Consider the following 55,637-nt stretch of genomic DNA (forward strand, 5'->3'; position numbering starts at 1 on the left):
GTGGACCCGTCCGAACCCGGGGAAACGTCCAGAGACGCGAAAGCCCCAGGCCCGAAGAGGGCCGGAACACCCACCCACCGCAGCGCGCGCCACCGCCCGGCCCGACAAGCGTGGACCCGTCCGAACCCGGGGAAACGTCCAGAGACGCGAAAAGCCCCAGCGTGAGAGAAGGGACCCGCCCGAGCCATCCGCAGAGTGAAAAGTTCCAGCCTGCGTGAGGGAGAAGCGCTACGGCTTCAGGGTCAGGAGGCGGTCGTCGCCGCGGCGGGGGGAGCCGCGGCCGTCCTTGTTGCTGGTGCCGAACCACAGTGACCCGTCCCGTGCCGTGGCGACCGCCCGGAGCCTGCCGTACCGGCCCTCGAAGAGCGGGACGGGCTTGCCGGCGGTGCCGTCCGGGTTCAGGGGGACCCGCCAGAGCCGCTGGCCGCGCAGGGCGCCCACCCAGAGGGAGCCGCCGGCGTAGGCCAGGCCGGAGGGGGACGCCTCCGAGGTGGGCCACGTGACGATCGGATCCGTGAAGCGGGAGCCGCCGCCGGTGCCCTCGACCTCGGGCCAGCCGTAGTTGGCGCCCTTCTTGATGAGGTTGATCTCGTCGAAGGATCCGGCGCCGAACTCGCTGGCGTACATCCGCCCGGAACGGTCCCACGCCAGGCCCTCGACGTTGCGATGGCCGTAGCTCCAGATCACGTTCCCGAACGGGTTGCCGGGCGCGGGCTTGCCGTCCTTCGTCATGCGCAGGATCTTGCCGCCCATGGAGCCGAGGTCCTGCGCCAGCGACTGGTTCCCGGTCTCGCCGGTGCTGGCGTACAGGTAACCGTCCGGGCCGAAGGCCAGGCGGCCGCCGTTGTGGATGCCGCCCCGGGGGATGCCGTCGAGGATCACCGTGGGGTCGGCCAGTTCGCGGTCGTAGCGGTAGCGCACGATCCGGTTGTCGCGGGCGGAGGAGAAGTAGACGAAGACCTGGTGGTCGTCGGAGAAGGCCGGGGAGACCGCGACGCCCAGCAGGCCGCCCTCGCCGGAGGGGCTGACGCCGTCGATCCGGCCGGCCTGGGTGACCTTGCCCGCGGGGGTGACGCGCAGCAGCCGGGCGGTGTCGCGTTCGGTCACCAGGGCGTCGCCGCCGGGCAGGAACGCGATGCCCCAGGGGACGGCGAGGTTCTCGGCGAGGGTGCGCGGTTCACCGGCGGGGGAGTCCCGGGGGCTCTGGGCGCCCTGGCCGTCCGGGGTGCTCCGGGTGCCCGGGGTGCTCCGAGTGCTCTGCGGGGCCGGGCCGGAGGAGCGTTCGGCCGGGGCCGCGGAACAGCCGGCCGCCAGGACGGCCCCCGAGGTGACGGCCACGACGAGGGCCGAGCGTGCGAAGCGGATCATGATTACCTCCTCCGTCAATACGGCTGCATACCCGAAGAGGTTCCGGAACGACCGTTGCTGATTCCGTAGTCGGATATCAGCAATCCGGGCATTACGGCCCGGAAGGTCCGTCACGGTGTCACCAGAGCGCGGGCTGCGCTTCGGTGTCCTGAGTACGGTCTCGCGGTTCCTTCCGGCCATGGGCCGGTTCTGCGCCACCTGCCCGCCCACCCGTGGCCTTGCGGCTACGGGTGGTGGCGCGGGTCTTGCGGTCGGCTCCACGCGGTTTCGGAGCTCGCGCTCCCTGGTCTCCGGCCACTCCGGTACCAGTGGTGCACCTCGCCGCGAGAGCGGCGAGGTTTCGGGCTGCGTTCTCGTCCCGGTCCATCACAAGGGGGCAGCCGTCACAGTCGAACACTCGAACATGCAGCGGCAGCTTGGCTTTCACCGCGCCACAGCCCGAGCAGGTCTTGGAGGAGGGATACCAGCGCGACGCCACGACGGTGCGGCCGTCTGCCCACTGACCCTTGTAGGCGAGCTGGCGCCGGATCTCCCCGAACCCGGCGTCAGCGATCTTGCGTGCCAGACGCCGATTGCGGAGCATCCCGGCGACGTTCAGGTCTTCCACCACCACTGTGCCGTACTCGGCGCGAATGCCGGTGGTGAGCTTGTGCAGCGCGTCAGTGCGCAGGTTGCTCACGCGGTGGTGCACCCGGTTGCGTTCGGCGTTGGCCTTGAGCCAGCGTTGCGAAGGCATCTGCCCGGCGCGCCGGTCCGGCCCCCGGCGGCGCGACACCCGGCGCGATGACCGCCTGAGCGTCTTCACCGCGGCGTCGTAGTGCGCCGGGTTCGGCACGTAGCGGATCTTTCCGGCGCTGTCGGCCAGCACCGCCAGCACCTTCACCCCGAGGTCCACCCCCACGGCCACACCGGGCCGGGCCAGGCGGGTGATCTCTCGCTTGACCTCCACCTGGAAGGAGACGAACCAGCGTCCCCGCTCATGGCGCACCGTCGCCGACAGGACGCGGGCGGTCCCGTTGCCAAGGCGGCGCTGGAGCTTGCGGGTGGATTCGTGGGTGCGGATGGTGCCCAGCCGGGGCAGGGTGACATGGCGGCGGTCAGGCTCGACGCGGATGGTACCGGTGGTGAACCGGCAGGCGAGCCGCGCCTTACGCTTCGACTTACGACGCGGCATCCCCATCCGGGCGCCCTGACGTTTGCCGCTTTTTGACTTCGCGTAGTTGTCGAACGCCGCCGCCGCGTTCGCCAGACCGGTGTTGTACGCCTCCTTGGAGTTCTCGCTCCACCAGCCGGCGAAGCGCGAGTCGGTCCGCTTGACCTCGTTGAACGCCTTGCGCAGCGCGGGCAGCGACCACGGCCGCCACGGCGTCAGCCCGGCCTCGGCAACGCCGTACGATTCCTCGGCCTTGCGCTGCCACCAGCAGGACGTCACCCAGGACACGGCCCAGTTGTAGGCGGCCCTGGCCGCGCCGCAGTGTGAACGCAGCGCGGCCTCCTGAGTCGCGTTCGGGTCCAGGGCGAACCGATATGCCTGGACCACGAAACCGGGCTGCGGCTCGAATTTCATTGTTGGCTTTCGTTCGCGGTTGCTGCGGCGATGGCTCTGGCGGCACGGTTCTTCGCCGCCCGTTGCCCGTACAGGCGGGCGCACATGGAGGTGAGCATGTCGGTCATGTCGCGTACCAGGTCGTCGGTGGTCTCCTCCGGATCGAGGATGATCAGCTTCCTGTCGGTTGCGGACAGGGCGGCTTGCAGGTGCTCGACACCGAACCGGGCGAGGCGGTCTTTGTGTTCCACGACGATCACGGTGGCTCGCGGGTCGGACAGAACGCGGTGCAACTTGCGGCGCTTGCCGTTCAAGCCGGAGTCGACTTCAGTGACGACCTCGCCCACCGGCAGGCCACGCTTTGCGGCCTCGGTGACAACGCGGGCGATCTGCCGGTCAAGATCTGGTTTCTGATCCGCCGACGAAACCCGGCAGTACGCGACCACATGGCCGGCAACGTGCTTGAGCGGTTCTTCGACGATCCACGTGCCGGAGGGCGCCTGGCGGACGGGTACAGGCATCTTGCCGTCCTTTACCCATCGCCAGGCGGTCTGATAACTCACGCCTTGCTGGCGCGCCCACTCCGAAAGCTTCACAAATCCATGATACACGACTATGCATGACCATGTTTGTCTATAAAATTTTGAGCAGTTGCCAACCCCCTGGATAATGCGGGACATGAAGATCTGGGTCCCCTCCCGAGCCGCCGCCGACGTCCTGTGTGATCTGCCCGAGGTGGAGTGCGTCGTCTATGACGGCACCGGTCCCCACCCGGCCGGAGCGGAGGAGGTGGAGGTCTGGATACCCCCGCTGATGCCGGTGCCGGACGTCGCCGGGCTGTTGGGCCGGATGACGGGGCTGCGTCTGCTGCAGACCGTCACGGCGGGGGTGGAGACGTACCGGCCGCATCTGCCCGAGGGCGCGGTGCTGTGCAACGCGCGGGGGGTGCACGACGCCGGGACGGCCGAGTGGGCGGTGGGTGCGATGATCGCGGTGCTGCGGGACTTCCCGGAGTTCGCCGCCGCCCAGCGGCGGGGGGAGTGGGCCTACCACCATACGGGCGTGCTCGCCGACTCCACGGTGCTGATCGTCGGTTACGGCTCGATCGGTGAGGCGCTGGAGCGCAGGCTCGACGGGTTCGAGGTGGACGTCGTCCGGGTGGCGAGGACCGCGCGGGACGGCGTGCACGGTCAGGACGAGCTGCCGGAGCTGCTGCCCCGGGCCGACGTGGTGGTGCTGCTGGTGCCGTCCACTCCGGAGACGGCGGGCCTGGTGGACGCGGCGTTCCTGGCGGCGATGAAGGACGGCGCCGTGCTGGTGAACGCGGCCAGGGGCGGGGTGGTGGACACCGGTGCGCTCGTCGCCGAGTTGCGCCGGGGCCGGATCCGGGCCGCGCTCGACGTCACCGACCCCGAGCCGCTGCCTCCCGGGCATCCGCTGTGGACGGCCCCCGGGGTGTTCGTCACCCCGCACGTCGCGGGCAGCACCCCGGCCTCCGGGCGGCGCACGCTGCGGCTGCTCCGCTCGCAGCTTCTGCGGTATCTGGCGGGGGAGCCGCTGAAGAACGTGATCACCGGCCCGTACTGACCGGGAAAGGAATCCGCCCGTGGCTGCCTCGTGACCTCCGCCGCCTACCGTGGATGACGCGATCTCGATCGTTTCATGGTTATCAGATCGGTGACGACTACGGCGTTGTCACCATCCGCGCCGACCGGAGAGCACAGACTGGTCGTGTGCCGCCCCGTTCGGGCGGAGGACGAAGGATGACGTGGTGACAGCGGCGACGCTGGAGCGGCGGCCAAGGGAACGCCGCGGAGGCAGGGCGAGACGACACCGATGGGCAGACGACATTGATCCGCTGGCGTGACCCCCGGGTGCCGCCGGCAGTGGTCGCCGGGTTCGGCGCGGTGGGACTGGCCGCCGCGCTCGTCGGCGGCGCTTCGGCCGCGGTCGCCGGGGCGGTGGCGGGTGTCGCCGCCGCCGCGGTCGCCGTCGTGTCACTGGTCATGGCGGTGCTCCGGATCGCCGACCGGCGCGAGGCGCGTGCCTGGCGCTGGCTGGCGGGGGGCGCGGCAACCTGGCTGGCCGGGGCGGGCGTGCGGCCGATCGCGGACGGCACGCCGTTCGCGGTGAGCTTCGCCGACCTGCTGGTCCTGGCCGGTACGGCGATGCTCTCCATCGGCACGGGACTGTGCGCCGTCCGCCCGGCGTACGGCCGGGCGTCGCTGCGTGACGCGTCCGACGCCTATGTGAGCGCCGCCTCGATATTCCTGGTCGGCTGGGTCGCCCTGCTCGGACCGGCCTACCACGACTCCGGGGGGCCGGGCGTCTTCGCGGTGTCCCTGGCCTCGCCGGTGCTCTGCCTGGCCTTCGCCTGCGCGGTGGGGCCCGCGGTGCTGCCCGCCCGGAAGTCCGCCGGGCCGGTCGGCCTGGCGGCGCTGGGGCTGCTGGCCGCGCTCACCGCCACGGAGACGGCGGGCGCGCTGACCCGGATGACGGGCGACGATCCGTCGCCGCTCGGGCTCTGGCTCGCGCCGGTGGCCTTCCTGCTGTTCGCCGCCGTCCCGTGGTGCCGCCGTATGGCGCGTGCTCCCGGCGCCTCGGGCGAGGAGGACGACCCGGACGTGGACGGAGGCGCGGGTGCGCAGGCCGCTTCCTCGCTGATCGCGGCGGTGCCGCTGATCCTCGTGCTCGTGGCGACCGTGGCCCTGGTCCTGCGGATGCTGGGCGGGGGCGTGGCGGGGCCGCTCGCCGTACCGGCGCTGGTGGCGGCGTCGGTCGTGGCGGTCCTGGTGGTGAGGCTGTTCGTGATGCTGGCCGACGCCGGCCGGATGCGGCGCCTGATGGATCTCGGTGAGCGGCAGCTGCACGACCTCGCGGAGAGCACCGGCGACGTGGTCCTGCTGTGCGACCACGACGGCGTGGTGCGGGAGATCGGCGAGGGGGTGGAGGTCACCTACGGCTACCGTCCCGAGGACATGGTCGGCGGGTCGATCTTCGACTACATCCATCCGGAGGACGTCCCGGGCATCCAGATGGCGCTGCGCGCGATGAGTCTGGAGGACGAGCGGGCCGAGGGCGGCGGCACCTGCATGATCGGGTGCCGGGTGCGGGCGGCCGACGGCACCTGGCGGCCCACCGAGTCGGTGGCCACCCGCCACTCCCGGGGCGAGGACCTCCTGCTGGTCACGACCCGCGACGTCAGCGGCCAGGAGGCGCTGCGCAACCAGGTGGCCCATCTGACGTTCCACGACGGCGTCACCGGTTTGCCCAACCGCTCCTACTTCGAGGAGCGCACCCGGGAGGTGCTGGCCCGTCCCGGGGGCCACAGCGTCGCCGTGGTGTTCCTGGACCTGGACGGGTTCACCGCGGTCAACGACTCGGTGGGTCACGCCAGCGGCGACTACCTCCTGGGGCAGGCGGCCCGCAGGCTCCGCGCGGCCGTACGGGCCGACGACACCCTGGCGCGGTGGGGCGGCGACGAGTTCGCGGTGCTGCTGGAGGTGGCGGGCGACGCCCAGACGGCGGTGGACCTCGCCGAGCGGCTGGTCCGGGCGGTCTCCGCCGAGCCGTTCCGGGTGGCCGACCGCGACATCGCGATGACCGCGAGCGTCGGGGTGGCCTTCGCCGACGAGGAGGTGTCCTCGGCCGACCTGATCCGCAACGCGGACGTGGCGATGGCGCGGGCCAAGGACATCGGCGGGCCGCGGGTGGAGGTGTTCGCCGCGCACATGCACGCCGACGTGGTGCGCCGCCTGGAGCTGGCGGCGGACCTGCAGCGGGCGCTGCTGGAGGACCAGTTCGCGATCGAGTACCAGCCGATGGTGGATCTGGCGACCTCGCGCGTCACCGCGGTGGAGGCGTTGGTGCGCTGGTGGCGGGAGGGCGCGTTCGTGCCGCCGGAGCGGTTCCTCGGCCCGGCCGAGGACACCGGGCTGATCGTCCCGCTGGGCGAGTGGATCCTGCGCCGGGCCTGCCGGGAGGTGGCCGCGTGGCGGGCGTCCTCCTGGGACATCGGGTTGTCGCTCAACCTGTCGGCCCGGCAGATCATGGCCCCGAGGTTCGTCGAGACCGTCGAGTCGGCGCTCGCCGAGAGCGGCCTGCCGCCCAGCGCGCTGTCGCTGGAGGTCATCGAGGAGATGCTGGTCGAGGACGCCGAGGAGACCCTCACGCGGCTGTCGGAGCTGCGTGAGCTGGGGGTGCGGCTGGCCATCGACGACTTCGGGACGGGCTACGCCTCGCTGGCGCTGCTGCGGCAGCTCCCGGTGGACATGATCAAGATCGATCCGTCGTTCGTGTCCGGGCTGGGCGCCGACGAGACGCTGACCCTGCTGACCCGCACGATCGTACGGCTCGGCCACGACCTGGGGCTGATCGTGGTGGCGGAGGGCATCGAGCGGCCCGAGCAGCTCGACCTGCTGCGCGAGATGGGCTGCACCCGGGGGCAGGGTTTCCTGGTGGCGCGGCCGATGGACGCCCGGGGGATCGACGACCTCATGCCCGCGGGCCTGCACAGCGCCGTCTGAGGGCCGTGCCGTACAGCAGGCGTCCCGTACGGCGCGGCCGTCCCATGGGCCTCTCCTGCCCGGAATTTCATCTCGGATCCTGAGACACCCGTCCCACCAATTTGACGCGGGGCCGCAATGTCGGCCATGGTGGGACCCATGCATCACCGTGGGATTCTCGTAGTACTTCGCCGGCGCGCAGGCCGATAAGCGAAGCACTTCGACCTGCGCGCCGCCCCAGACCCGCCCGGCAAGGTGGGATGGGGCCTTTTTTATGCCATACATCCCGCTCAGCCACATGAGGAACGAGCCGATGACCGAGCAGATGACAGGAGCCCAGGCGCTGGTGAGGGCGCTGGAGCACGTCGGGGTCGACACCGTGTTCGGGATCCCCGGCGGCGCGATCCTTCCCGCCTACGATCCCCTTTACGACTCCGCCAAGGTCCGTCACGTGCTCGTACGGCATGAGCAGGGCGCCGGGCACGCGGCCCAGGGGTACGCGCAGGCCACCGGCAGGGTGGGGGTCTGCATGGCCACCAGCGGTCCGGGCGCGACCAACCTGGTCACCCCGATCGCCGACGCCTACATGGACTCGGTCCCGATGGTCGCGATCACCGGCCAGGTGGCCAGCGCCGCCATCGGCACCGACGCGTTCCAGGAAGCCGACATCTCCGGCATCACGATGCCGATCACGAAGCACAACTTCCTGGTCACCGACCCGGCCGACATCGCCCGGACGATCGCCGAGGCGTTCCACATCGCCTCGACCGGCCGTCCCGGGCCGGTCCTGGTGGACATCTCCAAGGACGCCCTCGTGGCCACGACGGAGTTCCAGTGGCCGCCGGTGATGCAGCTCCCCGGCTACCGCCCGGTGACGCGGCCGCACTCCAAGCAGATCCGCGAGGCGGCGAAGCTGATCGTGGAGGCCAGGCGGCCGGTGCTGTACGTCGGCGGCGGCGTCCACAAGGCCGGCGCGGCGCAGGAGCTGCGGGAGTTCGCCGAGCTGACCGGCATCCCGGTGGTCACCACGCTGATGGCGCGCGGCACCTTCCCCGACAGCCACCGCCAGCACCTGGGCATGCCGGGCATGCACGGCTCGGTGCCGGCCGTCGGGGCGCTGCAGCGCTCCGACCTGATCATCGGCCTGGGCGTCCGCTTCGACGACCGCGTCACCGGTGACCTGTCGACCTTCGCGCCGAACGCCCGGGTCGTCCACGCCGACATCGACCCGGCGGAGATCTCCAAGAACCGGCACGCGGACGTCCCGATCGTGGGCGACTGCAAGGAGGTCCTCGCCGAGCTGATCGCCGCGGTGGGCAAGGAGGACCGCAAGGGCGACTACACCGAGTGGTGGGCCCAGCTCGACTCCTACCGCTCGACGTACCCGCTGGGCTACGAGACGTTCGCCGACGGCGCCCTGGCTCCGCAGTACGTCATGGAGCGGCTGAGCGCGCTCGTCGGCCCGGACGCGATCTACACCGCGGGCGTCGGCCAGCACCAGATGTGGGCGGCGCAGTTCATCGGCTACGAGAACCCCGGCACCTTCATCAACTCCGGCGGCGCCGGCACGATGGGCTTCGCGGTCCCGGCGGCGATGGGCGCCAAGATGGGCCGCCCGGACTCCGTCGTCTGGGCGATCGACGGCGACGGCTGCTTCCAGATGACCAACCAGGAGCTGGCGACCTGCACGATCGAGGGCGTGCCGATCAAGGTGGCGGTCATCAACAACGGAAACCTCGGCATGGTCCGGCAGTGGCAGACGCTCTTCTACAACGAGCGCTACTCCAACACGAACCTGCAGACGGTCCGCCGGATCCCCGACTTCGTGAAGCTCGCCGAGGCGTACGGCTGCGTCGGCCTGCGGTGCGAGCGTCCCGAGGACGTGGACGAGGTCATCGAGAAGGCGATGGCGATCAACGACGTCCCGGTCGTGATCGACTTCGTGGTCCACCAGGACGCCATGGTCTGGCCCATGGTCGCGGCCGGGACCAGCAACGACGACATCAGGTTCGCCCGCGACATGGCGCCCGTCTGGGACGGCGAGGACCAGGTGTGAGCGGCGGGCTGACGGACAGGCACGGCGGCTCGGCGAGACGCCCGGCGAGGAGGAAGGCATGAGCAGGCACACGCTCTCGGTGCTGGTGGAGAACAAGCCCGGTGTTCTGGCGCGCGTTGCCGCGCTGTTCAGCCGCCGCGGGTTCAACATCGACTCGCTGGCGGTCGGCCCGACCGAGCACGAGGACATCTCCCGGATGACCATCGTGGTGAACGTCGAGGAGCTGCCGCTGGAGCAGGTCACCAAGCAGCTCAACAAGCTGGTGAACGTTCTGAAGATCGTGGAGCTCGACCCGGCGCAGGCCGTGCAGCGCGAGCTCACGCTGATCAAGGTGCGGGCCGACGCCGAGACCCGGTCCAGCGTGCTGGAACTGGTCAACCTCTTCCGGGCGCGCTGCGTGGACGTCGCCCCGGACGCGGTGACGATCGAGGTCACCGGCACCCCGGACAAGCTCCAGGCGTTCGTGAGGCTCCTTGAGCCGTTCGGCGTCAAGGAGCTCGTCCAGTCGGGCATGGTGGCCATCGGCCGCGGTGCCCGCTCCATCACCGACCGTTCTCTGCGGGCCCTGGACCGGACCGCGTAAGCCGTACGAGAAACCCGAAAGGTTAAGCAAGTGACTGAGATCTTCTACGACGACCAGGCCGACCTGTCGATCATCCAGGGCCGGCACGTGGCCGTCCTGGGGTACGGCAGCCAGGGTCACGCGCACGCGCTGTCCCTGCGCGACTCCGGCGTCGACGTCCGCGTCGGCCTGCCGGAGGGGTCCAAGAGCCGGGAGCGGGCCGAGGCCGACGGCCTGCGCGTGCTCACGCCGGCCGAGGCCGTCGAGGAAGCCGACCTGATCATGATCCTGGCGCCGGACCACATCCAGCGTCACCTGTACGCCGACCACGTCGCCCCGAACCTCGTCGAGGGCGACGCGCTCTTCTTCGGCCACGGCTTCAACATCCGCTACGGCCTCATCGAGGCCCCCGAGGGCGTTGACGTCGCGATGGTCGCCCCCAAGGGCCCCGGCCACCTCGTCCGCCGCCAGTACAGCGCCGGTCGCGGCGTGCCGTGTCTCGTCGCGGTGGAGAAGGACGCCAGCGGCAACGCCTGGGACCTCGCGCTGTCCTACGCCAAGGCCATCGGCGGCACCCGCGCCGGCGCGCTGAAGACCACCTTCACCGAGGAGACCGAGACCGACCTCTTCGGCGAGCAGGCGGTCCTCTGCGGCGGCGTCTCCGAGCTGATCAAGGCCGGGTTCGAGACCCTCATCGAGGCCGGCTACCAGCCCGAGGTCGCCTACTTCGAGTGCCTGCACGAGATGAAGCTGATCGTCGACCTGATGTACGAGGGCGGCATCCACAAGATGTACTGGTCGGTCTCCGACACCGCCGAGTACGGCGGCTACTCCCGCGGCCCGCGCATCGTGACGGAGGAGACCAAGAAGGAGATGCAGCGCATCCTCGCGGAGATCCGGTCCGGCGAGTTCGCCCGCGAGCTGGTCGACGAGTTCGACAGCGGCCAGAAGAAGTTCACCGCCTACCGCGAGGACCTGGCCCAGCACCCGATCGAGACCACCGGCGCCAAGCTCCGCCCGATGATGAGCTGGCTGAAGTAGCGGCGCGCCCCTCCCGGACCCGCTGTCCGGGAGGGGCGCCCCGTACGGCGACGCCCCCGCGGACGGTCACCCGACCGCGGGGGCGTCGCCGTCTCCTCCGCTCTCCGGGCCGTCCGCGGGGAGGAACGGAACCGGCCCGGCCCAGGTGAGGAGGAGAGGGGGAGGGCCTTACGGCGTCCTTCAGCGGGCGGCGAAGTCCTGGGTCCAGTAGATCTGGCCCTTGGAGTTCTTGGCCGCGCCGACGCCGATGAGGGTGTACTTGCAGTTCATGATGTTGGCCCGGTGGCCCGAGCTGTTCATCCAGGCGGTGACCACGGAGGCCGGGGTCGGCTGGCCCATGGCGATGTTCTCCGCCCAGCCCGATCCGCCGGTGAAGCCCGCCGCGCGGATGCGGTCCATGAAGCTGCGGCCGTCCTGGGAGGTGTGGCTGAAGTAGTTCTTGGCGGCCATGTCGGCGGAGTGGCCGTAGGCGGCGGCGCGGAGCTGCGCGTCGTGCTTGAGCGGCTGGCAGCCGCCCTTCGCGCGCTCCGCGTTGGTCAGGCGCAGCACCTCGTTCTCGTCGGCCGTGCCGACCGCGCCTCCGGGGGAGGAGGCGGTGGGGGTGGGCTTGGGAGTGGGCTTGACGGTGGCCGTGGCCGTCGGGGCGGGGGTCAGGGTCGGCAGCGGAGTGGCCGGCGTGGTGGGCTTGGCCGTCGCGGTGGGGGCGGCGGTCGGAGCCGCGGTGGGCGTGGCCGACGCGGTGGGTGCGGACGTCGGGCCCGTCGTCGGGGCCTTCGTGGGAGTCGCCGTGCCCGTGGGCGAGGGGGTGGCGGTCGGCGTCGAGGCGTCACACGAGAGCCTGGCCGCCCGGGAGACGTCGGTGTTGCCGCGGTTGTCGCGCACGACGGTGTAGTAGACGCCCGGCGCGCACCGCAGGGTCATGATGGCCCGCCCGTTGCGGCCCTTGTACGCGCCGCTCTTGACGACCGGGTCGGCGCCGGCGACGGCCCGCTTGATCTGGATCCGCACCAGGGCGGAGTCGCGGCAGCCGAGCCGCGTGGCGGAGGCGTGGATCTTCCCGGTGGCGGTGACGACGGGCCGGTCCGCGTGGACGTCGCACGAGGACGGCCAGGCCGCCGCGTTCGCGGCGACGGGAGCGCTCAGGGCCGCCAGAGTTCCAATGCACACGAGTGCACCCAGCGGTCTGCGCATATCGATTCCTCCAGAGGGGTCGAGGCTGGATCGAACCCGTATTCTGGCGGCGCCACAACGCCCCTGTCACGAAATTTCGGACAAAATCTTGAGTTGTAGGTAAACCAAAGTGATCAGTGGTGCGTCTGGGACCGTTCCTATATGTCCGAAAATATGCCCTTGAACTGGTCTGCCGCCGCCGTGCGGACACGGCGGCGGCAGGGGCCCGGCGGGCGGGAAAATCTTTCCCGGTCGATCGGTTCCGGCGGACCGTACGGTCACATCCGGTGGATGCTCAGGTCACACCGGGTGAGATCGAGAGCCGGGGAGGGCCGGCGCCGGGCGGGACGGCGGGTCAGCACTGGGCGGGCTTCAGCCACGAGCACTCCAGCTCCGGAGCGTCCCCGTCCTGCGGCGTCTGCTTGAGCTGGACGACCGTGTCCACCGGCGCGTCGCGGCGGAACTGCGCGAGACGGACGGCGATCCTGTCCTCGATGTCCCGGGGAGCTCCGGACAGGTACTGGTTGAGCATGACGGAGAAGACCAGCGGCTCGTTGTCGGCGCTGGTCACGTAGCCCGACAGCGAGGTGACGCCGGTCAGCGAGCCGGTCTTGGCGTGGACGTTCCCGGCCGCGGGCGTGCCGCGCATCCGGTTGCGCAGCGTCCCGCCGACCATGCGGTCGGCCTGGCCCGCGATCGGCAGCGCGCCGTACCAGGCGTCGAACCACGGCTTGGCGCGCAGCGCGGCGAGGTAGCGCGTCAGCTCGCCCGGGGTGAAGCCGTCCATCCGCGACAGGCCGGAGCCGTCCCGCAGGCTCAGCGTCGTCACGCCGTTCGCCTTGGCGAAGGAGGTGATCGCGGCGAGCCCGGCGCCCCACGTCCCGGCGCCCGAGACCTTGCGCCCGATCGCCTTGGCGAGGATCTCGGCGTGCATGTTGTTGCTGAGCTTCATGAACGGCACCAGCAGCTCACGAAGTGTCATCGACTCGTGCGAGGCCACGACGGCCGCGCCCTCCGGGGCCGCCGCGCGGGCCGTGCCGCCCAGCACCCGCACCCCGTGCCTGGCCAGCGCCGCGCGCAGCAGCGAGGCGGCGTAGCCCGTGGGGTCGTCGACGGTGACCCACTCCTGCTGCTCGTCCGCGACGGTGCCGGTGATCACCACGGTGTTCGTGCCGTGCAGGCGCTCGATGGTGACGTCGGTCTCGGCGCCGGTCACGGCACGGTTGTCGATCTTCAGGTAGTCCGTCTCGGGCGTGGTGGTGACCTTGGGCCGCTTTCCGGCGCTCCCGGGGGCCACCGAGACGATGACGGTGCCGGCGTCGTAGTCGGTGTCGGGGGAAGCGGTCAGCGCCGAGATCTGCGCCGCGTAGTAGTAGGGCTCGTCGTCCCACGCCCAGTCGGTGCCGAGCCGTACGTCGTCGAACCAGGTGTCGTCGGCCACCAGCCTGCCGGTGACCACCTTGATCCCGGAGGCGGCGACCTCGGCGGCCAGCGCGTCGTAGTCGGCGGCGAGCATGGTGGGGTCGCCGGTCCCCCTGAGGTAGAGGTCCCCGGCCAGGGCCGAGCCCGCCCGGCGGCCGGTAGACAGCACGCTCGTGGTGAAGCGGAAGTCCAGGCCGAGGTTCTCCACGGCGGCGGCGGAGGTCAGCAGCTTGGTGTTGGAGGCGGGGGTGAGGATCTTTCCGGAGTCCACGGCGTAGAGCTCCTCGCCGGAGACCGCGCTGCGGACCACCACCCCCGCCCGCGCCGGCGTGAGCCGGGCGTCGCCGAGGATCTGGTCGATGTCCTTGACCAGGTCCACCACGCCGGGGGCCGGTCCGAGGGCGCCGGCCGGGGCGGCCGAGCCGGTCGTGGCCCAGGTGAGGCCGGTGAGCAGGAGGGCCGAAACAGAGAGGGTGGTACGTCGCGAGGGCCGCACGGTCGCTCCAGGTGCTAGGCGTCTGCGGAGATCATCGACACCTACGGCCCGCCCGACAATACGGAAATATTCGTATCTTTCACCCCTGTTGGGCCGGTGGCGGGTGGGGTTGAATGTGGCAATGGTCACACCGGCTCCCACCCCCCGCCCCGCCGGAGCCGCCGCCGTCACCGTGCCGCGCGGGGTGCGCGTCGGCTACGGGGTCGGATCGGTCTGCACCGCGACGTTCTCCACGGTCCCGGGCCTGCTGCTGCTGTTCTACATGACCAACGTGCTGGCGGTCCCCGCCTGGATCGCCGGCGCGGTGGCCTTCCTGCCCAAGCTCTGGGACATGGTCATCAACCCCTGGGTCGGCCAGCGCTCCGACCGCACGGTCTCCCGGCTCGGCGCGCGCCGCCCCTGGATGCTGGTGGGCGCGGTCACCCTTCCGGTGACCTTCGCACTGACCTTCGCCGGGCCGCCGCTGACCGGCCTGCCCGCCGCGCTGTACGTCACCGTCTGCTACTTCCTCACCGCCACGGCCTACGCCTTCTACGAGGTGCCCTACAAGGCGATGGCCACCGAGATGACCGACGACTACCACGAGCGCTCGTCGCTGCTCCAGTGGAAGATGGTCTTCCTGGGCCTGGCGATCCTGCTGTCCGGGGCCGGCGCGCCCGCCCTCGCCGGGACCGAGGTGAGCGGCTACCGGCTCATGGGCCTGGTCGTCGGCGCGGTGCTGCTGGCGTCCATGCTCGCCTCCGTCGCCGGTACGGCCCGCGCCCCGCTGGCCGGCCGGGCCGAGGCCGAGCCGTCGCTGCGGGCGCAGTTCGCCGCGGCCCGCTCCAGCCGGCCGTTCATGGTCCTGCTCGCCCTGAGCTGCGCGCAGATGTTCGCCGCGGGCACCCTGCTGGCCGGCGCGCCGTACCTCGCCACCTACGTCCTCGGCGCGCCCGGGGCGACCACCACGCTCTTCCTGTGCGTGGTCGGGCCGCTGCTGGTCACCATGCCGCTGTGGACGTGGCTGTCGCGGCGCTACGACAAGCGCGGCGCGATGATGCTGTCGGCGGCGCTGTTCGCCGCGGGCACGGCCGCGCTGGCGCTCGCCGGCCGGTTCGGCGCGGGCTACACGCACGCCTGCGTGCTCCTCGTCGGCATCGGCTACGCCGGGTTCCAGCTCCTGCAGTTCTCCATGCTCTCGGATGTGATCGTCCACGACGCGTCGGTCACCGGCAGGCGCCGCGCCGGGGTGTTCACCGGCCTGTGGACGGCCTGCGAGACCGTGGTCTTCGCGCTCGGGGCGCTGGTGCTGGGCTGGCTGCTCGGCGCGGCCGGGTTCGTGGAGTCCGCCGCCTCGGAGGCGGTGACCCAGCCCGGCTCGGCGATCGACGCCGTCCTGTACGGCGGGGCGCTGATCCCCGCGCTCGCGGCCGGGGCCAGCGTGCTGCTCACACTGCGCTACCCCATCACCGCCGAGACGATGCGGGCGGCGGACACCGCCGGTGCGGCCGTGGCGGGGGAGGAGCCGGGGATCACGGCGCACGGATGACGGACCGGAGCCGGCCGGAGCATGATCCGGTTCAGGCCGGCTGGGGCGTGATCACCAGGAAGCCGCAGTCACCGAAGGACAGCACGTCGCCCGGCCGTACCAGGGCCGGTCCGACCAGACGCCAGTCGTTCAGCCGGGTGCCGTTGAGCGAGCCGAGATCGACGACGATCCAGCCGTCCTCGGCGCGGCGCAGCTCGGCGTGCATCCGGGAGACGGTCAGGTCGGCCAGCACCAGGTCGCAGGCCGAGCCCCGCCCCACCACGTAGCGGACGCGGTCGTCGCCGGGCAGCGCGAGGCGGGGCAGCCGGGGGCGCCGCCAGGCCGACTCGACCCGGCGGGTGAAGTCGGACGCCGAGGCGACGACGTCGGTCACCATCCGCCGCAGCCGGCCGCGCGGCGGCAGGTCGGCGATCAGGCTCTCCAGCTCGCCCTGACTGCGGGCGCGCAGCGCCATGTCGACCCGGCCGAGGAACGTCTCGTGCGAGAGGCGGCCCTCGACGGCGCGGTCGCGGAGCTCGTTGATGGCGCGGTCGCGGTCCCCATCGGACGCGCGGGACGGGGGAGGCGGCGAGCTCATCCCCCGAGTATCCGCCCCGTCGGCGGAACCTGTCCAGAATATGCGGATCTCTTGCCGTGACCATACTGAGTATGCATACTCAGTATCTATGGCGATCCGACAAGGGCTGCTGGCCCTGCTCAGCCGGGGGCCCCGCTACGGCTATCAGTTGCGGGCGGAGTTCGAGGAGTCGACGGGGGCGACCTGGCCGCTCAACATCGGCCAGGTCTACACGACGCTCGCCCGCCTGGAACGCGACGGCCTGGTGGCCCCCGGCGAGCAGGACGACCAGGGCCGGGTCGTCTACGCGATCACCGAGGCCGGCCGGGCCGAGACGGAGCGGTGGTTCGCCACCCCCGTGGCCCAGGCCGACCGGCCCCGGGACGAGCTGGTCATCAAGCTCGCGATGGCGGTCACCGCCGGGACGGGCGTGCGCCCGATCATCCAGGCCCAGCGCACCGCGACCATGGGCACCCTCCAGCGGCTCACCCGCGCCAGACGGGCGAGCGCCGAGGACCCCGCCCAGCGGCTGGTGCTCGACTCCATGATCTTCCAGGCCGAGGCCGAGCAGCGCTGGCTCGACCACTGCGAGGCCGTGCTCGCGGCCTCCCCCCAGACGCAGGAGAGACAAGCATGAGTTTCGATCCGGTCGTCCGGCTCGCGGCCGTCAGCCGCGTGCACGGCGACGGCCCGGCAGCCGTGACGGCCCTTTCAGAGGTGAGCCTCGCGGCCGACGCCGGGGAACTGGTGGCGGTGATGGGCCCCTCCGGGTGCGGAAAGTCCACCCTGCTGAACGTCGCGGGCGGCCTCGACCGCCCCACCTCGGGCGACGTCGTCGTCGAGGGCGTCTCGCTGCCCCGCCTTCCGGCCGGGGAGCTCGCCGCACTGCGCCGCAGGCACGTCGGGTACGTCTTCCAGGACCTCAACCTGATCCCCTCGCTCACCGCACTGGAGAACGTGACGCTCCCGCGAGAGCTGGACGGGGTCCGTTTCCGGGACGCCCGCCGTGAGGCGCTGGAGGCGCTCGCCGAGGTCGGTCTCGCCGACGTCGCCGACCGCTTCCCCGACGAGATCTCCGGCGGCCAGCGCCAGCGGGTGGCGATCGCCCGCGCCCTGGCCGGGGAACGGCGACTGATCCTGGCCGACGAGCCGACCGGCGCCCTCGACACCCCGACCGGCGACGACATCCTCCAACTGCTGCGCGCCCGCTGCGACGCCGGGGCGGCGGTCCTGCTCGTCACCCACGAACCCCGCTACGCCGCCTGGGCCGACCGCGTGGTCTTCCTGCGCGACGGCCGGGTCACCGACACCGCCGCCGCACCGCTGGAGAGCGCCCGATGAGCGCCCCGGCACCGGTCATGGCCCGCGCCGGTACGGCGGGAGCGGCGCGTTCCCGGACGGCCGCGTTCCTGGCGGCGCTGCGGATCTCCCGGCGGGACGCGCTGCGGGCCCGGGGCCGCAGCGCCCTCATCGTCACGATGGTCGGCCTGCCCGTCCTGGTCATCGTCTTCGCCCTGATCTTCGCCGCGACGGCGGACATCACCCCGCGGGAGGGGCTCACCGCGCGGATCGGCGCCGCCGACCTGCGGATCACGACACTCGGGCCGCCCGACCCCGACGACCACGCACGGACGCCCACCTCGCCGGCCGAGGTCATGAGGCTGCTCGGTCCCGGGGCCCGGATCATCCCGGTGAACGACGGCAGCGCCGACCTCCGGGGCGAGCGCGGCTACGAGCACGTGTCCGCGCGCGAGCTGGACCTGCGCGACCCCCTGACGAAGGGGATGTACCGCCTGCTGCGGGGCCGCCTCCCGGCCAAGCCCGGTGAGATCGTGGTGACCCCCGGCGCGGAGGAGCGGGGCGCGCGGTTCGGCACGACACCGGCCGTGACCTTCAAGCTGACCCCGATGCGGGTGGTCGGGGTCGTCGAGCACCCGCACCGGACGGACAGCGCGGAGGTCATCGGCCTTCCGGGCACCCTGCTGTTCGACGAGCGGGACGGGAACGGCACGGGCTGGCTGGCCGACACCCCGAAGCCGGTCACCACCCGGGACGTCAACGCGCTGCTGGCGGCGGACCTGGGCGTCGTGTCCCCTGACGCGGCCAGGGACACCAGCGGCTACCACAGCACCGACGACGTCGTGGCCATCGGCCTGATCGTGGTGATGGGTGTGCTGGAGGTGGTGCTGCTGGCCGGTCCGGCGTTCGCGGTGGGGGCGCGGCGGCGGGAAAGGGAGCTGGCGCTGGTGGCGGCGCAGGGCGGCTCGCCGGGACAGGTGCGGATGGTGCTTTCGGCCGACGGGGTGGTGCTGGGCGGCGGCGCGGCGCTGCTCGGGCTGGCGCTGGGCGTCGGGCTCGGGGTGCTGTCGGCCGCGCTGGAGGCGGGCCGGCTGATCGGCGAGGTGGGCCCGCTGGACATCCCCTGGGCGCCGGTGCTGGCCGTCGCCGTGCTGGGGGCGGTCAGCGGGGTGACGGCGGCCCTGCTGCCCGCCGTACGGGCGGCCCGGCAGGACGTCGCGGCGGTGCTCGCCGGACGCCGGGGCACGGCGCGCGGCCGTGCGGGCCGTCCGATCCTCGGGGCGGTCCTGGTCGTCGCGGGAGCCGTGGCCACCGCGCTCACGATCAGGGACAGGGAGAGAATCTGGGTTTTCGCCGCAGAGGTGCTCGTCCTGCTGGGGCTGGTCGCGTTGACGCCCTCGCTTGTCCGGGGCGCGGCGGCGCTGACCGCCCGGACGCTGCCGCTGCCACTGCGGCTGGCCGCCCGCGACGCGGCCCGCAACCGGGGCCGCACCGCCTCGGCCGTCGCGGCCGTCATGACGGCCGCCGCCGCCTTCACGATGGCGGCCGTCGCCTTCGACAGCAACTTCGCCGAACGGCGCGACGCTTTCCACCCGATGGTTCCGGTCGGGACCGTGCAGGTCGACGGGGCACGTCTCGACGACGCCCGGTGGGCCAAGGCCAAGACGCTCATCGAGCGCGCCCTGCCCGGCACCTCGTTGATCGAGGGCGTCGCGCCCCGGGACGCCCGGGGGGCCGTCATGGGGCTTTCGGTCAGGCGTCCTGACGGTCCGGGCGACGGGTACATGGACTACTCCTTCAACGTGGGCCTGCCGGTGGGGAGTGGGCGGCTGCTGGAGTTCGTCCAGGGGCGGCGGGACCCCGTCGCGGCGGCGGCGTTCTCCGCCGGCAGGGCCGTGGTGTTCGACCCCGCTATGGTGCGCGACGGGCGGCTGCGGTTGTCCGCCGTTCAGTTCGGCTCTCGGAGACCCGAGGTTCCGGACGATCTCACCGTTCCCGCGGTCGTGGCGCGGGCCGCCGATCCCCGGCACGCCGTCGCGGTGCTCCCCGCCTCCGCTCTGCCCGGCCTGGGTCTGAAGTCCGAGGCGCGCGTGCTGTACGCCGCGCCCTCCTCCGTCCGGCTCACCGATGAGCAGGAGTTCAAGCTGGAGCGGGAGCTGGCGATCATGGCCGGTGTATCCCAGGTGACCGTCATGCGCGACGTCGAGCAGGACGGCTTCGTCAAGCCGCTGCTGTTCCTGGCGGCGGCGGTCCTGGCGCTGGGCGGCACGCTCGCCGCCACCGGCCTCGCCGCGGCCGACCTGCGGCCGGACCTTTCGACCATGGCCGCGGTCGGCGCGAAACCCGGCACCCGCCGGCTGGTCGTCGCCGGCCAGGCGGGGTTCATCACCGCTCTCGGCGCGCTGGCGGGCGCCCTCGCGGGGATCCCGGCCGGGGTCGCGGTGGCCTCGACGTCGAGGCCGTACGGCTACCCCCTCTGGACGTCGGGCTCGTCGCCGTCGCTCCTCGACCGGCTGCCGCCGGTCGAACTCCCCTGGCTGTTCCTCACCGCACTGGTGGTCGGCCTGCCGCTGCTGGCGGCGCTGGTCGCGGGGGCGTTCACCCGGACCCGGGTCATCCTGACCCGCCGGATCACCTGACCTCTCGACATCGAGGGACGACCGGCCGGTGCGGCGAGGGTACGCCGTGCCGGGTGTCCGGGCTGGTAGGTGTGGTGGTGAGGTTCCGATCACCAGATCCCGGCGGCGAGCGAGACGATGCCCCACGATGTTCCCGGCGACCCGCCGGACGGCCCGGCAGGCGGGCCCGGCCCGTCTGGTCCGCCCGGCCCGTCCGGCCTGTCCGGCTCGCCTGGTCCGCCCGGCTCGTCCGGCTCGCCTGGCGGGCCGGAGGACACGGGTCCGTCCGATGCGGCCGACGGCGGGCCCGGAGAAACAGGCGGCCCGGGAACGGTGGGCGGGCCGGGGGACGCGGTCCGGTCCGGTCCGCGCGGCGGTGAGGGCCGGTTCGGCGTGGCCGGTGCCGGTGGACCCGGTGCGGCCGGCGCCGGCCGTACCGGGTCCACCGGCACCGGCCGTTCCGGCGCGGCGGCGTTCCTGCGGGACCTGTGGCGCCGGCCGTCCCGGCGGACGCTGTTCGGCGCCGTCTACGGGACCGTCCTGGCCAGCAGCCTGGCCGCGGCGCTCGACAAGACCGGAGTCCCGCCGAACCCCGGCTACGAGTTGCTGTGGATCCTGGTGTCCGCGCTCGTCTCGGCCGCGGCCCACGCCTACGCGCACGCCATCGCTGAACCGGCGCGGACGGGCGGGTCGTTCGCCCACGCGGCGCGCTCGCTGCTGGCGGAGTGGCCGCTGGTGGCGGCGGCGCTGCCTGCGGTGGCCTCGCTCCTGGCGGCGCACCTGCGGTGGTGGGACCCCTACATCGCGGTCGAGGCGGTCCTGGTGCTCAACGCGTTCACGCTCTTCGGCCTGGGGGTGTGGGCGGCGCGGGTCTCCGGCCGCGCCCGTTGGGCGGCCCTGCGGACGGGCGGCGCGAGCATGCTGCTGGGCCTGTTCGTCGTCGCCGCGAACGTCCTGATCAAGTGACCCGCCCGGGGCCGGTGCCGGGAGGGTGGCGCCGGCCGTACCGGTTCACGCGAAGGCGTCGCGAGGGCACGGGGACGGACCCGGGCGGCTCGGGGTCGCGAGCCGGGCGTCGTCCACCGGGCGGGGACCGGCCCGGGCGGCGTGGGCGGGACGTCCCGCCCACGCCGGAGGACGGTCTCAGTCGATGACGTCGGCGCAGACCACGTGGGCGCAGAGCTCGATCATCCGCCGCTCGGTGCGCGCGTCGGCGACCCGTGCCATCAGGATCGGCGCCTCGCTGGCGGCGAGCTGCGGCAGCCGGGCGCGCACCCCGCGGTGGATGTCCCGGACCACGTCCTCGGCCGCCGTCATGTGCACCTTGACGTGCAACATGATCCCGGGCGCGCCGGAGGAGGTCCTGGCCTCGGAGATCCACACGTGGTGGACGAGCGGGTAGTCGGCGAGGACCTGCGCGATCGCCGCCCGCAGCGCGGGCAGGATGGGATGGCGGCAGCGACGGTAGCCCGGATCCACCATCTGCATCGGCCCCGACAGGTGGGGCCGGGGGGCGGGGATCCACGGCTGCGCGGGCACTGCGGCCCCGGTGGGTGCGGCGGTCCGCTGCTGGGGGCGGACCGGCGCGGGACGCGACACCGTGGCCATCGCCCCGGTGGCGTACGCCGTCGGGGTGCTGGACGTCAGCGCGGGCGCGGGACCGCTGCGGGTGGAGTCGAGATATCGCCTGAGGTCCTCGATGGGGACGGCGGCGGCCGCCGGTCCCGCTGCGTCGATCACGATTTCCCGCACACCGGTGACGCGCTGGATGTCGAGGATGGTGTCGGCGTCGCAGGCCGACAGGGAGTGGCTGCCACGGTGCCGTGCGTAGGTGCTCGTCGAGGTGTATCCGAGGAGCACGCGTTCACCCGTCTGCGTCGTGCCGAGCACGACGGAGCGGTCCGGTCGCACGGCTACCAGGAGTCCCCATTCGGCGAGCGCCGCCAGCAGCCGGTGCGGGCCGCCGTGCTGTGCGAGCACGTCGCCGAGAGCGGGGTTCCCGATGCTCATATGAGGAACGATAGGTAGGGGACCACGGCTTATGAGGGTAATCGTGAACTTTTGTGGTGAGCAATACCAAGTTGAATTTTGTACGCATGAGATCGTCCCGGATGGGTAGCGGCAAGACCCGTCTCGTATGCCGGGACACTCGTGAACACGTTCACAAGCGTCGGTAGACTCGAGAGGTCGTGCAGCAGCCTCTCGTCTTAAGGATCCCGCCTGTGAACAAGCCCGTCGTACTGGTCGCAGAGGAACTCTCCGAGGCCGGTCTCGCGGTCCTGGGCGCGGACTTCGACGTCCGCCACGTCGACGGCGCCGACCGCGCGCAGTTCCTGCCCGCCCTCGCCGGGGTCGACGCCCTCATCGTGCGCAGCGCCACCCAGGTGGACGCCGAAGCGATCGCCGCCGCGCCGAAGCTCCGGGTCGTCGCCCGCGCCGGCGTCGGGCTGGACAACGTCGACGTCGAGGCCGCCACCAAGGCCGGTGTCATGGTCGTCAACGCCCCGACCTCCAACATCACCAGCGCCGCCGAGCACACCGTCGCGTTGATCCTCGCCTCCGCGCGCAACGTCGCCCAGGCGCACTCCGCGCTCAAGGGCGGCGAGTGGAAGCGCTCCAAGTACACCGGCGTCGAGCTCGACCAGAAGGTCGTCGCCATCCTCGGCCTCGGCAAGATCGGCCAGCTCGTCGCCCAGCGCCTGCAGCCGTTCGGGGTCGAGCTGATCGCCTACGACCCCTACCTGCAGCCGGCCCGCGCCGCGCAGATGGGCGTTCGCCTGGTGTCGCTGGAGGAGGCCCTCGCCGAGGCCGACTTCATCACCGTGCACCTGCCCAAGTCCAAGGAGACCATCGGGCTCATCGGCGACAAGGAGCTGCGGGCCGTCAAGCCGACGGTGCGCCTGATCAACGTCGCCCGCGGCGGCATCATCGACGAGAACGCCCTGTACTCGGCGATCAAGGAGGGCCGGGTCGCCGGCGCCGGCGTCGACGTCTTCCCCAAGGAGCCGGTCACCGACAGCCCGCTGTTCGAGCTGGACCAGGTCGTCGTCACCCCGCACCTGGGCGCCTCCACCCACGAGGCCCAGGAGAAGGCCGGCACCCAGGTCGCGCGCAGCGTGAAGCTGGCCCTTGCCGGGGAGTTCGTGCCGGACGCCGTCAACGTCCAGGGCGGCGCCGTCGCCGAGGACGTCAAGCCCGGCCTGCCGCTGGCCGAGAAGCTCGGCCGGGTCTTCACCGCGCTGGCCGGCGAGGTCGCCACCCGCCTGGACGTCGAGGTCCGCGGTGAGATCTCCGCGCACGACGTCCGGGTGCTGGAGCTGGCCGCGCTCAAGGGCGTCTTCGCCGACGTGGTGGAGGACTCCGTCACCTACGTCAACGCTCCGCTGCTCGCCAGGGACCGCGGGGTGACCGTCGAGCTGGTCACCAGCCCGGACAGCCCCGACTGGCGCAACGTGGTGACCGTGCGCGGCGTCCTCGCCGACGGCCGTACGGTCTCGGTCTCCGGCACGCTGTCCGGCCCGCGGCAGATCACGAAGATCGTCGAGGTCAACGGCTACCAGATGGAGATCGAGCCGACCGACCACCTGTCGTTCTTCGCCTACAGCGACCGTCCCGGCGTCGTCGGCGTCGTCGGGCGCATCCTGGGCGACCACGGCATCAACATCGCCTCGATGCAGGTGGCCCGTGACGTCAAGGGCGGCAAGGCGCTCATCGCGCTGACCGTCGACACCGCCATCCCGGCCGACGTGGTGGACCAGATCGCCGCCGAGATCGGCGCCGACAGCGGCCGCTCGGTCGACCTGGCCGACTAGCCCGCCGTCTCCGCGGGTCCCCGGTACGGCGGGGGCCCGCGGAGACGTCTCCGAGCCCGTACGGCGAGCGGACCCGAGCCCGTACGGCGGAGCGGATCCCGGGCGTGCACGGCGGGACGGGCCGTCACGCGGAGCGCGCGCTGTCGTCTCATCATGTGAGAAATGTGTACGGCGGGCGAGACGGCGTTCCGGCGGGCGGGTACTGTGACAGGAAATGCGCCAGGTTCTCGTAATCCTTACCTGCCGCGGCGGGGCCTGACGGACAGGCCGGCACCTCGCCGCGGTGCGATGGCGTTCGCCGGCTTCACCTTCGCGTCGCGGATCCGCGTCCCGGATCCGCGGCCCCAGGCCCGGTCGGACTCGTGACCGGAGTCCCCCATCACATTTCCCGCTCGCCCGTGAACGAGACGAGGCTTGTCATGTACGACATGTATCCCTGGAACCGTCCGGAAGAAAGCAAGGACGAGGCCGCCGACGCGCTGCAGACCGCGCTGGACCGGCGCGACAACGGCGGGGTGCCCATCCGCTGACCCGGATCGACCGATCCGGATCGACCGGCCCGGAGTGACCGGCCTGGAGTGACCGGCCCGGATCGACCGGCCCGGAGTGACCGGGAGAGACCGCCGGCCGGGATCGGGGCCGGCGGTCTCCCGCGCCGCGTCAGGCGTCCTTCGCGTCGCCCTTCTTGTCGTCCTTCCCGGTGTCCTTGCCGGTCGTCATGGTGCCGTTCTCGATCGAGATCTTGACACCAGAGCGGTCGGGGCGGACGGCCCCGGCGAAGACGCTGCGCCGCCAGGAGCTGAGCTTCTCCTCGCGGATGACGTCGCCGGTGCGCGGGGCGTGGACCATGTAGCCGGGCCGGCTGATCATGCCGACGTGGCCGAGGCCGCTGAAGAAGACGAGGTCACCGGGCTTGAGGTTCTTCCAGGAGACCTTCTTGTGGAAGGCCGCGTACTGGTCGTAGGTGACCCGGGGGAGCTTGATGCCGGCGGCGCGGTAGGCGCGTTGCATCAGGCCGGAGCAGTCGAAGCCGCCGTGGCCGGTGCCGCCCCAGACGTAGGGGACGCCGCGCTTGGACATCGCCCACCGCACGGCCTGCTTCCAGGCGGGAACGATCGCCTTGGCGGGGGCGGCCTTCGCGGGCTCGGACGTGGACCCGGACTCGGCGGCGGCCGCGGGGGCGGGGGCCGGCGTGGGGACGGCGGCCGGGAGGGCCGCGGAGAGCGTGGGTGAGGGGGCGACCACCGGTGAGGGGGCCGGGGTGTCCGCCATGGCGGCGGCGGGGGTCGCGAGCGCGGCGGTGCCGGCGGCGACGATGGACAGGGCACGGGGGAAAAACTTGCCGGACAGGGTGGTTCCTTCCATAAGGCCTGCCGGGTTAGCTGTCGGGCTCGGGCGTGGAGGCCGCCCTACGGCGCGGGAAACGCGCTGATTCGCCCCAAGGAAAACCCGTGTGGGCAGCCGGAACGCGCTCGCTGACAGCGGAGTCATGTGTTCCGGCGCCCCGGGTTTTCCGGAAGGTGGGTCCCCGGCTCCCCGGGGCCGGACATGGGGGTGGCCCACGGGGATTAGGCGTCGATACGAATGGGAGGACCATAACGAAGGTTCATGAATCGGTCAATACGTCGCAAAGTCGGACAAATCGATCAAGGGTTTGTGACACGCCGTTCTGTCCGTAGCGTGAGATGGGTGTTCGGCAGTCGAGACAAACCGGTAGGGTGCGAACATGGACTCGCGCAACATTCGCCTGGCAGTCATCCCCGGCGACGGGATCGGAGTGGAAGTCGTCGCCGAGGGGCTGAAGGTCCTCCAAGCGGTCGGCGCCAAGGCCGAGACCACCACCTACGACCTCGGCGCCAAGCGTTACCACGCGACCGGTGAGGTCCTCACCGAAGCTGTTCTGGACGAGCTGCGCGGATACGACGCGATCCTGCTCGGCGCGATCGGCGACCCCAGCGTGCCCCCCGGCGTCCTGGAGCGCGACCTGCTGCTCAAGCTCCGCTTCCGGCTCGACCACTACGTCAACCTCCGCCCGGTCAAGCTCTTCCCCGGCGTGGAGACCCCGCTCGGCGGTTCCCGGCCCGAGGACATCGACATGGTCGTCGTCCGCGAGGGCACCGAGGGGCTGTACGCCGGGACCGGGGGCGTGATGCGCCGGGACACCCCGCATGAGATCGCCACACAGGAGTCGCTGAACACCGCGTTCGGTGTCGAGCGCGTCGTCCGCTACGCCTTCGACAAGGCGCGGAGCCGCCCCCGCCGGAAGATCACGCTGGTCCACAAGACCAACGTGCTCACCTACGCCGGAGACCTCTGGGCCCGCACGTTCGACCGGGTCGGCCAGGAGTACCCCGAGGTCCAGACCGACTACTGCCACGTCGACGCGGCCTCGATGTTCTTCGTCACGCAGCCGGAGCGGTTCGACGTGATCGTCACCGACAACCTCTTCGGCGACATCCTCACCGACATCGGCGCCGCCGTCGCCGGAGGAATCGGCCTGGCGGCCAGCGGCAACGTCAACCCCGACCGCACCGCGCCGAGCATGTTCGAGCCGGTCCACGGCAGCGCGCCCGACATCGCGGGCCAGGGCAAGGCCGACCCGACCGCCACGATCCTGTCGGTCGCCATGCTCCTCGACCACCTCGGCCTGTCCGAGGAGGCCGCCCGGATCGAACAGGCCGTGGCCGACGACCTCCTGGAGCGGCAGACCGGCTGGGCGGGCCGGACCACCCACGAGATCGGCGACGACATCGTCGCGCGAGTAGCCGGCTGAGGCCGCCTGCTCGATTCACCCACGCGCCCGGCGGCTCCGCGAGCCGCCGGGCGCTGCTTTTTGTCCGCAGTGCCACGTCCACTGCCGACTTTGTCCTAGATGCAGTAGTTTCCCGGTATCCAGTCCATCGCAGAATGGACTGAGGTGCAGTTCGACTCGAAGAGAAGGATTCCCGCCATGGCCACCGCTCAGAAGCTCAGCTTCAACGTGCAGCACTCCGACCACGCTCGCACCGCGGCCGAGCGCGAGCAGGTACTGGCGAACCCCGGATTCGGCCAGGTCTTCACCGACCACATGATCCGGATCGACTACACCGAGGGCCGGGGCTGGCACGACGCGCGGCTCATGCCGTACGGCCCGCTGAGCCTCGACCCGGCGACCGCGGTCTTCCACTACGCCCAGGAGTTCTTCGAGGGACTGAAGGCGTACCGCCAGGAGAGCGGCTCGATCGTGTCGTTCCGGCCGCAGGCCAACGCCGCCAGGTTCAACCTCTCGGCGGGCCGGATGGCCATGCCCGAACTGCCGGAGGAGGCGTTCGTCGAGTCGCTGGAGCTGCTCGTCCAGACCGACCGCGACTGGGTGCCCACCACCTCCGGCCACAGCCTCTACCTGCGCCCCTTCATGATCGCCACGCAGCCGGCGCTCGGGGTGAACCACCCGTCCTCGACCTACTCCTACATGGTGATCGCCTCCCCGGCCGCCTCCTACTTCGGCGGGAGCCGGCCCGTCTCGGTCTGGCTGTCCACCGAGTACACCCGCGCCGCCCCCGGCGGCACCGGGTTCGCCAAGTGCGGCGGCAACTACGCCGCCGCCTTCGTGGCCCAGCGCCAGGCCGTCGCGGAGGGTTGTGACCAGGTGGTCTGGCTCGACGCGAACGAGCACCGCTACGTCGAGGAGATGGGCGGGATGAACCTCTTCTTCGTCTACGGCGACCGCCTCCTCACCCCCGCCCTCACCGGCACCCTCCTGCCCGGCATCACCCGCGACTCGATCCTCACCATGGCCGCGGACCTCGGCCTGACCGCCGAGGAGGGGCGCCTGTCCATCGAGGAGTGGCAGTCGGGCGCGGAGTCCGGCGAGCTCACCGAGGTCTTCGCCTGCGGCACCGCCGCCGTCGTGACCCCGGTCGGCACTGTCAAGGGCGCCGACCGCGCCTGGACGATCGGCGACGGCGGCCAGGGCCCGGTCACCACCCGCATCCGCGAGGAACTGGTCGGCATCCAGTACGGCACCCGCCCCGACCCCTACCACTGGGTCCACAAGATCTGCTGAGCGGACGTCCGGGTGCGGGCGGCGCGGGCATCCCCGCGCCACCCGCCCTCTGTCCCAGAGTCGACCAAGCACAGGAGGCCTGCGGGGAAAACCGTGAAGAGCCCGGACCGCCGGACGTTCATGGCGCGGAAGCGGGTCCTCGGAGGGCTTCCGGGCATCGGCGCGAGAGAGTTCAGCCGACAATGGCCGGACTCTGTGCGCGGGGTCTACTCATTGACCAGCTTGCTGGTGTCGATGGTCAGATCCCAGGGTGCGGGCAGGTCGAGGAAAGCGCCGAACTTGATGACGACCTCCTGGGTGTAACCGGCTTCACCGGGACCGCTGAGAAGGCGGATCTGCTTCTGGAACGTATCAATGACCAGGTAGAGCGGAACACCCGCTCGCCCGCAGTTTCGTGGTTTCACGACGTGATCGTCATTGCTGCTGCTTGACGAGACCACCTCCACCACGAGGAGTGTCGAGTCGCCGTGGACCTCGTTCTGATCCCACATCCGGGGCTCGGCCGGGACGATGGTCAGGTCAGGACGATACCGGTCGCTCTGCGTGCCCAGGTGAAGCATGATGTCGTTCCAGATCAACCAGCCTCGCTCGGTCACGAACCCGAAGATCTGCCCCAGGATCCAGAAAACGATGGTGTTATGGGTTCTGCTCGGCAACTCCCTCACCACGATCCGGCCGTTGATGAGCTCGACGCGCCGATCGGGCCATCTTTCCTGCATCTCTGGAAGGAATTTTTCCAGGTCGTCCTCTTGTGCCGACTCCGCGGCAGGTCGTTCCAGCGCCTTGGCCATGGCTTCACCGTTCCCTCCGGGGGCGGGCGTAACGTATCCGAGACGCCACCCAAAGTAACGGCAAAGGTGCGCCCCCGCCCCGGATTCGGAGAGACTCTCGCCAGTGTTTTCGAATCAGCTCTTCCTGATCACGGTGAGCCCGTCGGCCATGGGCAGCATGATCGACGTGACCCGGTCGTCCGCCGTGACCAGGTCGTTGAACTCGCGTATCGCCCGGGTCTCCTCGTCGTCGGCCGTGGGGTCGGCGACCCGTCCGCCCCACAGCGTGTTGTCGACCAGGATCAGCCCGCCGGGGACGAGTCGCTCCATCAGCAGCTCGTAGTAGACGGGATAGCCCGCCTTGTCGGCGTCGACGAACGCGAGGTCCACGCCCTGCCACGGCGGCAGCTCCGCGAGCCGCTCGGCGGCCGGGCCGAGGCGCAGCTCCACCCGGTCGGCGACGCCCGCCTTGTCCCAGTAGCGCCGGGCGACGTCCGTCCACTCCTCGCTCGCGTCGAAGCAGGTCAGCCTGCCGCCGGGGGCGAGCCCGCAGGCGATGCAGATGGAGGAGTAGCCGGTGAAGGTGCCCACCTCCACCACGTTCGCGGCGCGGCTGATCTGAGTGATCATCGTCAGGAAGCGCCCCTGGTCCGGGGAGACGAGCATGTTCGCGCCCTCGCCGGTCAGCTCGCGGGTCTCCATGGCCAGCGCGTCCAGCACATCGTCGGGGAGCGTGGTGTGCGCCAGCAGATACTGCCCGATCGCCGGGTCGATGTAAGTCGCCTTCATGGCGGCCATTCTTGCCGCCCACCGGGTTCCGACACCGGAAAACATCCGTCGGCGCGGCGCGTGTCCCGGATGGTGAGATGTACGTGTCAGATGGTGGTGGAGTATGGGTAGACTCCGAGTCACCATGTTCTACGGTCTGCTCATTATCGGCAGGCGCGCCGGCTGAAAAAGGGACAACGCCGGCGCGCAGACCTCTCACGTCCGTGAGGGGTCTTTTTGTTTGCCGGGCTCCGCGGACCTTGGGGAGCCGGACGGACACGCGGCGGACGACCCGGACCCGCAAGGAGACTCGCATGAACGACGACCGGTTCCATGTGTACGACACGACGCTACGGGACGGAGCCCAGCAGGAGGGCCTGAACCTGACGGTGGCCGACAAGCTGGCCATCGCCCGTCACCTGGACGACCTGGGCGTCGGTTTCATCGAGGGCGGCTGGCCCGGCGCCAATCCCAAGGACACCGAGTTCTTCAGGCGGGCTCGAACAGAGCTCGGCCTGAAGCACGCGCAGCTCGCCGCGTTCGGCGCGACCCGCCGGGCGGGCGTGAAGGCGGCCGACGACCCGTTGGTGGCCGCGCTGCGCGAATCCGGCGCGCCGGTCGTGACCCTTGTCGCCAAGAGCCACGACCGGCACGTCGAGCTGGCCCTCCGCACGACCCTTGAGGAGAACCTCGCGATGATCCGCGACACGGTCTCCCATCTTCGTGCGGAGGGCCAGAGGGTCTTCCTCGACGCCGAGCACTTCTTCGACGGCTACCTGTCCAACCCGGCCTACGCGCTGGAGGTCCTGCACACCGCGGCCGAGGCGGGCGCCTCGGTGATCGCGCTGTGCGACACCAACGGCGGCATGCTGCCCGACGAGCTGGCCGAGGTCGTCCAGGCGGCGGTGGGCACCTCCGCCCGGATCGGCATCCACTGCCACGACGACACCGGCTGCGCCGTGGCCAACACCCTCGCCGCGGTCCAGGCGGGCGCCACCCACGTGCAGGGCTGCGCCAACGGGTACGGCGAGCGCTCCGGCAACGCCAACCTGTTCACCGTCGTGGCCAACCTGCAGCTCAAGCGGGGCTTCGACCTCGTCCCGGCGGAGTCGCTGTCCGAGATGACGCGGATCGCGCACGCGATCACCGAGGTGACCAACGCCACCCCCAACTCCCACGCCCCCTACGTGGGCGTCTCGGCCTTCGCGCACAAGGCCGGACTGCACGCCAGCGCGATCAAGGTCGATCCCAACCTCTACCAGCACATCGACCCGGCGCAGGTGGGCAACGACATGCGGATGCTCGTCTCCGACATGGCCGGCCGGGCCTCCGTGGAGCTCAAGGGCCGCGAGCTGGGCTACGAGCTGCCCCCGGAGACCTCACGCGAGCTGGTGGACCGCGTCAAGGACATGGAGTCGAAGGGCTTCACCTTCGAGGCGGCCGACGCCTCCTTCGAGCTGCTGCTCCGCGACACCGTGGCGGGCCGCCGGCTGCGCCACTTCACGGTCGAGTCCTGGCGGGTGATCGTCGAGCGGACCCGCGGGGCCGAGCTGGTCAGCGAGGCCACGGTCAAGCTGCACGCCAAGGGGGAGCGGATCGTCTCCACCGGGGAGGGCAACGGCCCGGTCAACGCGCTGGACAAGGCGGTCCGGCTGGGTCTGGAGCGGCTCTACCCCGAGCTGGCCGAGCTGGAGCTCACCGACTTCAAGGTCCGCATCCTGGAGGGCACGTCCGGCACCGGCGCGGTCACCCGCGTGCTGGTCACCACCAGCGACGCGGACGGCGAGTGGTCCACCGTGGGCGTCGACGAGAACATCATCGAGGCGTCCTGGCAGGCCCTGGAGCAGGCCGTCACCTACGGGCTGTTCCGGGCGGGCCACGTCGCCGGCTGACCGCCGCCCGCCGTGCCCGCCGTGTCCCGGGGTACGGCGGGCCGTACCCCGGGCGTATCCGGGTGGGGCTCAGCGCAGGTCGGCGCCGGAGACCCGGAAGCTCACCGGCCCCTGGGAGGTCTCCACGGTCACCTTGGAACCGGAGCAGGAGACCGAGGGCCTGTCGGTCCCCGGCACCACGACGGTGAGCACCGGGTCCGCCGACGCGGGGGAGACGACCGCCGGGGCGGGCTGCTTGCTGAGGTAGGCGGTGGAGACCCAGCCCTGGTAGGGGTTCCGCTGCCCGCGGATCACCTCGAGCCCGCCGACCGGCTTGCACGAGGGCATCGAGACCTGCGCCAGCGTGGCCTTCCAGCCCGCCTTGTCCTTGACCACGACCCGGCCGCCGGAGGCGGAGACGACGGACAGCTCCGAGGCGAGATGCCAGGTGGTCGTGACCTTGGAGCCCTTGGCCACGGTGTCCAGCACGGCCATCACGTCGCGCCCGTGGCCGACCAGCACCGAACGGGTCCTCGGCACGCCGTAGGCCCGGTCGGTCAGCCGGTAGCTCTGCCGGTCCTCGCCGAGGGACGACCTGCTCAGGGAGGTGGCGGTCTTCCCACGGAACGGCCGTCCCGCCACGGCCGGGGTGTTGTGCGCCTGCGGCGACCCCGTCCAGCGACGGTAGGCGTTCTCCTCGTAGGAGTGGAAGCCCACGTCCACCAGTACGTCGCGGCCCTGGGCGTAGTAGGTCACGCCCAGGTGGTCCTCGTGCCCGTGGTACTTCAGGCCGGGACCGAAGCGGATGGAGTAGAACGCCGACTCGGGCTTGTCCCAGGCGGTGCGCCCGTAGACGTAGCCGTTGCCGAACACCTTGACCTTCGCCTTGGGGTGGTCGTAGCCGGTCGGCCGCACGTCCGCGCCGCCGTCGCCGATCGGGACCATGAACCCGTTCGGCTGGGTGGAGTGGGAGATGAAGGTCTCCAGCCCCTCCCACCGGTCGGCGATCCCGGCGGGGACCTTGAGGCCGCACGCCTTGATGTTCTCCATCGCGACGCTGAGCCGCTCGTGGACGTAGAGCGCGTAGCGCGGCGCCTGCTCGCGCAGCACGCCCTGGGAGTCGACGTCCAGCTTGACCGTCTCGGTCAGGCGCCGCAGGGCGAGGCCGGACCACTTCGGGCGCTTGTAGCGGCACCCGATGCCCAGCAGCGCGATGTCCTGGTCGATGCCGTGGTTGTGGCCCTTCTCGTACAGGCGGGGGTCGGACAGCACCGCGGCGTGCTCGGCCAGGCTCTTCGACAGCCAGGGCTCCTGGACGTGCTTGCTGAGACAGACCAGGGCGGGGGCGCGCAGCGCGACGGGGTGCTCCTGCCAGGCGTACGGGCTGGCCTTCGGGCCGCCGCGGCGCGGGTTGTCGGCCACCCAGTCCTTGGCGATCTCGGTGGCGCGGGTCAGGTAGGACTTCTCCCCGCTGGTCTCGTACTCGGCCACCAGCCGCCCCATCCAGCGCAGTGAGTGGAAGACCATGCTCCAGGAGCGGTTGCGGTAGGGGTCGGTGCGCCAGTCGACGTCCTTGCCGACCTTGACCGGCGGGAGGTCCAGGAACTCGACCTCGCCGTTCATGATGTCCGGCGCGGTCGGGGTGGCCGGCAGCCAGTCGCCCTGGCACTCGGAGGTGCGTTCCACCGCGGCCTGAGCCGGACCGGTCACCGTGGCGTGGCTCGCGAGGAGGACGGTGGAGAGGATGAGTGCTCTGGTGCGGCGGCGCACGCCTGTTCCTTCCGGGGCTGACGACGGGGGCGGATCATGCTGTCCGTATCCCACCAAACCGGTCAAGTCGGGAAGGGCGCTTTCAGGGGATCGTTAGCAACCAGATGCGCGCGGCGCGTCCGACGACGGCTCCGGAGGCGGGTTCGGCCGGCCGTCATCACGTCCGCCCGTCATCACGTCCGCCCGTCATCACGTCCGCCCGTCAACCCGCCTTCGCCCGTCGTGCTCCGCCCACGCGGTCTCGCCGAAATCCCGTCCGCTCCGCCCGCAGGCCGCGTCGCCCGGGTCTTCGACGCCGCGGATCCCCGGGTGCGCCCCGGGGGTCCGCCTGCCTGAGAAGCGCCGGGCGCTCAGGACTCCTGGCCGCCGGGGCCGGTGCTCTGGACGACCTCGAACGACCACAGCTCGGACCCGGTGGCGGCCGGCGCCTGGCCCTGTCCGTGCCCGTGTCCCTGACCGGCCTCCTGCCCGTGGCCGTGGCCGTGTCCGGCGCCGCCGCCCTCCCCGGCGTGACCCCGCTGGAACGCCTGGCTCTCGGTCCAGCGCCTGAAGTCGTCCTCGGAGCGCCAGCGGGTGTAGACCATGTAGCGGTCGGTGCCCTCGACCGGGCGGAGCAGCTCGAACCACTCGAACCCGTCCGCCGACTCGACCATCCCGGCGCGTGAGGAGAACCGGCGTTCCAGTTCCCGGCGCATCTCCGCCGGCACCGTCAGGACATTGATCTTCACGACCGACACATCTTCTCCCTGGCGTTCGAGGCGTTGCCTGCGGAAGGCCACTCTACGACCGGCGTCCCTCAGGCGACGGTCCGGCGGGGGCGTGGCGGCTCGGCCAGGTTCACCCTGGCCACGGCCGGTACGTGCTCGGCCTCCAGCGCGTACCGCGCGTGTGAGACGGCCACCCCGCCGATCTGCTCGCAGATCGCGCTCATCGGGGCGGTCTCGTCGGCCGTCAGGCGCAGCCGTACGGCGGGGTGGGCGCTCGTGCCCGTCATGGCGGCGGTGACGTCGTGGACGGCCGGGTGCGCGCGGACCTCGGCCGCCACCGCCTCGGTCACCGTGTCCGCGCGGACGTCGGTGGCGCCGCCCGGTCCGTGCTCCAGGCGGATGCCGCGCAGCCTGCCGCTCCGTCCCTGGACGATCAGCCAGCGCAGCCCGAACAGGGCGAGCAGCGTCGCGGCCAGGGAGAGCGCCCCCCAGCTCCACGGGGCGTTGCGGGCGAATCCGGCGCGCGTCGCGGGGCTGATCAGCGGCTCCGTGGCGGACGCCCAGCTCTGCGGGAGCAGCCGGGTGCCGCGGGCGAGCGCGTAGGCGCCGGCGATGGTCAGCAGCAGACCTATGATCAGCAGCCCCAGCCGGTTGCCCCGCGCGGTCCTCCTGTCCACCTCCGGCTCACCTCCCCCGCAGCCGCACGGTCACCGGATGGTCGTGCACGGGGGAGAGCTCCTCGATCCGCGCGCGTACGGCCTGCCGTACGGCCTCGGGGAGTCCGGACGCGTCGCGCAGCGTGGTGCGGGCGGTCACCCGCGCGGTCCGGCCGGCCAGCCGTACCCGGGAGTGCTCGACTCCCGGCACCCGGTCCGCCGCGTGGGCCAGGGCGCCGGTGAACCCGCGCCGCCGCACGCCGACGATCAGGTCGGGGTCGCCGGTCCTGACCGGGACCGTCCCGGGCCTGCCGGGGATGAGCGCGAGCAGGATCAGCAGCAGGCCCAGCGCGGTGAGCAGGGTCGCGGCCCCCAGCGCCTGCGGGGACCGCCACGGCGTCGAGGAGGCCCAGGCGAGCATGCGGTCGTACGGCACGACGCGCAGCGGCATGCCGAGCAGCGCGGAGATGATCTCAGCCGCCACCAGGCCGCCGACGGCGAGCATCAGGACGGCCGTGACGACGGCGGGGACCACCCGGCGCGGGCGGAAGGCCCGGACGGCCGCCCGGTCGGCGGCCCGGTTCCGTGGGACCGGGCCGGACGCGGACGGGCCGGCGGCCGGGGTCTGTTCCGGAGTCCCCGCGCCGGGTGCGGTCGGCGGGCCCGGGGGAGGGGACCCGGTGGGCGTCCCCCCGGAAGCCGGGCCTGCCGGTCCGGGCGGTCCTGCCGGTTCGGGCGGTCCTGGCGGTCCGGGCGGTCCTGCCGGTTCGGGCGGTCCGGGCGGTTCCGGCGGTTCCGGGGCGGCGGAGGCGGTCATGGCGTGTCATCTCCCGGGGACGGCACGAGGTCGGTCACGCCGATGTCGATGTGGCCGACGGAGAGGCCGGTGAGGTCGTGGACGCGGCGGGCGACGTGCCGCCGGATCTCCTCGGCGACCTGCCGCAGCGGGACGGGGTAGGCCACCGACACGTCCAGTTCCAGGACGGCGAGCTCGTCGTGCACGACGGCGTGGGTGCCGCCCGGGGCCAGCCCGCCGCGCTCACGGACCCGGTGCACGTGCGGCACCTCCCCGGCGGCCCGGGCGGCGATGCGCGCCACCACCCGCTCGGGGATGTCGGTCCTGCCCCGCCGCTCGGGCGGCACACCCGACGGGCCGGGCCCGGCGCGGGCCGCCTCCCACGCGGGGACGCCGCCCGGCTCCGGCGGGACATCCGCCGCCGCGGGCGGCGCGGACCCGGCGGGAGCGGTCATCTGCGCCTCGCGGACAGCTTGGACAGGTCCACCGCGTCGCCGTCGACGAGGCGGCCGATGATCAACCCGACGGCGCCCAGGACCAGCACCAGCAGGAACGCGCCCAGGCCGCCGAAGGCCGCCGCGAAGCCCAGGGCCACGCCGGCGATCAGGCCGATGAGCGACCAGATGGGAAATCCGTTCACCGTATACCTCCGATGTGGATGTTCACCGGGCGGCCGCCCACCAGCGGGGCGAGGGCGGCGCGCACGTCTTCGGCGATCTCCGGCAGCGGCCGTCCGGGCCGGACGACGATGGAGACCTCGACCTGGTCGTCCCGTACGGCGACGCCGGGCACCTTCTCTCCCGGCAGGTAGGTCGCCACCGCGCCGAACGGGCCGCCGGAGAGCCCTGCGACGCCGGGGCAGTGCCGTACGGCGTCGGCGACCTCATGGGCCAGCTCACTCACCGGACACGCGCCTCCTGCTCGCTCTCCCGTTCCCTTTCCGGTCGTTCCGGCTCGGGCAGATGGACGTCGTCGACCCGGATGTTGACCTCGGTGACCTCCAGGCCGGTCATGCGCTCGACCGCCGAGATCACGTTGCGGCGCACCGAGCCGGCCAGGTCGGGGATGGCGACGCCGTACTCGACCACGAGGTCGATGTCGACGGCGGCCTGCCGCTCGCCCACCTCCACGGCCACGCCCTGGGTGACGTTCCGGTCGCCGCCGCCGACCATGCCGCGGACCGCGCCGAGGGCGCGTGTTCCGCCGGTGCCCATGGCGTGGACGCCCTCTATCTCACGGGCGGCCATGCCGGCGATCTTCGCGACGACGCCGCTCTCGATGCTCGTGGTGCCCTTCGGCGTTATCAGGTCTCCGCCGGATCCCGGGTTGTCGGTCCGCGTCCGCGACGGCGGGGCGCCCTCGTCCCTCGGCCTGTTCGCCGTGCTCGCTTCGGTCACGTCGACTCCCTCCCCCGAGGGGAAGTCCGCCTGCTCCCCCGAACCAGTGCCTGTAAAGGGTGGTACCCCTAATAACAATAGAAATCAGGACATGATAATTATTGGGCGGATAATGGAAATAGATGGCTGATTGATTACCGCGGTTTTCCGGGGAAATTCCGAAAAGGGATCCCCGGTGATCGTTCCGGCGTTCCCGATGTTCCCGGCGGCGGCCGTCCGGAGCCGTACGGGGGCGGGGGAGCGGTGAGGACCGGACGGCCGGGGACCCGGGGCGGCGGGCCGGGGAGCGGCGGCGGTCCCGGGCGGCCCACGGGCGCGACTAGCCTTGTCCTGTGCGTATCGCGAGGTTCTCCACAGGTGAAGGTGTCGGATTCGGGGTGGTCGAGGGCGGCCCCGGCGAGGAGTTCGTCTCCGCGATCTCCGGGCACCCGTTCGGCTCGATCCAGTTCACCGGCGAGCGCCACCCGCTCTCGCAGGTCCGGCTGCTCGCGCCGATGCTGCCCAGCAAGGTCGTGGCGATCGGCAGGAACTACGCCGAGCACGCCCGCGAGATGGGCGGCGACGTCCCCGAGGAGCCGCTGATCTTCCTGAAGCCGTCCACCTCGGTGATCGGCCACGGAGAGACCATCGCCTACCCCGTCGGGCTGTCGGAGCGGGTCGACTACGAGGGCGAGCTGGCCGTGGTCATCGGCAGGCTCTGCCGCGACGTGCCCGCCGAGCGGGCCCGCGAGGTCATCTTCGGCTACACCTGCGCCAACGACGTCACCGCCCGCGACCTGCAGAAGAAGGACGTCCAGTTCACCCGGGCCAAGGGCTTCGACACGTTCTGCCCCCTCGGCCCGTGGATCCAGACCGTGCTCGACCCGGACGACCTCGCCATCACCACGACGGTGAACGGCGAGCTCCGGCAGAGCTCGCGCACCTCCAAGCTCATGCACGACATCCCGGCGCTGATCGCCCACGTCAGCGCGGTCATGACCCTGATCCCCGGCGACGTCATCCTCACCGGGACCCCCGAGGGAGTCGGACCGCTGGACGTCGGCGACGAGGTCAGCGTCGGCATCGAAGGAATCGGCACTCTCACCAACCGGGTGGTCTCCCGTGATTAGGGTTCGTTTCGCTCCCTCGCCCACCGGCATGTTCCATGTCGGCGGCGCCCGTTCGGCGCTGTTCAACTGGGCGCTGGCCGAGCAGTCCGGCGGCAGGTTCGTCCTGCGCATCGAGGACACCGACGCCGCGCGCAACCGGCCGGAGTGGACCGAGGGCATCATCTCGGCGCTGGCCTGGATCGGCATCCACGAGGACAGCCCGTTCTTCGAGGGCCCCTACTTCCAGTCGTCCTACGAGGAGCAGCACCGCGAGGCGGTGACCAAGCTCCTCGCCGCCGGCCGCGCCTACCACTGCACCTGCACCCGCGACGACGTCAAGGCCCGCACCGGCTCCGAGCACCGCGGCTACGACGGCTTCTGCCGCGAGCGGGGCCTCACCGAGGGCGCGGTCCGCTTCCGCACCCCCGACGAGGGCGTGACGGTCGTCGACGACCTCGTGCGCGGCAGGGTCGAGTTCCCCAACGACGCGATGGAGGACTTCGTCATCGCCCGCGCCGACGGCTCGCCGCTGTTCGCGCTGGCGAACGTGGTCGACGACATCGAGATGCGGATCAGCCACGTGGTCCGCGCCGAGGAGCACCTGTCCAACACGCCCAAGCAGCAGCTGCTGTGGGAGGCGCTCGGCGTGACCCCGCCCGTCTGGGCGCACCTGCCGGTCATCGTCAACGAGAAGCGCCAGAAGCTCTCCAAGCGCCGCGACAAGGTCGCCCTGGAGTCCTACCGCGACGAGGGCCACCTGCCGGAGGCGATGGTCAACTACCTCATGCTGCTCGGCTGGGGTCCCGGCGGCGACCGGGAGATCATGCCCTGGTCGGAGATGGTGCCGCTGTTCCGCCTGGAGGACGTCAACCCCTCCTCGGCGTTCTTCGACGAGAAGAAGCTGCGCGCGTTCAACGGCGAGTACATCCGGGCGCTGGCGCTCGACGACTTCATCGACCGCTGCGACCCGTGGCTCGCGCCCGACTGGGACCGCGAGACCTTCGCCAAGGTCGCCGGGCTCGCCCAGACCCGCATCGCGGTGCTGAGCGAGATCACGGCGAACGTCGACTTCCTCTTCCTGGACGAGCCCGTCTTCGACCAGGCGTCGTGGGACAAGGCGATGAAGACCTCCGCCAGGGAGATCCTCACCGGCTACCTCGCCCGTCTGGAGAAGGCCGACTTCGACCCCGAGTCGCTCAAGACCGCGCTGGAGGAGGTCGGCGCCGAGCACGGCCTCAAGCTCGGCAAGGCCCAGGCCCCGGTCCGCGTGGCGATCACCGGCCGGACCGTCGGCCTGCCGCTGTTCGAGTCGATCGAGGCGCTGGGCCGCGAGCGCTCCGTCGCCCGCCTCCGCGCCGCCCTCACCCGCCTGGAGGGCTGAGCCTCTCCCGGACCCCCGGGAAACGCGCCGGTGCCCGGACGCGGCCTTCGCGTCCGGGCACCGGTCGTACACGGGTTCTCCTGCCAAGCCGTATGCGGTGCCGGCTCGTCGTGTGTGTTGAGCCTGGACGGACCTCTGCGGCCCGGATGCCGCCTCGGCGGAGCCCGCGGGCTGTTATACGAATGCGCGACGATTGTTCAACGGCCGCGTAGCATGAACGCATGGGAACGATCGGCTTCAGGCCCACCGAAGAGGACGAGCGGATCATCAAAGCGGCACAGCGGGGCGGCGAGCGCACCAGCGATGTGATCCGCCGCGCCCTGCGTCTCCTGGAACGTGAGGTGTGGCTCGCCCAGGCTCGTGTCGACGCCGAGCGGCTGGCCGACGAAGATCTGTCCGAAGAGCAGGACGCCTGGTGATCCGGGGCGCGGTCTACCGCGTGGACTTCGGAGACGCGAAGCGAGGGCACGAACAGCGGGGGCGCCGTTACGGCCTGGTGCTGAGCCCGAGCTCCATGCCGTGGAACGTCGCGACCGTCGTCCCCACCTCTACCAGCGCACAGCCGGCGGCTTTCCGTCCGGAGCTGGAGATGGCGGGAACCCTCACCCGTTTCCTGGTGGACCAGATCCGGTCCGTCGACATCGCCTTCATCCACGGCGACCCGGTGCACTACCTGGACCACGACGAACTCGCCGAGGTGGAGCACGCCGTCACCCTCTACCTGGGGCTGTAGGCTCCCGTTCCCGCGCCGCCCTCATCTCCTCGAAGGGCTGAGCCTCTCCCGGGCTCCGGGAGGTCCCATCCCGGTTTCCCCGAATGAGACCTCTCCCGAGTCCCCGGGGAACGCGCCGGTGCCCGGATGCGGTCTTCGTGTCCGGGCACCGTTCGCACGCCGGGAAGGTCACGCCGGGGCGATCGGCTCCTGGAGCTCGGTCACCCACCCCCGCGGATCGCCGGGGCATTCGAGGTAGAGCTCCCGGGGATAGCCGGCCGAACGGTGGCCGCTCGTCTCGATCCAGTTGGTCAGCGTCTGGGCCGTGGGCAGGACGTCGTCCATCGGGCCGCGGTGCACGATGGTGGCGGCCCGCTCGATCGCGGGCAGGTCCACGATCGTCAGGCCGTGACCGTCCGCGGGGCCGGCCGCGACCGGCATCGCGGCGTGCACGAGGACGGCTTCGCCGTCCGGGGCGTCCTGGTAGTAGGCGATGCCCGGCCCCACCGGGGTCACGCCCGCCCGCTCCAGCCTGCGGCACAGCTCGTCGAAGAGCGGCCCGGCCACCGGGCCGATGTCCTCGGGCTCGTAGCTCGCGGCGGTGCCGCTCAGCTCGGCCACCCGTACGGCGGGAATGCGCTTGACCACCACGTCGTCGATGTTCATGCGTCCCTCGCTTTCGATCGTCCGGAGCCTCGCCTCGATCTGGGCCAACCGGGCCGCCGTGGCCGCGAGCGCCGTCTCCAGCTCCGCCCGCCGCAGCCGGAGCATCCCGCGCAGCTCCTCGGCACTCACCGGCTCGTCCACGATCGCCGCCACCTGCCTGAGGGTGAACCCGAGGTCCTTCAGGGCGACGATGCGGTTGAGCCGGGCGAGCTGACCGGCCTCGTAGAAGCGGTAACCGCTGTACGGATCGACGTGGGCGGGGCGCAGCAGCCCGACGGCGTCGTAGTGGCGCAGCATGCGGACCGAGACGCGGCCGTGTCTGGCGAAGGCTCCGATGGTGAACATGGTCCTCCCACTTCAGGGCCTCACACGATGTGAGGGTCAAGCCTGCCCGATTTCCGGCGGGCCGGCGTTCCGGGGAGGTCCGCTCCGGTGGCGGGGGGGGGGGGGGGGGGGGGGGGGCCGGGGGGGGGGGGGGGGGGGGGGGGGGGCCCCCCCCCCCCCGGCGGGTCAGTGGAGACGGTGGAACAGGGCGATCCACCGGTCCGGGTGGACGTGGGCGACGACGCTGTCCGGATCGACGCCGGCCCCGGCGAGGGCCGCGTCGACCTCGGCGGCGGAGTGGCGGCGGCGCAGCGAGGCGCGCAGAGTGCCGCCGACCCCGCTGAAGCCGAGTTCGACCAGATCGCGGTAGGCGTCCATGGCCTCCGGAGGAAGCAGGCCGGCGGGCCTGCGCCGGATGCGCAGGATCGCCGAGTCGACCCCGGGGACCGGGCGGAACGCGGCGCGGTCGATCACGCCGTGCAGGTGCCAGGTGTGGTGGGGCCAGCTCACCACGGTGAGCCTGCTCCACCTGCCGTAGTCGCCGGTGCGTTTGCGGGCGTACTCCAGCTGGGTGACGAGAGTGGCCGAGGTGAGGTTCCCCGCCCGCAGGCACCAGTCGACGATGCGCGAGGTCACCGCGTAGGGGATGTTGCCCACGACGGCGAACGGCTCGGCGGGCGGCCTGGCGGCGGTGAAGTCGCCGCGGACGACCTCGATCCGGTCGTCGTCGCGGGTGCGTGCGGCCAGCTTTCCGGCCAGCAGCGGATCGATCTCGTAGGCGATGACCTTTCTGCAACGGCCGGCCAGGACCCGGGTGAGGGGGCCCTCTCCCGCGCCGGGTTCGAGGACGAGGTCCCCGGGTTCCGGCGCCGCGGCGGCGACGACACGGTCGATCTCGCGGGGATCGGCCATGAAGTTCTGCGAGAGGGCACGCCTCGCCTGGTCGCGGGTGGTTCTCCCGCCGCCGCCGGCCCTGACCTTCTTCTGGGTGTGTGAATGGTTTCCGTGTGCGAATGAACGCGCCACAGCGTTTCGCCCCTTCGGGGTCCGAGAGATGGATCGGGTCTCGGAGAAGCCCTGGGCGCACGCGTGCGGACGCGCGTCATGAGATGCGGAGCGCGCGTCCTAGCGGGCCAGGGCCCGGGTGGCGCGAGGCCGCTTGACCAGGCCCACCCGGAGGTGGGCGTAGCACAGTGCGTGGTTCATGGCTCCAGGTTAGGGAGGGCCGCAACCGGTTTTCCCACGGGAGACCCGGCGGTGACGAACACGGTGACGAGCGCGGCGGCCAGGGCGGTGCCCGCCGCCATGGCCAGCCAGACGCCGGTGACGCCGAGCGCCGCGCCCAGCGCGTGGGCCAGGACGAGCTGTACGGCGAAGCCCGTCAGGGTGGCGGACAGCACCCGGCTCCCGCGCCCGCTCGCCTGCAGCGTCCCGCCCGCGGCGATCAGCGCGCCGAACGGGACGAGGTAGAGCGTCATCCACCGCAGGAAGTCCACGGTCCCGGCGGCCACCGCCGCGTCCGCGGTGAACAGCCCGGCCACGGGCACGGCGACGGCGTTGAGCACGGCCGCCACGACCCCGCCCGCGGCCAGGCCGAGGGACAGCGCGGGACCCGCCCGGCCCGACCGGGCCGTCTGGATCATCGCGGCCTGCCGGAGCGCGTAGAAGGCCATCACCCCGGCCATCATGATCTTGGTGCCGGTGCCGTACGCGGCCAGTGACGTCACCCCGAACCCGCCGACCAGCTCCACCATGAGCATGCCGACCAGCGATCGGGCCAGGAAGTCCCCGGACATGGGCAGGCCGGTGCGGACGATCTCTCCGGCGTCCCGGACGTTCCCGGCTCTCCCCGGCTCCGTGAGCCTTCCCGGCCCCGCGGTGTCCGGGGCGTCCCCGGCGTCCCCGGTCTCCGCTGTGACCAGGCGGAGCCTTCGCGCCGGAGGCCCGGCGGCCGCGCGGCGGGACAGACGCCGGGACAGGAGGGTCAGTGCGACGCCGAGGGCCGCGGCGCGGGCGGTGACGGTCGCCGCGGCGGCCCCCTGGACGCCCATGCCGAGGCCGTAGACGAACAGGGGATCCAGAACGATCACCAGCGCGTTGCACAGCAGCGCGGTGCGCATCGGGGTGGCGGTGTCGCCGAGGCCCTTGAAGATCCCGTCGGTGAGCGTCTGGGCGTAGAAGACCGGCAGGCCGGCCAGGGAGACGAGGAAGAAGCCGGCGGTCAGCCGGGCCGTCCCGGGGTCCTCGGTGAACAGCCGGGCCAGCGGCTCGCGCAGCAGCACGCCGGGGACCGCCACCGCCAGGCTCACCGCCCCGCCCAGCAGCCAGGCCGTACGGACGACCGGCCCGAGCGGCTCCCGGCCGTCGCGGCGGCCGACCGCGACGGTGGTCCCGGTGGAGACGGCGAGCACGACGCCGAGGGCGAGGTTCTCGGCGGCCGTCGCGATCGTCACCGTCGCGACGGCCGGACCGCCCAGGGGGGACACCCAGAGCAGGTCGATCAGGCCGACCGCGACCACGGCGGTCAGCAGCTCCACGTAGACGGGCAGGGCGAGGCGGAGCAGCTTCATCTTTACCTCTTTTCGAGCTATCTCGTTTAGAGGTATAGCGTTACGATGCGCCCATGGCAAGCGGCGATCTGACCCTGTCGATCCTCGGCCTGCTCGGACGGGGGCCGATGCACGGCTACGAGCTCAAGGCCCGCATCCACGGGCTGAGCGGCCACCTGCGCCCGGTCAGCGACGGCGCGCTGTACCCGGCGATCGCCCGCCTGGAGAAGAAGGGGTTCGTCGAGCGGCACGAGGAGGAGGGGGCGGGCGCGGCCCGCCGCCAGGTCCTCACGCTGACCGAGCCGGGCCGCCGCGAGCTCCTGCGGCGGCTCCGCGAGCCCGCCGACCTCGACATCAGCGACCAGACGCGGTTCTTCGGCCTGCTCGCCTTCCTGTCCCAGCTCCCCGGCCGCGAGGCGCAGGCCCGGGTGCTGCGCCGCCGCCTCGACTTCCTGGAGACGCCCGCCAGTTTCTTCTACGAGGACGGCAGGCCGCTGCGGGCCGACGAGGTCGGCGACCCCTTCCACCGGGGCATGCTCGTGGTCGCCCGCTCGGCCGGCGCGGCGGAGCGGAAATGGCTCCGGGAGGTCATCGCGGAGCTGGAGTCCGCGTCCGGCGAGGCCCGCCCGGGGTGACCCGGGCGGGCCTGGAGCGTTCCGGAGCGCGCCCGGGTGCGCGCCTCGGTACGGCCGCGGCCGGAAGCGCCGCGCGGCCGTACCCGGGGCGGGTCGTCACACCAGGCCGCGGCGCTCCAGCAGGGGCTCGATGCGCGGGTCGCGGCCGCGGAAGGCGCGGAAGGCCTCCAGCGCGTCCTTGGCGCCGCCGACCGACAGCAGGGTCGAGCGGAAGTGGTCGCCGTTGGCGCGCACCAGGCCGCCGTTCTCCTTGAACCACTCGACGCTGTCGGCGTCCAGCACCTCACTCCAGATGTAGGAGTAGTAGCCGGCGCTGTAGCCGCCCGCGCCGCTGGAGAAGATGTGCGCGAAGTAGTTGGTCCGGTAACGCGGCCGGACCAGTTCGAAGGCGATGCCGGCGCGCTCCAGGGCCGCGGCCTCGAACGCCTCGGCGTCCTCGACGGTCTCACCCGGGGCGAGCTTGTGCCAGGCCCAGTCGAGCAGGGTCGCGGCGAGATACTCGACGGTGGCGAAGCCCTGGTTGAACTTCTCGGCGGCCTGCATCTTCTCCACCAGCTCCGCCGGCACCGGCTCGCCGGTCTCGTGGTGCCTGGCGAAGTTGGCGAGGATCGACGGCCAGGTCGCCCACATCTCGTTCACCTGCGAGGGGTACTCCACGAAGTCGCGCGGCACGGCGGTGCCGGAGACCCTGGGGAAGCGCACGTTGGAGAACAGGCCGTGCAGGGCGTGCCCGAACTCGTGGAAGGCGGTGTTGACCTCGTCGAAGGTCAGCAGCGTCGGACCCTCGGCCGGCTTGGTGATGTTGAGGTTGTTCATCACCACGGGCAGCCGGCCGAACAGATGCGACTGGTCCACGAGGTTGTTCATCCAGGCGCCGCCGCGCTTGGTCGGCCGGGCGTACGGGTCGAACACGAACAGGCCCAGCTCCGAGCCGTCGGCGTCGGACACCTCGAACACCCGGACGTCGGGGTGGTAGCCCCGGAGGTCGTCCCGCTCGGCGAAGCGCAGGCCGTACAGCTCGCCCGCCGCGTGGAAGACGCCGTCGCGCAGCACCCGGTCCAGCTCGAAGTAGGGGCGCAGCTCGGAGCTGTCGAAGTCGTAACGGGCCTTGCGCACCTTCTCGGCGTAGAAGGACCAGTCCCACGGCTCGATCGGGAAGCCGGCCTGCTCACTCAGCGCCTCGGCCTCGCGGCGGGCGTTGGCCACCGCCGGGCCGACCAGCTTGCCGAGCATCTCCTCCACGGCGTCGGTGGTCTTGGCCGTCTGGTCGGCGACGGTGTAGGCGGCGTGGTTCGGGTAGCCGAGCAGGGCGGCCCGCTCGGCGCGCAGCGCCGCCATCTTCGCCGCGAGCCCGAAGTTCTCCGGGGCCCGGCCGGTCGACAGCCCGTACAGCCTGCGGCGGGTCTCCCGGTCGGTCAGCTCGGCCAGCGCGGGCTGGTTGGTGAAGTTGAGCAGCGGCAGGACGTACTTCCCGTCCTTCTCGATCGCCCTGAGGGCGGTCTCGGACAGGCCGTCGAGCTCCTTGGCGTCCTCGGCGACCAGCGCCGAGGAGGTGGTGGCGGCCAGCAGGTTCTGGGAGAAGGCGGTGCCGAGCGTGGACAGCTCCTCGTTCAGCTCCCTGAGCCGCTCCTGCTCGGCCTCCGACAGGTCGGCGCCGGCCCGGACGAAGTCCACGCGGTACTTCTCCAGCAGCCACGCCTCCTCCGGGTCGTCGGTGGCGACCTGCTTGAGCCGGGCGTACAGGGCGCGGTTGAGGTGGATGGCGTCGCCGTGCTTGGTCAGCCGGGGGGCGACCTCCTTCTCGATCTCCCGGATGGCGTCCGTCGCGTGCGAGGCGGCGACGCTGAAGAAGACGATCGCCGTCCGCTCCAGGATCTGGCCGGAGCGCTCCAGAGCCTCGACGGTGTTGGCGAAGGTCGGCGGGGCGGGGTCGGCGACGATCGCGTCCACCTCGCGAAGCTGCTCGGCCATGCCGCGCTCGAAGGCGGGCAGGTAGTGCTCCTCCTTGATCTCGGCGAACGGCGGGAGCTGGTAGGGCAGGGTGCTTGGGGCGAAGAAGGGGCTCTCAGCCACGACGCGGGCTCCTCATGTGGGGTTCTGTCTGCCCCAGCAGCGTTACACACCCGGCCGGTCGAGGCCATGCCGGTGTCACACGATCGGACGCCCGGCCAGGCGCGGGCCAATCGTTTTGGTCTCCACGCCCAACCTGGGCTATTCTTTCGGAGTCGCAAGCGAGCACCGCAAGGAGCTCAACCGCGGTGGGGTATGGTGTAATTGGCAACACGACTGATTCTGGTTCAGTTATTCTAGGTTCGAGTCCTGGTACCCCAGCTGCGTCTTCCTCGCGAAGGCGTCGCGGATTTGGTTCCCCCCGAATCCGACGACAGTGTCTCGGTCCCGTCGTCTAGTGGCCTAGGACGCCGCCCTCTCAAGGCGGTAACGCCGGTTCGAATCCGGTCGGGACTACCACACTGTCATCTCTGCAAGGCTCCGTCGTCTAGTGGCCTAGGACGCCGCCCTCTCAAGGCGGTAGCGCCGGTTCGAATCCGGTCGGGGCTACATCGGTGAAACCCCCGGAAGCAATGGCTTCCGGGGGTTTTCTGCGTTCCGGCGGTTCCGGCGGTTCCCTGCCGATCCTCCGTGTCCTCCGCATCCCGGCGCCTCCTCGCCAGGTCCTTCGCTCTTCAGCGTTCGGACACGTTTCCGCCGGCCTACGCGTTCCTGCGTTCCGGCGCGTCTCCGCCGGCCCTCCGCTCTCCCGTGTTCCGGCCGGGCTCCTCCGCTCCTCGGCGTTCCGGGTGATCCTCCGCGTCCCGGCGCGTCTTCCGTGATCGCGCTCTTGCCCGGATGCCGGTGCTTCCCAATAATTAGAGAGCAACACTATCCAATAGGGGGCGAAGATGATCACTTTGCTGGCGGACGGCCGCGAGGAGAAGGCCGACGGGCTCGTCGTGCCGCACGGGACACCGATCCTCGGCTGGGAGCGCAAGCCGCACGGCTGGTGCAGGGGTGAGGCGTGCATCCCCTCCTTCCGGGCCGCGACCGCCGAGACCGGCGACGGCGTGGACCTGGTGAGGTTCGCCGAGCTGCTCGGCCGACCGGCGGTCACCGACGAGGATGAGGGCGTGGTCGCGATCGGCGAACCCGCCGGGACCGCCCTGGACCGCGCGCCGGACTTCCCGGAGCTGGTCGCGCTGCGCGGCGTCAAGGTCGCGCTGGTCTTCTGGGCCTCCTGGTGCGGCTGCCGCTACGACCTGCCCGCCTGGGACGCCCTCCACCGCGAGCTGGGCGGGTACGGCTTCAGCCTGCTCAGCGTCTCCCTCGACCGCGACCCCGCCGACGCCGACGAGTGGCTCGCCGACGTCGCCCATCCGGCCGTGGTCGACGCCGACGGCCGGATCGCCGAGCTGTACAACGTGATCAACGTGCCGACCGTGGTCTGGGTCGACGAGGAGGGCCGGATCGCCCGGCCGCAGGACACCATGACCGCCACCGACACCTTCCGGTCGATGAACGGGCTGTCGTCCGAGCGCGCCGTCGCGGCCCTGCGCCGCTGGGTGGTGGACGGCGACGCCGGGGCGACGACCCGGCGGCTGCGCCCCCCCACCGACGGGGAACGCCTGGCCCGGCTGCACGGGCGCCTGGCGGCGTGGCTGCTGCGCCGCGGGCGCGCCGAGGCCGCCCGGCGCCACCTCGACGAGGCGGCCGCCCTGGCCCCCCACGACCTCGCCGTCCGCCGCGGCCTGATGCCGCTGGCCGGCGTCGACCCGTTCGGGGAGGAGTACTTCCGCGTCCGCGAGGAACTGGAGAGCGCGGGCGTCGCGATCTACCGGCCGCTGCCCGACTGGCAGGGAGAGGACGCGTGAGCGCCGAATGGCTGGCCTCGCCGGCCACCGTCGCGCTGGCGCCGGTGCTCGCCGTGCAGGGGCTGCGGATCCGGCGCGGGACACCCCGGCTCCCCGAGGCCGCGGGACCGCTCGCCGGCATGACCGATGTGATCGACGTGACCGGCAGGGGCGGCGGGGCGTCGGCCGCGGAGGTCTCCGAGACGCCAGGGGCCGCGGGAGCCGCGGGGGCCGTGGGCACCCTGCCCGGCGGGGAATCGGGGCCGGTGTTCAGGCTGGCCGTGCTGGGGGAGTCCACCGCGGCGGGCGTGGGCGTCGCCACCCACGACGAGGGACTGGCCGGCTTCCTGGCCCGCGAGGCGGCCGCGCGCACCGGCCGCCCGGTGCGCTGGCAGGTGGCAGCCAGGAGCGGTGTCAACACCCGCACCACCACCGCCGAGCTGGTCCCGCTGCTGGAACCCGCCGACGTCGTCGTGGTCGCCCTGGGGGTGAACGAGCTGCTGGAGCTCAACCGGCCGCGCAGGTTCCGGGGCGAGCTGCGGGAGCTGGTGGAGGCGGTGCGCCGGAGGCTGCCCGGGGTGCCGGTGGTGGTGGCGGGCATGCCGCCGGTCGGGAGGTTCCCCGCGCTCCCCCAGCCGCTGCGGGCCGTACTGGGCCTGCGGGCGCGGGCGCTGGACCACGTCATGCGCGAGGTGGCGCGCGACGCCGAGGGGGTCGTCCACGCCACCGCGGAGGTGCCCGTCGAGATGGCCGGGTTCTTCGCCTCCGACGGGTTCCATCCGTCGGCGACCGGCTATCGTCACTGGGCCGAGGCGCTGGTCCGCGCCCTGCCGGGCCTGCCCGCCGCGGGCTGAGGCGCATCGCGAGGCCCGCCGGTCAGGGATCGGGAGACGCCGCGGGGCCCGCCGGCCACGCGCTGACGGCCACGAGGCCCCCTGCGGCGCACCGCCGTACGGCACGGCCGGCCCCGGGATTCCCGGCGGCCGGCCGCGGTGTGCTCAGTTGTGCGCCGAGCGGGCCTTGAACAGGGCCCTCTTGGCGGCCTTGCCGACCTGCTTGTCCGGGTGGGCCTGCTCGATCGCCTCCAGCAGCTCCTCCAGGTGCGGGTGCGGCACCTTCCAGATGACGTCGAGGAGGCCGACCAGGCTCGACGCCGTGCCGATGTCGTCGAGGCTGCTGACGAACTCCGGCCGGCCGAGACCGGCGGAGATGGTCAGCATGTCGAGGATCAGCCAGTGGGTGTCGGCCTGGGTGGGCGTGGGCGCGCCGTCCACGCCGAGCTGGGCCAGGTGGGTGGCCGCGTAGGGGCGCAGGGACGGCTCGTCCAGGGCCTCCTGCCAGGCGGGCACCGCCACCTCGCCGAGCGAGCCGACCATGCTGGCCGCCTGCACCCGGACCAGGGCGTCGGCGTCGTCCTCGGCCGCGGCCTCCAGCAGCTCCCTGGCGGCCTTGGCGGGCTCGCGCAGCTCCATCCAGGCGGCGAACTCGGCGTCCGCCTCGTCCTCGGGCAGCTCCGCGCTGAAGGTCAGCAGGTCGAACGCGGTCATCGCGTCGATGGCGGGCCGGGCGTCCAGCTCGATGTCGGAGTCGTCGGCCAGGTGGACCACGCCCTCCATGCCGAGCGGGGTCAGCCGTACCTGGTCGTGCTCGACCTCGGCCATGCCGTACCCGGCGAGCCAGTCGAGGACGGGGTTGAGCGGGTCGCCGTACTTGGCGGTGGCCGCGGCCCACGCCTCGGCGCCGCGCTCGTCGTACTCGGCGGCGGCCTCGGCCAGCTCGGCGCGCAGCTCCGGAAGCGACCTGGACCCGCTCGCCAGGAGCACCCGGACCAGCAGCGCCCGGGTCAGCCCGGACAGGGCGATCGTGGCGTCCTCGTCGTCCAGCTCGGGGTCGCCGTAGTCGACCGAGTGCAGGCCGGCCATCCAGACGTCCAGGGCGTCGTCGTCGTCCTCGAACGGCCAGTCGGCGGCGTCGGGGTCGGCGCCGACGGTGTCCTCACCCTCGGGCTGGAGGAAGTCCAGGTCGATGGCGAGGTTCCAGATGTTCCAGAGCGCGGGCACGCGGTCCGACAGCGGCTGGTCGCCGCCCTGGGGGACGGGCAGGCCGAGGGCGGCCACGGCCTCGGTGATCTCGGCGTCGGTGAGCAGGCTCGTCTCGCCCACCCGCCGCTCGGAGCCGACCCAGAGTGCGAGGTCGCGAGCCTTGCCGATCAGCGGTGACCTCCGTACGGCCCCGGCCAGCTCCGCGTCGGGGCGCAGGCGGATCGTCGGCAGCTCGGCGAGATCGTCGGCGAACGGCTCGAAGTCGCCCAGCCCCTCGATCTCCTCCTCGTCCTCCTCGTCGTACTCCTCGTCGTCCTGCTCGGCGACGAGGTCCTCCATCGCGTCGACGAAGTCGTCCTCCAGGCGGTCGAGCTCGGCCATCAGGTCCCGGAGCGGGGAGGACCCCTTGGACAGCCGGCCGGTCTCCGACAGGAACGTCAGGTAGGCCCGCAGCGCGGGCACCATGCCGTCCGCCGCGGCGTCGGGGTCCTCCACGACCTGGGGCATCCGTTCGAGGAGCACCTTGCGCAGATCGGCACGCTTCCACCGGCTGACGTCGTCGGAGGCGGTCAGCCGGTGCCACAGGGCGACGGGACCGACCAGGTTGGAATCGGTGCCGGGCGCGTTCTCGCGCGCCCAGAGGATGAAGTCCTGGAGCAGGGGACGCAGTTCCGCCGCGGCCGCCTCGATGCGATCTGTCACGCACCCAGACTAGGGCTCCGGAAGGGTGCTCGCCCCCTCATATCGCGCCCCTCCGCGGGCCCTTTCAGTTGGCCCGTCGCATCGCCTCGGTGATCCGTTCCGCGGCGCTCACCACCGGCGCCGCGTGCAGGCGGCCCGGCGTGCGGGTGAGGCGCTCGATCGGCCCGGAGACCGAGATCGCGGCGATCACCTTCCCGGCCGTGCCGCGGATCGGGGCCGACACGCTCGCCACGCCCTGCTCGCGCTCGCCGACGCTGTGGGACCAGCCTCTGCGCCGCACGCTCGCCAGCGTCGCCGCGGTGAACTTCGCGCCGCGCAGCCCCCGGTGCAGCCGGTCGGGCTCCTCCCACGCGAGCAGGATCTGCGCGGCGGACCCGGCGAGCATCGGCAGCGCCGAGCCGACCGGCACGGTGTCGCGCAGCCCGCTGGAGCGCTCGGCGGCGGCCACGCACACGCGCTCGTCGCCCTGGCGGCGGTAGAGCTGGGCGCTCTCGCCGGTCAGGTCGCGCAGCTGGGCGAGGACCGGCGACGCCACGGCCAGGAGCCGGTCCTCGCCCGCGGCCGTGGACAGCTCGGAAAGGCGCGGGCCGAGCACGAAGCGGCCCTGCGTGTCACGGGAGACGATGCGGTGGTGCTCGAGTGCGACGGCGAGCCGGTGGGCCGTGGGTCGCGCCAGACCGGTGGCCTGGACGAGCTGTGCCAGGGAGGCCGGGCCGGCTTCGAGGGCGTTGAGCACGAGCACGGCCTTGTCCAGTACGCCGACTCCGCTAGAGTTGTCCATACACCGATACTGCCGTCTCGACATATGAGAAAGCAAGTCGGGTGCGGAATGACTGATCGCAAGGAGGCGACATGGGCCGCACGCTGGCGGAGAAGGTCTGGGAGCAGCACGTGGTGCGACGTGCCGAAGGGGAACCCGATCTGCTCTACATCGACCTTCACCTCATCCACGAGGTGACCAGCCCGCAGGCCTTCGACGGCCTGCGCATGGCGGGCCGTCCCGTCCGGCGGCCCGAGCTGACCATCGCGACCGAGGACCACAACGTCCCGACCGTCCTCGGCCCGATCGAGGACCCCGTCTCGCGCACGCAGGTCGAGACGCTGCGCAAGAACTGCGCCGAGTTCGGCATCCGGCTGCACCCGATGGGCGACGCCGGCCAGGGCGTCGTGCACATCATCGGCCCGCAGTTCGGGCTGACCCAGCCCGGCATGACCATCGTCTGTGGCGATTCTCACACCTCGACCCACGGCGCCTTCGGGGCCATCGCCTTCGGCATCGGCACCTCGGAGGTGGAGCACGTCCTGGCCACCCAGACCCTGCCGGCCTACCGGCCGAGGACGATGGCCGTCGAGGTGTCCGGTGAGCTGCCGCCCGGCGTCACCGCCAAGGACCTCATCCTGGCCATCATCGCCAAGATCGGCACCGGAGGCGGCCAGGGGCACATCGTCGAGTACCGCGGCGAGGCGATCCGCGGGCTGTCGATGGAGGGCCGGATGACGGTCTGCAACATGTCCATCGAGGCCGGCGCCCGCGCGGGCCTGATCGCCCCGGACGAGACCACGTTCGCCTACCTCGAGGGCCGCCCCCACGCCCCCACCGGCGCGGACTGGGACGCCGCCGTCGAGCACTGGCGCTCCCTGGCGACCGACGAGGACGCCGTCTTCGACACGGTCGTGGAGATCGACGCCTCGACGCTGACCCCGTTCGTCACCTGGGGCACCAACCCGGGCCAGGGCGCCCCGCTCGGGGAGTCGGTGCCGGACCCGGAGGACACCTCCGACCCGGCCGCCGCCCGGCGCGCCCTGGAGTACATGGGCCTGACCGCGGGCACCCCGCTCCGCGACATCGAGGTGGACACGGTCTTCATGGGCTCGTGCACCAACGGCCGCCTGGAGGACCTGCGGGCCGCGGCCGAGGTGCTGCGCGGCCGCAGGGTCGTCACCCGCACGCTCGTCGTCCCCGGCTCGATGCTGGTCAAGCTCCAGGCCGAGCAGGAGGGGCTGCACGAGGTGTTCAAGGCCGCCGGAGCCGAGTGGCGGGAGGCCGGGTGCTCGATGTGCCTGGGCATGAACCCCGACACCCTGGCCCCCGGCGAGCGCAGCGCCTCCACCTCCAACCGCAACTTCGAGGGACGCCAGGGCCGGGGCGGCCGCACCCACCTGGTCTCGCCCCAGGTCGCCGCGGCGACCGCCGTCACCGGCAGGCTGACCGCCCCCGCCGACCTGGACCAGGAGGTCTGATCATCATGGAAGCCTTCACCACCCACACCGGCCGGGCCGTGCCGCTGCGCCGCAGCAACGTCGACACCGACCAGATCATCCCGGCCGTCTGGCTCAAGCAGGTCAGCCGTACCGGGTTCGACAGGGGACTGTTCTCGGCCTGGCGGGAGGACCCCGGCTTCGTCCTGAACGACCCGGCCCGCCAGGGCGCGTCGATCCTGGTGGCCGGCCCCGACTTCGGCACCGGCTCCTCGCGTGAGCACGCCGTGTGGGCCCTGCAGCAGTACGGCTTCCGCGTCGTGATCGCCGCCCGCTTCGGCGACATCTTCCGCAACAACTCCACCAAGATGGGCCTGCTCCCGGTCGTCCTGCCGGCCGCCGTGGTCGAGGAGATCCAGGCGGCGACGGAGGCCGACCCCTCCCTGGAGGTCACCGTCGACCTGGTGGAACGCCAGGTGCGCTGGGCCGGTGGGACCGCCGCCTTCGAGATCGACGACTACACCCGCTGGCGGCTGATGGAGGGTCTGGACGACATCGGCCTGACCCTCCGCCACGCCGACGACGTGGCCGCGTACGAGAACGGCCGGCAGCCGTGGTTGCCGACGACCGTCTGACGAACCCGGAAGAGGAGCTGGCGCGGCGGCTGCGCGAGGCGCACCGCCGCGTCCGCGGTCTCCGCCTGCCCGCCGACCGGCGGGAGCGCCTGGCACGACGGCTGATTTCGATCAACGACGCGGCCAAGCACAACGTGGGTCATGCCGCCCGACGCCTGGATTCCTTCCTTCTGGACCTAGATGCTCTGGTTTCAGACACGCCGAGTCCTGGAAACATTGCGGAAGGTGATTGAGTCATACGGCTCCGTCCCCTAATTTCAAGCGGGCAAGGGGTTTCTCGCTCTGTTGAGACCTCATGCCGTGACAAATCGGGTGATGACGGGGCGATATACCTCATGGCCCACTCCCAGACATCGGTAAGCAGGGGGAGCAAACCTATGAACAAGAAGGAACTCGTCGACGCGGTCGCTGATCGGGTCGGCGACAAGAAGACGGCGACCGAGGCCGTGAACGCGGTGATCGACACCATCCAGAAGGCCGTCGCCCGAGGGGACAAGGTCTCCATCACGGGGTTCGGCGCCTTCGAGATGGTCAACAAGCCCGCCCGTACGGCCCGCAACCCTTCCACGGGCGCCGAGATCAAGGTCGCCGAGAGCTGGGGGCCGAAGTTCCGTCCCGGCTCCGACTTCAAGGAGCTCGTCAACACGGAGGGAAAGAAGGCCGCGAAGAAAAAGTAGAGCCTTCTTCCGGACGCCCGGGCCCTGGGGGGTCCGGGCGTCCGGCTGTCCGGGGGTCCGGCTGTCCGGCTGTCCGGGGGTCTGAGGGGCCCGGCTGCTCGAGGCGTGAGGCGGGACGCCGGGCCGTCAGGGCTGTCAGGGCCGGCCGGGCAGCGGGAAGGTGGACAGCGTGACGTAGGCGACCCGGTCGTCCTCGAGGAGGATGTTCACCCGCTGGCCGGGCCGGAGCAGCCGGAGCGGCCCGGCGTCGAACGCCTCCGCGCCGAACGGCAGCTCGGCCCCGTCGTCGAGGAAGACCGACCCGGACCGGGTCGCCGCGTCGAAGATCCGCACCGTCGCCTGCACCCGACCAGCGTAGCCCGCGACCGCCCGCGCCGGGCCGTACGGATGGCCGCTCTGCCGGGCCGTGCGCGGGGGCGTCCGTCTCCGGCGCGCACCGGGCGGCCCGCGTCCGGCCGCCGGGCCGTACGGACGTCCGTCCCCGACTCCGTCGTCGTCAGCGCTGGCGGGTCTCGCCGGGCTCCGAGGTCTCCGGGGCCTCCGGCGTCTCCGAGGGGGTCCCGGCCGCCGGGCGCTCCGGGCTCCCCGTCCCGGCGGTCGCCGCCTCGTCGTTCGCCGCGGCCTCGGCGGCGAATGACGCCAGGCCCCGGATGATGATCTCGACGCCGAGGTCGAAGCGCTCGTCGTTGGACCGGCCGAGTATGGAGTGCGACAGCGCCGTCAGGTGCGGGAAGCGCTCGGGCGGCAGCTCGGCGAAGTAGCGCTCCAGCGCCTCGCGCATCCCCTGCCACGTCAGCTCGTCGGAGGCGGAGTAGCGGTCCTGCCACATGTTCTCCTCCAGGGCGAAGCCGTCCACGAAGGTGGAGAGCACGTCGCCTGCGGCCCCGGCGACGCGGTCGGGCAGGCCCGCGGCGCGGAACACCCCGAGGAGCGCGTCCATGTGGGGGAGCATCTCCGGTTTGAACGGCACGGCGCCCATCGAGACCCTGGCCATGTCGCGGTGGGAGCGGAGCCTGGCCAGCGCGGCGCGGGTGTAGTCCCTGAGCTGTTCCCGCCAGCGCTCCGGATCGGGCTCGGGCCATTCCAGATCGGCGAAGAACCGGGCGTACATCAGCTCCAGCAGCTCGTCCTTGCTGCTCACGTGGGCGTAGAGGGCCGAGACGGCGACGCCCAGCTCGGCCGCGACCATGCGCATGCTCAGCCGGTCGTAGCCCTCCCGGTCCAGCACGGTGAACGCGGCCTCGATGATCCGGTCCCTGGAGAGGGGGATCCGGGGCGGGCGCGTCCGGCCGCGTGGGCGGTCCCAGGGCAGGGCGGGCAGCTCGTCGCTCATGACGCCAGTGTATGCCGAGGTGAACAGTGATCACCGCACTGAACACCGATCTCATTCGCGTCATATCTTGTCTTACGACATGATGCGACA

51 protein-coding genes, 3 tRNA genes and 1 riboswitch are annotated in these 55,637 nt (G+C 71.9%); of the genes, 28 read left to right on the plus strand and 26 right to left on the minus strand.

The features are described 5' to 3' along the window. Window positions 1-228 precede the first annotated feature (228 nt). From ACZ6W9_RS15465 to ACZ6W9_RS15475, 3 genes are all read right to left on the minus strand, one after another. Window positions 229-1,368, minus strand: coding sequence for a PQQ-dependent sugar dehydrogenase (locus tag ACZ6W9_RS15465; RefSeq protein WP_470118228.1), 1,140 nt, complete (start codon window positions 1,366-1,368; stop codon window positions 229-231). Between the two features lie 118 nt (window positions 1,369-1,486). Continuing rightward, entirely contained in the window at window positions 1,487-2,935 is a 1,449-nt protein-coding gene (tnpB, locus tag ACZ6W9_RS15470; protein WP_470118229.1) for an IS607 family element RNA-guided endonuclease TnpB, read from the minus strand. Continuing rightward, a complete protein-coding gene (locus ACZ6W9_RS15475; protein WP_470118231.1) occupies window positions 2,932-3,510 on the minus strand; it encodes an IS607 family transposase in 579 nt (192 codons plus the stop codon). The genes tnpB and ACZ6W9_RS15475 overlap by 4 nt, the downstream gene beginning before the upstream one ends. An 82-nt stretch (window positions 3,511-3,592) precedes the next feature. Between ACZ6W9_RS15475 and ACZ6W9_RS15480 the strand changes: the two genes are divergently transcribed. The 5 genes from ACZ6W9_RS15480 to ilvC all read left to right on the plus strand — a co-directional run bounded on the left by ACZ6W9_RS15480 (window position 3,593) and on the right by ilvC (window position 11,078). Next, a complete protein-coding gene (locus tag ACZ6W9_RS15480; protein ID WP_470118233.1) occupies window positions 3,593-4,501 on the plus strand; it encodes a 2-hydroxyacid dehydrogenase in 909 nt (302 codons plus the stop codon). A gap of 263 nt (window positions 4,502-4,764) precedes the next feature. After that, complete coding sequence (locus tag ACZ6W9_RS15485) at window positions 4,765-7,440, plus strand: putative bifunctional diguanylate cyclase/phosphodiesterase (RefSeq protein ID WP_470118235.1); 2,676 nt, start codon at window positions 4,765-4,767, stop codon at window positions 7,438-7,440. A 277-nt stretch (window positions 7,441-7,717) separates the two neighbouring features. Continuing rightward, window positions 7,718-9,475, plus strand: coding sequence for an acetolactate synthase large subunit (locus ACZ6W9_RS15490; protein WP_362946928.1), 1,758 nt, complete (start codon window positions 7,718-7,720; stop codon window positions 9,473-9,475). Window positions 9,476-9,533: 58 nt separating this feature from the next. Beyond that, window positions 9,534-10,058: an acetolactate synthase small subunit gene (ilvN, locus tag ACZ6W9_RS15495; RefSeq protein WP_179824903.1), complete on the plus strand. Its 525-nt coding sequence runs from the start codon at window positions 9,534-9,536 to the stop codon at window positions 10,056-10,058. A gap of 39 nt (window positions 10,059-10,097) precedes the next feature. After that, a complete protein-coding gene (gene ilvC, locus ACZ6W9_RS15500) occupies window positions 10,098-11,078 on the plus strand; it encodes a ketol-acid reductoisomerase (RefSeq protein WP_362946931.1) in 981 nt (326 codons plus the stop codon). Between the two features lie 180 nt (window positions 11,079-11,258). Here ilvC and ACZ6W9_RS15505 read toward each other — a convergent pair whose 3' ends face one another. Both ACZ6W9_RS15505 and dacB read right to left on the minus strand, forming a co-directional pair. Then, window positions 11,259-12,245 (minus strand): CAP domain-containing protein, encoded by a 987-nt coding sequence (locus tag ACZ6W9_RS15505; RefSeq protein ID WP_362946915.1) that lies wholly within the window; start codon window positions 12,243-12,245, stop codon window positions 11,259-11,261. 358 nt (window positions 12,246-12,603) lie between these two features. Then, a complete protein-coding gene (gene dacB, locus ACZ6W9_RS15510) occupies window positions 12,604-14,166 on the minus strand; it encodes a D-alanyl-D-alanine carboxypeptidase/D-alanyl-D-alanine endopeptidase (RefSeq protein WP_389959764.1) in 1,563 nt (520 codons plus the stop codon). Between the two features lie 121 nt (window positions 14,167-14,287). On the opposite strand from dacB, the gene ACZ6W9_RS15515 reads away from it, so the two are divergent. Beyond that, window positions 14,288-15,694, plus strand: a complete 1,407-nt coding sequence (locus ACZ6W9_RS15515) for an MFS transporter (RefSeq protein ID WP_389959767.1) — start codon at window positions 14,288-14,290, stop codon at window positions 15,692-15,694. A 31-nt stretch (window positions 15,695-15,725) separates the two neighbouring features. Here ACZ6W9_RS15515 and ACZ6W9_RS15520 read toward each other — a convergent pair whose 3' ends face one another. Continuing rightward, window positions 15,726-16,271 carry an FHA domain-containing protein gene (locus ACZ6W9_RS15520; protein WP_389959770.1) on the minus strand — a complete coding sequence of 182 codons (546 nt, stop codon included), beginning with the start codon at window positions 16,269-16,271 and terminating at the stop codon, window positions 15,726-15,728. A gap of 88 nt (window positions 16,272-16,359) precedes the next feature. Between ACZ6W9_RS15520 and ACZ6W9_RS15525 the strand changes: the two genes are divergently transcribed. The 4 genes from ACZ6W9_RS15525 to ACZ6W9_RS15540 all read left to right on the plus strand — a co-directional run bounded on the left by ACZ6W9_RS15525 (window position 16,360) and on the right by ACZ6W9_RS15540 (window position 21,133). Beyond that, window positions 16,360-16,887 carry a PadR family transcriptional regulator gene (locus tag ACZ6W9_RS15525; protein ID WP_362946922.1) on the plus strand — a complete coding sequence of 176 codons (528 nt, stop codon included), beginning with the start codon at window positions 16,360-16,362 and terminating at the stop codon, window positions 16,885-16,887. After that, on the plus strand, window positions 16,884-17,591 hold the full coding sequence (locus tag ACZ6W9_RS15530) for an ABC transporter ATP-binding protein (protein WP_362946925.1): 708 nt from the start codon (window positions 16,884-16,886) through the stop codon (window positions 17,589-17,591). The genes ACZ6W9_RS15525 and ACZ6W9_RS15530 overlap by 4 nt, the downstream gene beginning before the upstream one ends. Further along, the gene (locus ACZ6W9_RS15535) at window positions 17,588-20,188 is read left to right on the plus strand and encodes an FtsX-like permease family protein (protein WP_470118239.1); all 2,601 of its coding nucleotides are present in this window, start codon (window positions 17,588-17,590) and stop codon (window positions 20,186-20,188) included. The genes ACZ6W9_RS15530 and ACZ6W9_RS15535 overlap by 4 nt, the downstream gene beginning before the upstream one ends. A gap of 372 nt (window positions 20,189-20,560) precedes the next feature. Further along, complete coding sequence (locus ACZ6W9_RS15540; RefSeq protein ID WP_470118241.1) at window positions 20,561-21,133, plus strand: hypothetical protein; 573 nt, start codon at window positions 20,561-20,563, stop codon at window positions 21,131-21,133. Window positions 21,134-21,310: 177 nt separating this feature from the next. Here ACZ6W9_RS15540 and ACZ6W9_RS15545 read toward each other — a convergent pair whose 3' ends face one another. After that, on the minus strand, window positions 21,311-22,177 hold the full coding sequence (locus tag ACZ6W9_RS15545) for a hypothetical protein (RefSeq protein WP_362947360.1): 867 nt from the start codon (window positions 22,175-22,177) through the stop codon (window positions 21,311-21,313). 212 nt (window positions 22,178-22,389) lie between these two features. On the opposite strand from ACZ6W9_RS15545, the gene serA reads away from it, so the two are divergent. After that, window positions 22,390-23,979, plus strand: coding sequence for a phosphoglycerate dehydrogenase (serA, locus tag ACZ6W9_RS15550; RefSeq protein WP_389959784.1), 1,590 nt, complete (start codon window positions 22,390-22,392; stop codon window positions 23,977-23,979). A gap of 660 nt (window positions 23,980-24,639) precedes the next feature. On the opposite strand, the gene ACZ6W9_RS15555 is transcribed toward serA, so the two are convergent. Continuing rightward, the gene (locus tag ACZ6W9_RS15555; protein ID WP_389959785.1) at window positions 24,640-25,344 is read right to left on the minus strand and encodes a C40 family peptidase; all 705 of its coding nucleotides are present in this window, start codon (window positions 25,342-25,344) and stop codon (window positions 24,640-24,642) included. Continuing rightward, window positions 25,332-25,564: riboswitch (cyclic di-AMP (ydaO/yuaA leader) on the minus strand. It overlaps the preceding gene by 13 nt. A gap of 141 nt (window positions 25,565-25,705) precedes the next feature. Between ACZ6W9_RS15555 and ACZ6W9_RS15560 the strand changes: the two genes are divergently transcribed. Both ACZ6W9_RS15560 and ACZ6W9_RS15565 read left to right on the plus strand, forming a co-directional pair. Continuing rightward, a complete protein-coding gene (locus ACZ6W9_RS15560; RefSeq protein ID WP_389959788.1) occupies window positions 25,706-26,752 on the plus strand; it encodes a 3-isopropylmalate dehydrogenase in 1,047 nt (348 codons plus the stop codon). Window positions 26,753-26,929: 177 nt separating this feature from the next. Continuing rightward, window positions 26,930-28,024, plus strand: a complete 1,095-nt coding sequence (locus tag ACZ6W9_RS15565; protein ID WP_389959790.1) for a branched-chain amino acid aminotransferase — start codon at window positions 26,930-26,932, stop codon at window positions 28,022-28,024. 206 nt (window positions 28,025-28,230) lie between these two features. On the opposite strand, the gene ACZ6W9_RS15570 is transcribed toward ACZ6W9_RS15565, so the two are convergent. Together ACZ6W9_RS15570 and ACZ6W9_RS15575 are read right to left on the minus strand one after the other, a co-directional pair. Continuing rightward, window positions 28,231-28,815 (minus strand): Uma2 family endonuclease, encoded by a 585-nt coding sequence (locus ACZ6W9_RS15570; protein ID WP_389959793.1) that lies wholly within the window; start codon window positions 28,813-28,815, stop codon window positions 28,231-28,233. 114 nt (window positions 28,816-28,929) lie between these two features. Further along, window positions 28,930-29,583, minus strand: coding sequence for an O-methyltransferase (locus tag ACZ6W9_RS15575; RefSeq protein WP_389959795.1), 654 nt, complete (start codon window positions 29,581-29,583; stop codon window positions 28,930-28,932). 293 nt (window positions 29,584-29,876) lie between these two features. Here ACZ6W9_RS15575 and cimA point away from each other — a divergent pair, with 293 nt between their 5' ends. Next, entirely contained in the window at window positions 29,877-31,454 is a 1,578-nt protein-coding gene (gene cimA / locus ACZ6W9_RS15580; protein WP_362945970.1) for a citramalate synthase, read from the plus strand. Between the two features lie 69 nt (window positions 31,455-31,523). Here cimA and ACZ6W9_RS15585 read toward each other — a convergent pair whose 3' ends face one another. The 8 genes from ACZ6W9_RS15585 to ACZ6W9_RS15620 form a co-directional block, all read right to left on the minus strand. Continuing rightward, window positions 31,524-33,203, minus strand: a complete 1,680-nt coding sequence (locus ACZ6W9_RS15585; RefSeq protein ID WP_470118246.1) for a heparinase II/III domain-containing protein — start codon at window positions 33,201-33,203, stop codon at window positions 31,524-31,526. Window positions 33,204-33,553: 350 nt separating this feature from the next. Next, window positions 33,554-33,940: an antibiotic biosynthesis monooxygenase family protein gene (locus tag ACZ6W9_RS15590; protein WP_470118248.1), complete on the minus strand. Its 387-nt coding sequence runs from the start codon at window positions 33,938-33,940 to the stop codon at window positions 33,554-33,556. 59 nt (window positions 33,941-33,999) lie between these two features. Beyond that, window positions 34,000-34,587, minus strand: coding sequence for a hypothetical protein (locus ACZ6W9_RS15595; RefSeq protein WP_362945963.1), 588 nt, complete (start codon window positions 34,585-34,587; stop codon window positions 34,000-34,002). A gap of 7 nt (window positions 34,588-34,594) precedes the next feature. After that, the gene (locus tag ACZ6W9_RS15600) at window positions 34,595-35,101 is read right to left on the minus strand and encodes a DUF6286 domain-containing protein (protein WP_470118250.1); all 507 of its coding nucleotides are present in this window, start codon (window positions 35,099-35,101) and stop codon (window positions 34,595-34,597) included. A 278-nt stretch (window positions 35,102-35,379) separates the two neighbouring features. Continuing rightward, window positions 35,380-35,817 carry an Asp23/Gls24 family envelope stress response protein gene (locus tag ACZ6W9_RS15605; RefSeq protein ID WP_389959806.1) on the minus strand — a complete coding sequence of 146 codons (438 nt, stop codon included), beginning with the start codon at window positions 35,815-35,817 and terminating at the stop codon, window positions 35,380-35,382. After that, window positions 35,814-36,002, minus strand: coding sequence for a hypothetical protein (locus ACZ6W9_RS15610; RefSeq protein ID WP_389959809.1), 189 nt, complete (start codon window positions 36,000-36,002; stop codon window positions 35,814-35,816). The genes ACZ6W9_RS15605 and ACZ6W9_RS15610 overlap by 4 nt, the downstream gene beginning before the upstream one ends. Beyond that, on the minus strand, window positions 35,999-36,265 hold the full coding sequence (locus ACZ6W9_RS15615; protein WP_362945953.1) for an Asp23/Gls24 family envelope stress response protein: 267 nt from the start codon (window positions 36,263-36,265) through the stop codon (window positions 35,999-36,001). The genes ACZ6W9_RS15610 and ACZ6W9_RS15615 overlap by 4 nt, the downstream gene beginning before the upstream one ends. After that, the gene (locus ACZ6W9_RS15620; protein ID WP_389959812.1) at window positions 36,262-36,759 is read right to left on the minus strand and encodes an Asp23/Gls24 family envelope stress response protein; all 498 of its coding nucleotides are present in this window, start codon (window positions 36,757-36,759) and stop codon (window positions 36,262-36,264) included. Before ACZ6W9_RS15620 ends, ACZ6W9_RS15615 begins: the two co-directional genes overlap by 4 nt. 332 nt (window positions 36,760-37,091) lie before the next feature. On the opposite strand from ACZ6W9_RS15620, the gene ACZ6W9_RS15625 reads away from it, so the two are divergent. The 4 genes from ACZ6W9_RS15625 (at window position 37,092) to ACZ6W9_RS15640 (ending at window position 39,961) form a co-directional block, all read left to right on the plus strand. Next, on the plus strand, window positions 37,092-37,868 hold the full coding sequence (locus ACZ6W9_RS15625; RefSeq protein WP_362945951.1) for a fumarylacetoacetate hydrolase family protein: 777 nt from the start codon (window positions 37,092-37,094) through the stop codon (window positions 37,866-37,868). Window positions 37,869-37,896: 28 nt separating this feature from the next. Further along, a complete protein-coding gene (gltX, locus tag ACZ6W9_RS15630; RefSeq protein WP_389960314.1) occupies window positions 37,897-39,228 on the plus strand; it encodes a glutamate--tRNA ligase in 1,332 nt (443 codons plus the stop codon). 221 nt (window positions 39,229-39,449) lie between these two features. Beyond that, entirely contained in the window at window positions 39,450-39,647 is a 198-nt protein-coding gene (locus tag ACZ6W9_RS15635) for a hypothetical protein (RefSeq protein ID WP_389959815.1), read from the plus strand. Next, window positions 39,644-39,961 carry a type II toxin-antitoxin system PemK/MazF family toxin gene (locus tag ACZ6W9_RS15640; protein WP_389959818.1) on the plus strand — a complete coding sequence of 106 codons (318 nt, stop codon included), beginning with the start codon at window positions 39,644-39,646 and terminating at the stop codon, window positions 39,959-39,961. Before ACZ6W9_RS15635 ends, ACZ6W9_RS15640 begins: the two co-directional genes overlap by 4 nt. A gap of 168 nt (window positions 39,962-40,129) precedes the next feature. On the opposite strand, the gene ACZ6W9_RS15645 is transcribed toward ACZ6W9_RS15640, so the two are convergent. From ACZ6W9_RS15645 to ACZ6W9_RS15655, 3 genes are all read right to left on the minus strand, one after another. Further along, a complete protein-coding gene (locus ACZ6W9_RS15645; RefSeq protein WP_389959821.1) occupies window positions 40,130-40,951 on the minus strand; it encodes a MerR family transcriptional regulator in 822 nt (273 codons plus the stop codon). Window positions 40,952-41,116: 165 nt separating this feature from the next. Further along, a complete protein-coding gene (gene erm, locus ACZ6W9_RS15650) occupies window positions 41,117-41,956 on the minus strand; it encodes an ErmE/ErmH/ErmO/ErmR family 23S rRNA (adenine(2058)-N(6))-methyltransferase (RefSeq protein WP_470118254.1) in 840 nt (279 codons plus the stop codon). A gap of 176 nt (window positions 41,957-42,132) precedes the next feature. Next, the gene (locus ACZ6W9_RS15655) at window positions 42,133-43,500 is read right to left on the minus strand and encodes an MATE family efflux transporter (protein ID WP_389959825.1); all 1,368 of its coding nucleotides are present in this window, start codon (window positions 43,498-43,500) and stop codon (window positions 42,133-42,135) included. A gap of 53 nt (window positions 43,501-43,553) precedes the next feature. Between ACZ6W9_RS15655 and ACZ6W9_RS15660 the strand changes: the two genes are divergently transcribed. Further along, entirely contained in the window at window positions 43,554-44,114 is a 561-nt protein-coding gene (locus ACZ6W9_RS15660) for a PadR family transcriptional regulator (protein ID WP_389959828.1), read from the plus strand. A 96-nt stretch (window positions 44,115-44,210) separates the two neighbouring features. Here the strand turns inward: ACZ6W9_RS15660 and ACZ6W9_RS15665 are convergent, their stop codons facing one another. After that, complete coding sequence (locus ACZ6W9_RS15665) at window positions 44,211-46,187, minus strand: M3 family metallopeptidase (RefSeq protein ID WP_470118256.1); 1,977 nt, start codon at window positions 46,185-46,187, stop codon at window positions 44,211-44,213. A gap of 186 nt (window positions 46,188-46,373) precedes the next feature. Here ACZ6W9_RS15665 and ACZ6W9_RS15670 point away from each other — a divergent pair. The 5 genes from ACZ6W9_RS15670 to ACZ6W9_RS15690 all read left to right on the plus strand — a co-directional run bounded on the left by ACZ6W9_RS15670 (window position 46,374) and on the right by ACZ6W9_RS15690 (window position 48,813). Beyond that, window positions 46,374-46,445, plus strand: a tRNA-Gln gene (locus ACZ6W9_RS15670). A gap of 62 nt (window positions 46,446-46,507) precedes the next feature. Beyond that, window positions 46,508-46,583 (plus strand) — tRNA-Glu (locus tag ACZ6W9_RS15675). A gap of 17 nt (window positions 46,584-46,600) precedes the next feature. Beyond that, window positions 46,601-46,673 (plus strand) — tRNA-Glu (locus ACZ6W9_RS15680). 341 nt (window positions 46,674-47,014) lie between these two features. After that, window positions 47,015-47,980, plus strand: a complete 966-nt coding sequence (locus ACZ6W9_RS15685) for a redoxin domain-containing protein (RefSeq protein ID WP_470118258.1) — start codon at window positions 47,015-47,017, stop codon at window positions 47,978-47,980. Further along, entirely contained in the window at window positions 47,977-48,813 is an 837-nt protein-coding gene (locus ACZ6W9_RS15690; RefSeq protein ID WP_470118260.1) for an SGNH/GDSL hydrolase family protein, read from the plus strand. Before ACZ6W9_RS15685 ends, ACZ6W9_RS15690 begins: the two co-directional genes overlap by 4 nt. 144 nt (window positions 48,814-48,957) lie before the next feature. Here ACZ6W9_RS15690 and ACZ6W9_RS15695 read toward each other — a convergent pair whose 3' ends face one another. Next, entirely contained in the window at window positions 48,958-50,703 is a 1,746-nt protein-coding gene (locus tag ACZ6W9_RS15695; protein WP_470118262.1) for a hypothetical protein, read from the minus strand. A gap of 64 nt (window positions 50,704-50,767) precedes the next feature. Then, entirely contained in the window at window positions 50,768-51,484 is a 717-nt protein-coding gene (locus ACZ6W9_RS15700) for an IclR family transcriptional regulator (protein WP_362945935.1), read from the minus strand. A 71-nt stretch (window positions 51,485-51,555) separates the two neighbouring features. Between ACZ6W9_RS15700 and leuC the strand changes: the two genes are divergently transcribed. From leuC to ACZ6W9_RS15720, 4 genes are all read left to right on the plus strand, one after another. After that, window positions 51,556-52,944 carry a 3-isopropylmalate dehydratase large subunit gene (gene leuC / locus ACZ6W9_RS15705; protein WP_470118264.1) on the plus strand — a complete coding sequence of 463 codons (1,389 nt, stop codon included), beginning with the start codon at window positions 51,556-51,558 and terminating at the stop codon, window positions 52,942-52,944. A 5-nt stretch (window positions 52,945-52,949) separates the two neighbouring features. Continuing rightward, window positions 52,950-53,537, plus strand: coding sequence for a 3-isopropylmalate dehydratase small subunit (leuD, locus tag ACZ6W9_RS15710; RefSeq protein WP_470118266.1), 588 nt, complete (start codon window positions 52,950-52,952; stop codon window positions 53,535-53,537). Beyond that, entirely contained in the window at window positions 53,516-53,770 is a 255-nt protein-coding gene (locus tag ACZ6W9_RS15715) for an SCO5555 family protein (RefSeq protein WP_470118268.1), read from the plus strand. Before leuD ends, ACZ6W9_RS15715 begins: the two co-directional genes overlap by 22 nt. A 144-nt stretch (window positions 53,771-53,914) precedes the next feature. Further along, the gene (locus ACZ6W9_RS15720) at window positions 53,915-54,214 is read left to right on the plus strand and encodes an HU family DNA-binding protein (protein WP_362945925.1); all 300 of its coding nucleotides are present in this window, start codon (window positions 53,915-53,917) and stop codon (window positions 54,212-54,214) included. Window positions 54,215-54,349: 135 nt separating this feature from the next. On the opposite strand, the gene ACZ6W9_RS15725 is transcribed toward ACZ6W9_RS15720, so the two are convergent. Together ACZ6W9_RS15725 and ACZ6W9_RS15730 are read right to left on the minus strand one after the other, a co-directional pair. After that, window positions 54,350-54,559: a hypothetical protein gene (locus ACZ6W9_RS15725; RefSeq protein WP_389959850.1), complete on the minus strand. Its 210-nt coding sequence runs from the start codon at window positions 54,557-54,559 to the stop codon at window positions 54,350-54,352. A 151-nt stretch (window positions 54,560-54,710) separates the two neighbouring features. Further along, window positions 54,711-55,547 carry a TetR/AcrR family transcriptional regulator gene (locus ACZ6W9_RS15730; RefSeq protein WP_389959853.1) on the minus strand — a complete coding sequence of 279 codons (837 nt, stop codon included), beginning with the start codon at window positions 55,545-55,547 and terminating at the stop codon, window positions 54,711-54,713. Window positions 55,548-55,637 lie beyond the last annotated feature (90 nt).

Source organism: Streptosporangium sp. NPDC053982 (assembly GCF_055585205.1).

What these genes read in the sequence shown, in the direction of transcription:
- leuC (WP_470118264.1), top strand. Translation starts at nt 51,556, where the DNA reads ATGGGCCGCACGCTGGCGGAGAAGGTCTGGGAGCAGCACGTGGTGCGA.
- leuD (WP_470118266.1), top strand. Translation starts at nt 52,950, where the DNA reads ATGGAAGCCTTCACCACCCACACCGGCCGGGCCGTGCCGCTGCGCCGC.
- ACZ6W9_RS15730 (WP_389959853.1), bottom strand. Translation starts at nt 55,547, where the DNA reads ATGAGCGACGAGCTGCCCGCCCTGCCCTGGGACCGCCCACGCGGCCGG.
- ACZ6W9_RS15660 (WP_389959828.1), top strand. Translation starts at nt 43,554, where the DNA reads ATGGCAAGCGGCGATCTGACCCTGTCGATCCTCGGCCTGCTCGGACGG.
- ACZ6W9_RS15635 (WP_389959815.1), top strand. Translation starts at nt 39,450, where the DNA reads ATGGGAACGATCGGCTTCAGGCCCACCGAAGAGGACGAGCGGATCATC.
- ACZ6W9_RS15720 (WP_362945925.1), top strand. Translation starts at nt 53,915, where the DNA reads ATGAACAAGAAGGAACTCGTCGACGCGGTCGCTGATCGGGTCGGCGAC.
- ACZ6W9_RS15555 (WP_389959785.1), bottom strand. Translation starts at nt 25,344, where the DNA reads ATGGAAGGAACCACCCTGTCCGGCAAGTTTTTCCCCCGTGCCCTGTCC.
- ACZ6W9_RS15520 (WP_389959770.1), bottom strand. Translation starts at nt 16,271, where the DNA reads ATGAGCTCGCCGCCTCCCCCGTCCCGCGCGTCCGATGGGGACCGCGAC.
- tnpB (WP_470118229.1), bottom strand. Translation starts at nt 2,935, where the DNA reads ATGAAATTCGAGCCGCAGCCCGGTTTCGTGGTCCAGGCATATCGGTTC.
- ACZ6W9_RS15560 (WP_389959788.1), top strand. Translation starts at nt 25,706, where the DNA reads ATGGACTCGCGCAACATTCGCCTGGCAGTCATCCCCGGCGACGGGATC.
- ACZ6W9_RS15515 (WP_389959767.1), top strand. Translation starts at nt 14,288, where the DNA reads ATGGTCACACCGGCTCCCACCCCCCGCCCCGCCGGAGCCGCCGCCGTC.
- ACZ6W9_RS15605 (WP_389959806.1), bottom strand. Translation starts at nt 35,817, where the DNA reads ATGACCGCTCCCGCCGGGTCCGCGCCGCCCGCGGCGGCGGATGTCCCG.
- gltX (WP_389960314.1), top strand. Translation starts at nt 37,897, where the DNA reads ATGTTCCATGTCGGCGGCGCCCGTTCGGCGCTGTTCAACTGGGCGCTG.
- ACZ6W9_RS15490 (WP_362946928.1), top strand. Translation starts at nt 7,718, where the DNA reads ATGAGGAACGAGCCGATGACCGAGCAGATGACAGGAGCCCAGGCGCTG.
- ACZ6W9_RS15685 (WP_470118258.1), top strand. Translation starts at nt 47,015, where the DNA reads ATGATCACTTTGCTGGCGGACGGCCGCGAGGAGAAGGCCGACGGGCTC.
- ACZ6W9_RS15700 (WP_362945935.1), bottom strand. Translation starts at nt 51,484, where the DNA reads ATGGACAACTCTAGCGGAGTCGGCGTACTGGACAAGGCCGTGCTCGTG.
- ilvN (WP_179824903.1), top strand. Translation starts at nt 9,534, where the DNA reads ATGAGCAGGCACACGCTCTCGGTGCTGGTGGAGAACAAGCCCGGTGTT.
- ACZ6W9_RS15530 (WP_362946925.1), top strand. Translation starts at nt 16,884, where the DNA reads ATGAGTTTCGATCCGGTCGTCCGGCTCGCGGCCGTCAGCCGCGTGCAC.
- ACZ6W9_RS15480 (WP_470118233.1), top strand. Translation starts at nt 3,593, where the DNA reads ATGAAGATCTGGGTCCCCTCCCGAGCCGCCGCCGACGTCCTGTGTGAT.
- cimA (WP_362945970.1), top strand. Translation starts at nt 29,877, where the DNA reads ATGAACGACGACCGGTTCCATGTGTACGACACGACGCTACGGGACGGA.
- ACZ6W9_RS15525 (WP_362946922.1), top strand. Translation starts at nt 16,360, where the DNA reads ATGGCGATCCGACAAGGGCTGCTGGCCCTGCTCAGCCGGGGGCCCCGC.
- ACZ6W9_RS15535 (WP_470118239.1), top strand. Translation starts at nt 17,588, where the DNA reads ATGAGCGCCCCGGCACCGGTCATGGCCCGCGCCGGTACGGCGGGAGCG.
- ACZ6W9_RS15575 (WP_389959795.1), bottom strand. Translation starts at nt 29,583, where the DNA reads ATGAAGGCGACTTACATCGACCCGGCGATCGGGCAGTATCTGCTGGCG.
- ACZ6W9_RS15465 (WP_470118228.1), bottom strand. Translation starts at nt 1,368, where the DNA reads ATGATCCGCTTCGCACGCTCGGCCCTCGTCGTGGCCGTCACCTCGGGG.
- ACZ6W9_RS15570 (WP_389959793.1), bottom strand. Translation starts at nt 28,815, where the DNA reads ATGGCCAAGGCGCTGGAACGACCTGCCGCGGAGTCGGCACAAGAGGAC.
- ACZ6W9_RS15545 (WP_362947360.1), bottom strand. Translation starts at nt 22,177, where the DNA reads ATGAGCATCGGGAACCCCGCTCTCGGCGACGTGCTCGCACAGCACGGC.
- ACZ6W9_RS15565 (WP_389959790.1), top strand. Translation starts at nt 26,930, where the DNA reads ATGGCCACCGCTCAGAAGCTCAGCTTCAACGTGCAGCACTCCGACCAC.
- ACZ6W9_RS15645 (WP_389959821.1), bottom strand. Translation starts at nt 40,951, where the DNA reads ATGTTCACCATCGGAGCCTTCGCCAGACACGGCCGCGTCTCGGTCCGC.
- ACZ6W9_RS15655 (WP_389959825.1), bottom strand. Translation starts at nt 43,500, where the DNA reads ATGAAGCTGCTCCGCCTCGCCCTGCCCGTCTACGTGGAGCTGCTGACC.